The following is a 56,620-nucleotide window of genomic DNA, read 5'->3' as shown; positions in this document are numbered from 1 at the left end:
GATGCGGATGATTGCGGGGTTGGAGGAGACCACGGCGGGCGAGATCCATATCGGGGATCGCAACGTGACGCGGATGGATCCGGCCGAGCGCGGGGTGGCGATGGTGTTCCAGACCTACGCGCTTTATCCGCATATGACGGTGGCAGAGAATATGGGCTTTGGCCTGAAGATGAACGGCTATCCCAAGGCCGAGATCGCGTCGAAAGTCGCCGAAGCCAGCCGTATCCTGAAGCTTGACCCGTTCCTGAAACGCAAGCCCGCGGCCCTGTCGGGCGGCCAGCGTCAGCGCGTGGCGATCGGGCGGGCCATCGTGCGCGGGCCAGAGGTGTTTCTGTTCGACGAACCGCTGTCCAATCTCGACGCCGAATTGCGGGTGGAGATGCGGGTGGAGATCGCGCGCCTGCACAACGATATCGGCGCCACGATGATCTATGTGACCCACGATCAGGTCGAGGCGATGACCATGGCCGACAAGATCGTGGTGCTGCGGCTTGGCCGGATCGAACAGATGGGCGCGCCGCTCGATCTTTACCGCGATCCCGACAACAAGTTCGTTGCAGGCTTCATCGGCTCGCCCGCGATGAACTTCCTGGAAGCAACAGTGAACGCGCAAGGGGCGGTCGATGTGCCCGCGCTCAAGACCTCTGTCGCTGTCCCGGTCAACCTGCCGCCAGCGGGCACGAAGGTGACGCTTGGCATCCGGCCTGAACATATCGAGGTAAGCGCAGGCGACACGATGTCGATCGAGCTGACCGAAGCCCTGGGGGGTGTGTCCTATGACTACATCCATGCAGATACCGGCGAGCGGCTGATCGTCGAGGAACGCGGCGATCACCGGTCCGCCCCCGGCGCGCGCGTGTCGCTGAGCTTCGATCCCGCGCGGGCCTATCTGTTCGACGCCGAGACCGAGATGCGCCTGCGCTGAGGCACCCGTTGGGTTTACGGCCCCACCGCCAGACGGTGCAGGGCAGCACAAAGGATCAAAGATTTGACAGCCAGAATTCTTGTCTGCGGAGGGGCCGGATATATCGGCTCGCATATGGTGCGCCAGTTGGTCGAGCGCGGGTATGACGTTGTCGTGTTCGACAACCTGTCCTATGGCAATGCCGCCGCGATCCCGCAATCGGTTCCGCTGATCCAGGGGGATCTGCTGGACACCGACGCGCTGAAGGCGCTCTTTGCGCAGAACGCCTTTGACGCGGTCTATCACTTCGCCGCGCTGATTTCTGTGGGGGAATCTGTTTCCGCTCCGGATATCTATTACCGCAACAACGTGGTGGGCACGCTGAACCTGCTGGATGCGATGCGCACCACCGGGGTGGAGCGGTTCGTCTTTTCCTCGACCGCAGCCACGTTTGGCAATCCTGAAACACCGCTGATTGCCGAGGATCACCCGAAGAACCCGCTGAACCCCTATGGCCGCACCAAGCTGATGATCGAGCAGGTGCTGGCGGATTATGGTCATGCCTATGGCATCCGCTCTGTCTGCTTTCGCTATTTCAACGCCGCGGGGGCCGACCCGTCGGGCGAAATCGGCGAGGCGCATGATCCGGAGACGCATCTTGTGCCCAACGTGTTGCTGGCGGCCCTGGGCGCGCGTGACGGGCTGGATATCTTTGGCGAGGATTACGACACACGCGATGGCACCTGCATTCGCGACTACGTGCATGTCAATGATATCGCCTCGGCCCATCTGGCAGCACTGGAGTACATGGATGCCAATCCCGGCGCGCATGTCTTCAACCTTGGCAATGGCGACGGGTTCTCGATCATGGAGGTGATCGCCGCGGCAGAGAAGGTCACCGGCAGGAAGATCCCCTATCGTGTCGGCCCCCGCCGGGAAGGCGATGCCGCGATCCTTGTCGCCGACAGCAGCCGTGCAAAGGCGCTTCTGGGCTGGAGCCCGGCCACGCCGGATGTCGAGACGATCATCGAAACCGCCTGGAACTGGCATCGCGCGCCGAAATACGGCCCCTTCGCGAAATAGACGGGCAAGGAACGCGTCATGGACAAACCGGACTTCACCGAAGACCCGCATCGCCGCTTCAACCCGTTGAAGGGGGAATGGGTGCTGGTGTCCCCGCACCGCAACAAGCGCCCCTGGCAGGGCCAGACAGAGGCCACCGCCCAGGACCAGAAACCGGCGCATGATCCGACCTGTTTCCTGTGCTCGGGCAACACGCGGGTCAATGGCGAGGTCAACCCCGTCTACGAGGGGCCCTTTGTCTTTGGCAACGACTTCCCGGCGCTTCTGACGGACACGCCGAAGGGCAGCACTGGCGATGATCCGCTGTTCCGGGCCGAAACCGTTCGTGGCACGGCGCGGGTCATCTGTTTTTCCGAACGTCACGATCTGACATTGCCGGAATTGCCCCTCGCCGGGATACGCGGCGTGATCGACCTGTGGGCCCGGCAACTGGAAGAGCTTGGCAAGGAATATGACTGGGTCGCGATCTTCGAGAACAAGGGCGCGGTCATGGGCTGTTCCAACCCGCATCCGCACGGGCAGGTCTGGGCCAGCGACTTCATCCCCAACGAGGTGGCGCGCGAAGATCAGACACAGGCTGACTACCTGTCGGCGCAGGGGCAGAACCTGCTTGTCAGCTATGCCGCGCGGGAATCCGGGGATGGGGCCCGTACCGTGGCAGAGAACGACCACTGGATCGCGGTGGTGCCCTATTGGGCCACCTGGCCGTTCGAGACGATGGTGCTGCCAAAGCGGCATGTCCTGCGGTTAAGCGATCTTTCCGATGCCGAAAGGGACGCCCTGGCCGAAATTCTGAAACGTCTGTGCACCCGCTATGACAACCTGTTCCGGACAGAGTTCCCCTACACGATGGGCTGGCACGGCGCGCCGATGACGCCGGGCAATCACGATCACTGGCAGTTGCACGCGCATTTTTACCCGCCGCTTCTGCGCTCGGCGACGGTGCGCAAGTTCATGGTCGGATACGAGATGCTGTCAGAGGCTCAGCGCGATCTTACGGCAGAAAGCGCCGCGGCCCGGCTGAGGGATCAGCCGGACGTGCATTACAAGACCGCGGCAGGGGGCTGAGCATGGACGAGACAAACGAAGACGTTCTGCGCGCCCGGGTCGCTGCGGCCTATGAGGCTCATTTTGGCATGCCGCCCGAGGCCGTCGCCTATGCGCCGGGCCGCGTCAACCTGCTGGGCGAGCACACGGATTACAATGGCGGCGTGGTGCTGCCGATGCCATTGCGGCTGGGTACGGCGATCGCGGCCGGCCGGGGCGGTCCGGCACACACCCTGCGCGTGGCCAGCGACAGTTTCAACACCGAGGATACCCGCAGCCTGAGTGACCCCGCCAGCGGCGCATGGTCGGATTATGTGCTGGGCAGTTTTGCCAATGCGCCGGGCGCGGACTTCACCGACAGCGGTGTGACGGCGATGATTGCAAGCAATCTTCCGGTCGGGGCGGGGCTGTCCAGCTCGGCCGCGATCGAGGTTGCAACGCTGCGCCTGGCCGACGTGCTGTTCGGAACGCAGACAGATGCGGTTGCGGTGGCACGGCTTGCCCGCGAGGTGGAGAACCAGTTTGTCGGCATGCCCTGCGGGATCATGGACCAGTTCGCCGTATCCGTGGGGACCATCGGCCACGCGCTCTATCTCGACACCCGGCGGCTGGAACACCGGCCCGCGCCCTTGCCGAAGGGCCACACGTTCCTCGTGGTGCATTCCGGGGTCGCGCACAAGCTGACCGATGACGGCTATGCAACCCGGGTGGCCGAATGCACTGCCGCCAGCGGCGCGCTTGGCGTCGGGATGCTCAGCGATCTGGGGCTCGAAGACATGGGCCGGATCGAGGCGCTGGAGCCGCCGCTCGACCGCCGTGCCCGCCATATCGTGACCGAGAATGACCGCGTCCGCCGCGGCGTCGAGGCCCTGTCACAGGGCGACGTCGCCACCTTCGCCAGGCTGATGATCGCCAGCCACCGCTCCCAGTCAGAAGACTACGCCGTCTCCCTCCCGCAGATCGACGCGCTGGTAGAAGGCGCGCTCAACGCCGGCGCCATCGGCGCACGCCTCACAGGAGGAGGCTTCGGCGGCTCCATCGTGGCACTGGTAGCCCGCGACCAACTGGAGACGCTTCAGGACAGTCTGACCACCAACTTCCCAACAGCCCGCATCCTCGCAGCGATCTGACACGCCTACTGACAATTCTGGAGATTTTGCCATGAAGCGGACCCTTGGCACGTGTTACTACCCCGAACATTGGCCGCGCGAGATCTGGGAAGATGATGCGCGCCGCATGGCCGAGGCGGGTCTGACTTGGGTGCGGATCGGGGAATTCGCGTGGTCCCGGCTGGAACCTGTGGCAGGTCAGTATGAGTTCGACTGGCTGGATGATGCGATTGCGGTGCTGGGGGCCGCAGGGCTGAAAGTGGTGCTGGGCACCCCGACCGCCACGCCGCCGCGCTGGATGATCGACAGGCATCCGGACATGCTGGCCGTGGATGCAGAGGGGCGCCCGCGGAAATTCGGCTCGCGCAGGCATTACTGTTTCAGCCACGAAGGCTACAAGGCGGATTGCGCCCGGATCGTCACCAAGCTGGCAGAGCGCTACGGGCGCAATCCCCACATAGCCGCGTGGCAAACGGATAATGAATACGGCTGTCACGACACCACGATTTCCTACAGCGATGCGGCCCGGAAGGCATTTCAGGGCTGGCTGCGCAACCACTATCCGGGGCAAGGCAATGACGCCGATATCGACGCGCTGAATGCCGCCTGGGGCAATATTTTCTGGTCGATGGAATATGTCAGCTTCGATCAGATCGACCTTCCGAACCTGACCGTGACAGAACCAAACCCCAGCCATGTGCTGGATTTCCGTCGGTTCGCATCGGATCAGGTCGTGGCGTTCAATCGGCTGCAGACAGAGATCATCCGGGCACATTCTGACGCGCCAATCGCGCATAACTACATGGGACGGATCACGGATTTCGATCACTACGATGTTGGCGCGGATCTGGATATTGCCAGTTGGGACAGCTACCCGCTGGGTTTTCTGGAAGATCGCGTTCCGGCAACGGTCCAACAGCAGCGCAGCTATGCGCGGCAGGGTGATCCGGATTTTCAGGCCTTCCACCACGATCTTTACCGTGCCGTCGGGCGGGGCCGCTGGTGGGTGATGGAACAGCAGCCCGGCCCGGTGAACTGGGCGCCTTACAACCCCGCGCCTTTGCCCGGAATGGTGCGGCTGTGGAGCTGGGAGGCCTTTGCCCACGGCGCAGAGGCGGTGTGCTATTTTCGCTGGCGTCAGGCCCCGATGGCGCAGGAACAGATGCATGCCGGGCTTCTGCGTCCCGACAGCGCAGAGGCGCAGGGGCTGATTGAAGCGCGAGAAGTGGCGGCGGAGATATCTGACGCTCCCGATGTCAGCCCGGCCAAAGCGCAGGTTGCCCTGATCTTTGATTACGAGGCGGAATGGGCGTGGCAGATCCAGCCGCACGGGCAGGGGCTGAGTTATTTTGAACTGGTGTTCGACACCTACCGCGCCTTGCGCCGCCTTGGCCTTTCCATCGACATCGTGCCTGCGGACGGCATGGCGCTTGAGGGCTACGCGCTGATCTTTGCGCCCGGTCTGATGCATCTGCCTGACGCGTTCAAAACGGCCCTGGCCAACAGCGCCGCGACCATCATGTTGGGGCCAAGGACCGGGGCGCGGGACGGCACGATGCGGACACCGGTGCCGCTGCCGCCGGCCATGCCGGGGCTGGACGTCACTGTCAGCCATGTCGAAAGTCTGCGGCCCGACTGTCCGATCCATCTGAAAGGTGGCGGATGCATTCGCAGCTACCGCGACGTGTTGGAAACCACTGCGCAGGTTCTGGACGAAACAGAGCGTGGCGAGGCGGCGCTCGTGGCCCAGGGCAATATCCTTTACTCTGCGGGCTGGTTTGATCCCGAGGCGATGTTGCGGGTCATGCGCATGGCGTGCGATCGCGCGGCAATACCCACACGCAACCTGCCCGGAGGGGTGCGGTGCCGGGAAACAGGGGCGGAACGGTTCTGGTTCAACCATGATACGGTCCCGCACGAGGTTGACGGCATGACGCTGCCGCCAATCTCGGTCCGGCGCGAGGGGATTTGACCAAAGCGCAGACACGGGCGGTCAACCCGCCCCCTTGCCGAAGGGTCGGCAGCATATCGTCGAGGGTTTAAGTCAACTTGACTTGCAGGGCGTGCGATTTCCGGTCTACTTGGACGTGCAGCGCGCAGAACCGGATATCGAACATGGCGGAAAACAGAGACATCGTAATGCAGGACCACGGCGCATTCACGGCCGGGTCGCATGATTTTCAGTCTGACATCGAAACCATCCTGAGTAGCGATACTATCGGGGTCATCCTTGAGACTGTCATGCTGGCAACCGGGGTGCGCTTTGCCGCAATCGCTCGGGTGACGCAGGACAGGTGGGTCGCGTGCCGCACGGTGGACGAGATTGAATTCGGCCTGAGGGCAGGGGACGAGATCGACATCAGCTCTACCTTTTGCCAGACGGTTCGCGACACGTCCCAAAGCGTGATATTCGAGGATGTCGAAACGGATGAAATCTATTGCGACCACCCGATTGCGCGGCAATTCGGCATCGCAAGCTATGCGTCGATCCCGATCTTCCGTAGTGACGAGAGCTTTTTCGGCACGCTCTGCGCCATCGATACCGAAGCGCGCAGCCTGAAACAGCCGCGGATTCTGGCAATGCTCAGGATGTTTGCCGACGTGGTTGGCCGCAGCGTGGAAACCGAAGAAAGGCTGGAGGCGCAAGAGCAACTGGTCAGCCATGAGCGGGAGATGGGCAAGTTGCAGGAGGAGTTCCTTGCTGTTCTTGGCCATGACCTGCGCAACCCCGTTGCGGCGCTGAAGGCAGGGCTGCGGCAACTGGCCCGAGAGCCAGAGCCCGAGAAGCTTTCGATGTTGTTGCCCTTGATGAACCAATCCGTCTACCGCATGCAGGAGCTGACGGAAAACATGATGCTGCACGCAAAATCGCGTCTTGGCGGAGGCATCCGGGCAGAGATCGTTCCCAATGCCCCGCTCGTCAGTGCGATCCGACATGTGGTCGAGGAGGTCCGCGCGGCCTCTCCCAACCACCGGATCGAACTGTCGCTGAATTTCGACGAAAATGTCAGCTCTGATCCGGCCCGCGTGGCGCAGGCGGTTTCGAACATGCTGGCAAACGCGGTGCAGCACGGGACATCGGATCACCCGATCCACGTGCTGGGCGAAGATGTCGAGGACGGCCTGCAGATCTCGGTCGCCAACCGGGGAGATCCTATCCCGGACGAGCTTCGGTCAGCCCTGTTCAAGCCCTTCAACCGGGGCATTCATGCCAATGGTGCGGGGCTTGGTCTTGGGCTTTATATCTCGGCGTCGATTGCAAAGGCCCATAACGGGCAGCTGGATGTCAGCTGTGTGGATGGTGTCACCAAATTCTCGATGACGATCCCGAGGTTGACCTAGACGGGCGGGGCGCCTGTCGGGGCCAGTGCTAATTATCGGGCCCCGCAATCGCGTTCAGCGTGGCGCGCGCGAACCCCAACGCCTCGCCCGGCGTCTCGAAATACTGCTGCACAACCACATCCCCGCCATTCGTTCCGACGGCCAGTTTGACCCCATGATCGGAGCCTTGCACATCCAGCGCGTTGAGCGTTGAGGTGAAGCTTTGATAATCGGCCAGCGCCTTGCCGCTGTCCGTGTCCCAGATGATCAGATGCTCATCATTCGACACGGTCGCCACGAATTGGCCGGAGGGCAGGGCGCGGGCGTCGTTCAGGCTGGATCGGTGCTCTTTCAGCACAACCCGATTCCCGCTCTTGGGCCACCAGATGCTGCCCTGCCAATCGGCCGATCCAGTGACCAGAAAGCTGCCGTCATAGGCGAAATCGAGCGCGGTGATATTGCCGACATGATCTTCCGAGACATGGTCCGGGGTGCCGGCAGTTGCCTTTTCGGCCATGTCGTAAATCCGGATATTGCAGTCGCTTCCACCGACAGCAAGCCGGTCACCGGATGGCGACAGGGCCAATGCGGTGGGAAAGGCCGGCCTGCGGCATCCATGGCCAGCGGGGCGGTTTGTGGCGATCTCGGCTTGGAAGCGGACCTTGGCGATATGTTCCGCCTGTGCCGTCCCGCAGGTTTCGGCGGCGGTCGCGCAGATCAGGATCCAGCTTCCATCGGGACCGGAGCCGTGGACGGCAAACCGTTCGCCATCATCGGACAGAGCGATCCTCCGGCCCCTCATTTGAAAGGCAATGGCCTCGCCTGTCAGGGGAATTTCCCGCTCGGCCCACATGTCCGGCCCGGATTTGCGAAACACGATCACCGCCGGGTCATGCAGGGATGCGATCATGATGTCGGATGCCAGCGAGGTGGCCAGATTCTGCGGGTCAGAGCGCGTGCCGCCATTCGTGTACACGCGGCTCGGATCGCGATCCCGCCCTTTGATCCAGACAGAGGTCCGATCCGTGTAGCCCAGCCAGTCACCTGACGGACCAAGCGCGACGGAATCCACCTTGGCCGCATCGTTCAGCAGCTTCACGCTCAGCGCGTAATCCGACAGGCGCGATGCGAACGGGGTCCAGAGCCTTGCGGTCTTGTCGAGAGCGCTTGTCAGGATTTCGTTGCTGTCAGAGGCGAATGCGACCGTTCTGGGGGATTGCTGGTGCCCGCGCAGCACCTTTATCGGCCGCCAGCGATCGGTCTTGTAAAGATACGTGGACCCGTCCCAGGATGTCACTGCAAGCAGATCACCATCCCGGTTGAAAGCCACATCCCACACGTCGGATTCCTGCCAGAGGGCGAGGGGAGACAGCGTAAGATATGGCAGCACCGTTTCATCATCGGGTGAAGAACGGTCTACAATTATTTGTTCTAAATGCCATATCCTTACGGAATCGTCATTCCCGCCAGAGGCCAGTTTGGTCCCGTCGGGCGAAAAGGCGAGCCCCTTGACCGGATCGGTATGCCCGTCTTCAGAGCATGTGATCTGGGTCGCATCCGGCGTCATCAGGCATATGGTGCCGTCCTGACGGGCAAAGGCGGCAAAAGAACTGTCGGGCGAAAACGCGACCGACCAGATCCTGGTGGACGGCGGGCTGTATTCCTGACCGTTTGCAAGATCGACAGCCCCGTTTCCCGAATGATCCGAGAGGCTCCGCGAGCTGTAAATCCTGTGGTTGCCCCACGCGCCAGAGGGCTGTTTGCGCCAGAAATGGATATGCCCCGTCAGCGATCCGGCCATCAGATAGCGGCCGTCGGGCGAGAAAGCCAGTTTCGACATCGTGGCCAATTTCCATTCCGTGGGGCCGGCATAAAGCTCGGTCGCCATGATCGCGGCATCGGCACTGTCCGGCGCGGCGATCAACAGGACCCCGCCGCGCTGCGTGCCAACAGCGATGCTGCCATCCGGGGACACCGCCATGGACCGCCCCTTCGCGCCGTCGGTGCGGCTGAGAAAGCCCTCAAGCGGAATGACCCGCGCCGGGGCCGCGTTATCGGACCGGTTCCAGATTGTCAGGTCCAGCCCCTGTGACAGCGTGACGATCTGCTCTCCATCGTTGTAAAACGATGCCGCATAGACCGCGCTGTCAGGGCTGCTGCCATGTTCAAAGCGGCGCAATTCGTGGATATAGTCCAGCGATTGGCGCAGCTTTTCGAGGCCGTTTTCCAGCGAAGACTGATCAAGATCGACCTCTATCGCTGAAACCAAAGCCTCTTCAGATCGCGCCGCAATCTCGAACGGGTTTTGGGCATAGGTGGTGGGCTGTATCGCAGACAAGGCTTGTCGCGCCGCGACCTGCCGTGTCTCCCATGCCTTGTCCTGTTCCTCCTTGGCCAGCTTCTCAGCCTCTTGCGCCCGCAAGAGCGCCAGTTCCTCGCGCTGCTCCGCGGCAAGGCTGGTTGCCTCGGCGGCGGCAAGCTGCGCCTGCGTAAGCGTTACCGCCACGTAGATGCCGGTAACAACCACCAGCCCCGCCACGCTGGCATAGACCGAGTTTTCGGCCCTCGCATGGCGTTTGGAGTCGTCGACATAGGCCGCAACCCTGTCAAAAATCTCGCGCGGGTTCAGTTGCCGGTCGCCATCCTTCCAAGTCAGGTTCCCAAGATGGCGCGACGCCCAGGCCGCGTTTGGCTTTTGCGCGGCCCACCACTCTGAATGCCGCTTGCGCGCGCTTTTCCGGAGCAGCCCCGTGCCAAGCACCCGTTCCCAGAACCCGTTTTTCGCTGTCTGCTCCCTGTCATGGGCAAGCCGTGCCAAAAACCGGATGGTGGAGGCAGAATTGCTTTCCTCGGGAAGCCAGGTATCCCGCAGCGGTTGCCACAGTCGAAGCACGCATTCATGGGTCACATCTACAGTGTCATCCGGGTCCAAGCCGTCATGTTCGCCCACGATGCGCAGATAGCTTTCCGCGCCGTCCTTGAAAACGGAGATTACCGAAACCAGCTGCTTGAAATCACAGTTCAGCGTCTCTGTCGCCGCGCCGAGTTTGATCGGGCGGCGAATGTCGCGGCCACGGCTGTTCAGTGTGGTCAGGGCGCAGAAAAGGCCCCGGGCGATCTCTTGGTCGCGGGGGTTCAGCTTGTTGTAAAGCTTGTCCAACCGGTGGCTCAACGAGGTGCGGAGCGCGTCATGCCCCGCGCCCCGCGCCTGATTGATGTCTTCGGTTATGTCGAAGGCCCGGAAGAAATCCGGCAGCCCAATGCTGATTGGCCCCTCGGGTTGCCTCAGCCGCGCATCGATATAAAGCAGCCGCAGCGCGTGCTGCATGAGTGGCAGCTTGTCCAGTTGTTCTTCCAACCCGTTCAAAAGCCAGATCGAAAGCTCCGGCTCGATCGTTCCCCCAAAGAGGGAAATAGGGCCCTCGATTGCCTCCTGCATCTGAAACCGGTCGAGCGTTGGCGTCAGAAACTGGCTGTGATTGATCGCGCTCGTCAGGCCGGAATAGCGCGAGCATTTTTCGAGCTCATCCGTGCGGATTGTTATCACGACATAGACGTCGCGCCGCGCGGCGGTGGTTTTCAAGAGCACATCGACAAAGCGCGAGGCCTCGTGCGGATCGTCCTGGGCGTAGCGAAAGATCTCCTCAAACTGGTCGACAAGGATGACGATGGGCCGACCTTCCAGAAGGGTGATCCCGTCCAAAGCCTCGTTCAGATTGCTGGAGCGTCGCCTGACCTGATTGAGAAACAGGTTTCTGAGCTCTTCAATGACCGGGGATTGTTCTGCGTCAGGCTCGGGCGCCCCGCGGCCGCTTTCGCCCGTGACAACGGCTTGAGCAAGGGAAGAGGCGAGCCGGTCCAGCGGGTCAGTCTCGGGGTAGAGATCGCAGTAAATCCAGTCAGAGCCGCGCCCCTCAAGAAATCCTGCCTCCAACGCGTTGAACAGACCCGTCCGCGCCAGAGAGGATTTTCCGCAGCCGGACGGGCCGGTGACGCAGAGAAACTGGTTCTCGGCCAGCTTGTCGAGCATGTCCGACACATGGTCATCGCGCCCGTAGAAGATGTCGAATTCGGATCGCAGAAACGAACGGAGGCCGGGATAGGGGGTATGGCTGACGGTCGGCTGGTCCATTGTTTCGCTCATTGTGTGGCTTGCACACCTAAAGATGACAGGAAGGCGCCCATCGAAACCTCGTCAATATCCGCGTCGATCGGGATCACATGGATGCCCGGGCCGCTGGGGCAGGGGGTGGCGTCCTTGGGCGCGGCATCGCCAAAGGCAATCTCGAAGCGCTGATGCTCCTCGTTCCAGACGGCCTTGCGCCAACGTCGGAAGAACCGGAAATGCGCGCGCGCCCGTTTCTGCCCCTCTGCGGTCTGGCCGTAGACAAGGACAATCGCATCATTGTCACGCACCGACTCTGACAAGGCTTCCATGCTTGCATTGTAATCGACATAGTCGACCAGCACATGTTTGTGCAGCGCCGCAGTGATCTTGTCTCGCAGATCGGCATCCCCTTGCGCGGAATCGATGGAGACAAGCGGCGGGAACTCCCCGGGCACGGCTTCGTAGATCTTCTCGCGGCGCAGCTCTGACTGGATGGTCTCTTCCTTCTTGCGCGCGAGCTTCACGCTGTAGGTTTCGAAATCCTCGAAGCTGGACCTGTGGCTGACGACGGTGCGCAGAAACTCTGCATAGCTTTCGCCGCATTCGGCCAGATCAAAGCCGCGCGGCATCCAGACCGCGGTTTCGATCCCCGCGTCCTTGGCAATGCGATGTTGGGCGATGCTGCTGGGTAGCCCCTCGCAATCCTCGATCCGCCGACCGGGGATTGCACCGATGACCTGCACGAACAAATGCGCTGCCGCCAGATGTTCGCGGATGATCTCGGCGCTTAGCGTATCGGCCACGCGGTCAAGCCGGGTCACGCCAAAGCCGGCATCAAGGTAAACACGCTCCAGCCTGTCGGTTTCGTCTTTGGTGTCGCTGGTAGAGGCCGCCAGAACAATCTGCACAAGGCTGCTATCCTTTGCCGTCTCGGCCGGTCTTGCGCGGGTGGGGGCCTTCTGCGGCAGCGTCTTGGACATGGATTTAATGTCGTCGACAAGGCGTTGTAATTGCTGGCGATATCCCTCTTGGGAATGCCCCGTTGCGGTCTGCGGCAACGGGTAGCCGTAGCGCAGGATCTTGCCTGCCTCTTCGGTCCAGAAACGGATCGACAAAAGCCCCCTCAGCTTGTCCCGCAACGGGGCCATCGCATGGGTATCAGAGGTGGTCCAGCTGTCATCCAGCTCCACCAGGATCAAGTTCTTGCCCAGTTCGATAAACTTGCGCAGTTCCTTTTCGCAGTTTGTCGAGCGGCAGTAATTCTCTGACAGGAACACGAGGCCGATATCGGATCTTTCGATCTCCTGATCGATCTTTTCGTCGATCCAGTCGCCGGTGCGCAATGCCCCTTCGGTGTCCTTGATCAGTTGAAACGGGCTGTCTGAGCCATCGGCGCCAAGCTCGTATCTAAGGTCGGCGAGCAACTCTCCCATCCGGCTGGAATTGAAGCGCGGGCGATGCCTGGCATCCCGGTGAGAGTAGCTGACAAAGATCGAGGTTGAGGAAACAACACTTTCCACCATAACGATATCCGATTTTCTTCTAAGCAGACGCAAAACAATTAATAAATCTAAGTAATAATACCCCAGCCCCGCGCAAAAAACAACGCAGGCTTGTAGGTTTGGCAGGGCGGATCATGTGACAGCGAAGTCTGCGGCCTGCCTTGGGCGGACGGCTCGCCGCAGAACCGGCTTTGCCGTGCGGTCAGCACGGCAAGGCTTGGTGGATCGTCAGGGGTGGCTGGTTTGTCTGTCAAGGACGCCGCGCGCCCACCTGCGTGATGCCTCGCCAAAGCAGTCGTGAAGGGAATCCGCTGCCACGACGCTGCCCAAAGCGAGCCGCCCAAGAAGGCACAGACCGTGGGCGGGCTGGCCTTGCGTGTCGATTATGCGCCCGTCTGCGGCGGTATCGGCCGACAGCCCCTCTGCAAGGGGCGTCAGCGGTCCTTCTTCCAAGAGCTGCGAGACAAGCGGCGTGCGGACGGCCCCCAGATCCGGAGAAGGCAGCACCGCGTCCACCATGACCCCAACCGTGGCAGACGCGTACCCTTTGCTCAGCGCCCACCCGTCCGAAACAGTTTCGATCTCGGGATCGGTCGCCAAAGCAAGGTCAACAAGGCCGGCCTCGATCAGCGCCCGCAGTTCACGAGAGGCTGACAGGGGCGGCCCGTAAGAGTAGCGTTTCAGCCCCTCGTCAAACCCCAAAAGCGCCTTGGCGGTGTCCGGTGGCGTCTTCGCGGGGTTATAACCCGCCCGGATCTGATCCTGCCATTTGCGCCAGAGCTGGCCTACCGTGTATCCGATCGTGGGTGGGGCCTTTGCCTCGGCCAACGCCATTCCAGACAGCAGGGTGTCGAGGGGACCATCCTCTTCCTGCGCGCCGGGCTGGTCCCATTCCGTTTCCAGCCAGTCAAGAACCCGGTCAGCGCTGGCCTCCGCGCCGTGTTCGCTGAGAACCCGCAGCGCGACCGGTGTGATGGCCGTGTTGATCAGCAGCTTGGCAGTCGTGACGTCGGCTTCTGCCGCCTTGGGCATAGCGTCAGTGAAGGCGTTGGTTTCCGCCTCTGTGGGGGTGAACCTTTCATCAATTTCTTGCGTCGCGGGCTTGGGGAAAGGCGGCTTGCCATCCAGCGAGAAGGGGTAAATCCGTTCCGGCTCTCGCCCGGACGGGATGTAACGGCCATTCTCGAACCGCCCCCCCTGGGCGCATGTCAGGACGCGCAGAACATCGAAAGCTGACAAACCCATCCCACGGATCGCGATGGATTTCCCGGACCACTCCGCTGCGGCCTCTGCCAGCCGCGCGGCCGGATATGCCTGAGCAAGCACGCCACGGGACCCGTCGGCATGCTGCTGCCATTCGGCCAGTTGATCGTCCGGGCAAACCTTCGGCTGGCCAAGCGTCAGCAAGACCTCGTCATAGGGGCCATGCCATTGGTCGGACACTTGCAGCAGCCAACCGTCGCCGTCACGCTTCAGGGCATCGACGCGGCAGGCGTGGCGGGTCAGGCGATAGGTCTCTTGCCCGCGCAGATCTTCATAGCGATCCTCCAGATACCGCCCCAGATCGGCGCGCGCCGGGAAGGCGTCAGGATCAGGGTCGTGCGGCAACCAATTGGCAAAGCTACCAATTCGTGAATATTCTGGCGGGCGGATGGAAATATCGCGATGGGGGATATTCAGCAGGCAAAGCTGGCTTTCATCGGGGTCAAAATTGGGGCCGGCACCCGAGGCCGGGAACGGGTCAAAGACATCCACGCGGATCGGTGCATCGCCTTCACACCGCAGGGCCCTCAGCGCTTCGAGCGCGCCGAGCCCACGCGGCCCCATCCCCACAATCGCAATCCTCAGAGATCCTTCGGCCTTTTTCATTCCGGCTCCTTCGGTCCTTGACTGACCAGATTGGGGGAGGGTGTTGCGCGCTGAATGCGACGCCCAAGACGGGACTTCGCAGGCGCGTGTCTGCGTCCCGGTGTTCGGATGGTAACTGCGCGGCGGCGGGAAAGGTTCCCGAGTTGCAGCGCCCTCTACGCACAGCCAGATCTTGCCTGCCCGCGAAGACACAACCGTTGATTGAGTAACGTGGCCGTGATAGCGTCGATAAACTGGCACATCATAGCGTTGCCGACAGTGCTCTTTCAGTGGTTTCCCGAATTTCATTCGATCAATTTGACCTCTGGAGGATCTTTCCCATGACCATTCCCGCCAAGCTGGCGCTGCCGTTTCTCGGTCTGTATGCCACAGCAATCCCGGCATTCAGCCAAGGTACATATTCGGAATGCGCGGGCGAGGGGTGGATAGAGAAATCTGACGAGGCATTTGCTGCCGATTGCGTCGACATGGCGTTCAATGGCTCTTTGGAAGAGCGTCAGAAACTCGCCTGGATGTTCTTCGCACGGGTCAATCAGTTGATTGATGACCCGGATGGCAAAGGCATGTCCGACACCGGAAAGGTGCCGAACTGGATGGCGTGGCCGACCGATCCCGATACGTTTGGAACCACCAAAGCGTTCGACTTTTCGACCGATCCACGCAACGTATTGCGACCCAGTGCCGAGAAAAAGGATCTGGAGGCGGGAAGGATCGCGACCGCCGACCCGGACGGCGCCAATGAGGAGGTTACCCGGAACAGGATCAGCTATGATTACCTCCGTCAGAATGGTCTGACGACAAAGATGGACGTGGCCGCATTCTTTACCAGGAACGACTACGTCGACATGCCCGTCGGTTCGATCGAGCTGAAGGCGTCATGGTTGCAAGTTACCGACGGCAGCCCCGTGCCGGAGGGCGCCCTGACCTTCGCGTTCGAGAGCGCAGAATACTGGTGGCGCGGGTTGCATATCATGGTGAAGATGAAGCCGCTGGAGAACCCCGGAGACGTGTTTTATTCAGAAGATCCAAGCTGGTTCTGGACGACGTTCGAGTTCAACGACAACACCGGTGTAGCCCATGTGCGCGAGACGCTGATCACACAGCGCGCGCCCTTGCCAAGCGATGAGATCGCGCGCCTTCTTGACGAGGCCGCGCTAGGTGGGTTCGGACTGGAGGCCTACGCCCCCAATGGAACGCAGATCCGTTTTACGCAGGACGGGCAGGGCGCGATCCCCGTGATTCTGGGCCATACCGACATGGAAGATTTCGCAGGCGTCCCCAACACGGCGCAGCCGCGCTACTGGACGCGGTTCGATGCGAGCTGCCACGGCTGCCACGCCACGGCGTCCTACAACCCGGAAACGCAGGCGTTTTTTCCCTTTTCCGTTCCGACGGGCGCGCTGCATCCGGGCTATAACAAGGCCGATAGCAGCGGCACCGTCCATTACCTCGGGCAAGGCTTCAAATCGCTGGACTTCATGTGGCCAATCGCGTTTCAGGCACATTAACTCGTCTGCCTAAAGCACTATATTCGCAAAGCTTTCCACCTCAACAACAGGGCGTGGATTGCCGCCTGTGGATTCGCTTTCGCTGATGCATCGCGCAAGCGGATCCGCATCGCGCAGGGGGCCGAAATCAAGGCGGCTCAGGGCTTCAAGGTCGCGGATACGCACCTGGAACGTCTTGTATTCGCCGAACTCGAAACCGCCCACCGCTTCGATACGGTTCTGATCGCTCAGCAATTGCTGAATGACTTCGACCTGGCTGAGCACATAGGCCGTGGAATGCAGGCGCAGGATTCCGTCACTGCCGTCTTCCTCGGCCAGCATGGTCACCACTTTGAAGAACTTGAGCGGCACGACGGCCCCCGTGTCCTTCAACTGCGGCTCGTCCCCGGTGAGGATGGGGCCGGTCAGGACGCAGGCCCGAAAACCGTGGGTGCGCACATTGGTCATGATGTAATTCTCAAGCCCCAGCCATTGCGCGGTGCTGCGGTTGAAGGCCCGGTGCTGCGGCGCCGCGACGGTGTAATGGAAACTGTCATCGTTGGAGCGCTTGGCCTGCGCATCATCCGCGCCCCAATTGGTTGCGGCGCGCCGGATCAGGTGCCCCCGGTCGATCTCGTCATGGTCGTAATCCTCTTTCTTCAGCTGTTCTTCGGCGCGCAGACGCAGGTCTGCAAACCACTTGTCACTGCCGCGTTTCTGCGGGTGGGTCTGTGCGCCATCTATGTTCAGCGCCGCGATGATCGGCGTCTTGAACCTGCCTGAATAGAGCACGCCGAAGTTCTGGTAGCGCAATTCGAACGGGCGGTCCTGTGTCGCATCCGAAGGCGCAGACAGACCGAATGCTTCCGGCACCTTCGGCAACGGCACCTCTGCGACCTGCAGGAATTGCGGGTCATAGCCTTCGCGCCCATCGAAATGCGACGCATCATGGCTGCCATCGCGCCGTTCCGGCTGGGAAATCTCGAACCCGGTGACGGAAGTGGGCGTGGCCCCATCAAGAAGGGCGTTCAACGTGCTGATCCGAACAGCAGAATTGCCGACGCCGAACGTGCCTGCATAGTGCAGCCCGATCGCCTTGCCACTGTCGAGAGAGATGACGGGAGAGCCGGAATTGCCACCCAGCGTGGTGCAGTCGTGGCGCAGGATGGTCATGCCCCCATCCTCGATCAGGAACCCCGGCGAGAAACGTTTCACGTCGTAGAGATTGAGAAAATAGTTGGCCATCTGCGTCGGATCGTTGCGCAAGGAGTCCTTCGCCGGATAGCCGATAACCGCGACCGTTTCGCCATGTTCGGCATCAGTGGCGGCGCGCTCGATCGGGGCGGGTGTGAACGCGGCCCCATCAGCAGGAAGGGCAATGCGGGCAAGGGCAATATCTGCAGCCGCATCCTCGGCGATATAGGTGAATTTTTCGATATCGAACAGCCGGGCGGGATCAGGGTCAGCGTCGACCTCTTCCAAAAAGTCGATCCGTGCGCCGTATCGTGCGGCACCGGGGGCAAACAGGAACACGCCATCGCCCAGGAAGCTGCGCCGGGCGACCAGTTTGGCAACGTGACGATTGGTGACGATCAAAAGGTGGTCGTCGCGTTTGTCGACAACCCAGCCCGTGCCCCCCCAGCTATAGTCGTGGTTTATGAATTCGATCCGCCCGACAGAGGCGACCTTGGCTTCGACCCTTCTGATTTTCACGTCGATATCGGCCGGAAAATCTGTGCTGAGGTTGTTCGTGCCCTCAACCTTGCCGCCGCGCACGATCAGGGGTGGGCGCCCCACCGCGCGCACGATCGCCTCCAGCTGAGAGGGCGTGCCGCCGACGCTTTCCAGCGCGTCGATCCGGGCGCCCAACAATTCCGTGGCACGCGCCGGCGTCAGGCCAAGCTCTTGCAGGATCGCGGGATTGGCGCCGATCAGGGCGCGCGACGCGTCGATCATCCCGGCATTGCCCATGGATTCAAGGCGGTGAAGGCTCTTGCGTGTCGTATCGGTCATGGAGGTCATCCTTGTGCTGAAATGTGGGCGGGCAAAGGCGTCCCTATTGGAAATAGCTTGGCAGGGTGTCCTTCTCGGGCAGAACGGCGAGGGCAGGGCGGAAGACAGCCGGGATACGACTGTCAGAGAGGAAGCGCAGCCGACCGGGAAGGCCCGAAATGGCCGCGACCTTGGCAAAGCGTTTGCGCAGGCGCCGCGACAGGATGCTAGGCGCTTTGGTCGATTGGGCACGGGCAGGTTCCGCCCATAGCGTCAGCAGCCTGTCAGCGCTGTCGCGTGCGTTCAGTGTTTGGGCGCGCAGGTCCGTCAGTCTGCTCCAGCCTTCCTGCCCGCTCCACCCTTCGGGCGGGGCGCTGTCATAGGCCCAGAAGCCTGCGGATGTCTGCTGCCAGCGGCTGAGCGCGCGGGCGAGGGTCGGCAATTCGGGGATCGGATGGAAAAAGCTGTAGCCCTCGGCCCAATCTGCCGCCAGCCCCACCGACCGGATCAGCGCCAGCATATCCAGCGGGCGGTCCCCGACTTTCTGAATGGCCGCGCCCACGCCCGTCACGCCGGGTACGAGGAGATTTGCGGCCTCAAGCAATTCATTGCCAAATTCAGGCAGGTCCGCCAAGAGCCGCCCCCTGCCGGTGGCCTGCATTTCCGACACCAGCGCGAACAAGCGGTCATAGTAGGGGTTCACCGGTGCCAGGGCCACGGCATGGCCTCCACCCTCTGCCGTCGAGTCCGCGTCCAGCGTCAGTTCGAAATCGGCGCGGATGGCATTGGCCTGGCGAAGCCGCTCCTGCGCCAGATCTACTTTACGACCGGGGAGGTAGGGCGCCAAAGTGCCCAGAGCCTCATGCTGCCCCTCGACCGTTACATTCGCAGCAATCAGCGCGAAATCCAGAGCCGCGCCGCGCAGACCGATCCGGGTAGAGCTTTGCATGACCTTGATGGCGCAATCGCGAAACGCGGTATCGTGCAGCCATTCCACCAGCTTGCCGAACTCGAATTCCGCGAAGATCTCCAACGTGATCCGTCCCTCTAGCTGGGGATTGCCCTTGGCAAGATCAGGCAGGGCGCTGTCGGGCAGCAGGGCGAACAAGTCGCGCGCCTTCGACCAATGCCCGGTCAGCCATTGATGGCACAGGATCAATACGCCGACCTCGCTGGCCGGGGCGTATTCGCCGGGCAGACCTTCGCGCAGAATATGGGTGGCCTCGCGCCGCTCTCCCTGCTCCAGCATCGCGCGCAGATCGGCCACCGCGCGCGGGTCGGGCCTGCCCGCAAAGCCGCGCCCGTCGACGATGCGCGCCCGCCCGGTGGCAGAGCTTTGATCCAGACGCACCAGCTTTACCTGCACACGCTCCTCTGGCGAGGCCAGCCCGGCCTCATGGTAGCCGCGCGTCTCGGACGCGTCCCCTATGTGATCTGTCGTAGCAGATCTTTGACCGCGCGCATGGCGGATAAGGTCTTGCGCCTCCACCGGCAACTCGTTGAGCAGCCGGTCGGGAAAGCGGTCGGCAAGCCCCGGCGCGACGTCGGGCGCAGCCTCTCCGACGCGCATCAGCTGGGCCGCGTGGTACAGGTGAAGGACCGGATCACGCTCTGCGAAATAGCCCCGCGCCGCACGGTTTACCGCCGCCGTGTCATCGGGGTTTTCACGGTAAGTATGGCTCATAACTTCCTGACGAATATCAGGAATTGGGGTAAGTCGCCCAGAGCCTTCATCTGACACCAGCCAGCGTTGCAGCGACAGCTCGTCAATCAGTGCAGTTGCCTCACCGCCAAGATCACCAAGGCCAAGGGCCGGTGCGAGCACATCAACAAGCAACTCTGCGGTCAATTCGTTCAGGATCAGGCCCTCGTTGGCAATCCGGCGTAAATGGTTCGGCAGCCGGGAGCGGATCACCCGGTGAACGAAGCCGCGATCCAGATGGTTGTCGCGCGCTGCTTCCACGGCCTCGGCCGCATTTCCTTCGCCCGCAGCCTTCACGGCGGATATGAGCAGGCGCAGGCGCAGCGGATTGCCGTTTGCTTCTTCCACGATCGCGGGCCAGACGTCTTCGGGAATATTCTCCTGTCTGAGCATCTCCTGTATCAGCGCGGCCTCGACCTTGGTCAGTGGCAGCACCCCGCCGTCGCGCTGGTCTTTCTTGGTGAAGATCGGGGCGCGTCCGGCCGAGATCACGCTCACCCCGATCTTGCCGGGCGCCACGAAGCGGTCCAGCTCTGTCATCAGCGTCTGCACGTAGGTTGCCCCCTGACCTTGCAACACCTCGAGCGTGTCGAGCAGGAAGACCAGCCGTTTTCCGGCAGAAGCGACAGCGTCGATCATGGCGCGCAGCAATTCTCGCGGTGTCAGGTCCGCAGTTTCGTGGAGCATGCGTGTGACCCGCTCGCTATGGGTCATCCGCAAATCCCGAAGAAGCGATGCGCTGTCGGGCAGGGCATCGCCGATCTGGCGTGACACCTCGTCATAGACGGTGCCACCCTCACCGACCTGAAGCGAAGAGCGGTCGAAATCCAGCCGGACGAGGATCAGATCCGTCTGACCCCGGGCGATCTGGACGATACGCTCCAGCAGGAAGGATTTGCCGATCCCGGGAATGCCGACAATATGCAGGCTGCGCAGGGGCGGCTTGGTTTGGGGTGCCGCGATCCAACTCTCGATCTCGCGCAGCTCGTCACTTCGCCCGATGAACTTATCCCCCAGCATCGCGTCCGTCTGGCGGGCCTGTCGCAAGGTGTTCAAGCGGCTGCGCAGCGCCATCAGGTATTCGTGGCCGGGCGCTTTGCTGCCGGCACGTTCCAGCGTGACCGTGATTTCGGACAGGGCGCTTTCGTCTTCGGACGTCGTGATCATCTCTTTGATGGCGTCAGGATCAAATTTCCCATGGCCATCCAGAGCGGATGTGATCTCTGTAGGGACATCTGGTTCGGTGCCTTCATATTCGGCCAGCGCCCGCTCTCTTGTCGATGCGCGCAGCAGCCATTGCACGTTACCGTCGGCAGAGCTGCGCTCTTCGGTGCAATGCTCGTGCAGCAGTGACAATAACCGGGCCCGCCGGACCTTGTCGGCATATTCCTCCTTGCTCAGCACTTCTTTGAGCAGGGCGCGCGGATCAAACGGGCCGCGCAAAGCCGCTGCCTGCAACACTTTGAGCTTCAGTTCATCAAGCGCCTGCGTCATGCGTCCACTCCGAGGAAGGCCTTGACCTGCCTGCGCAGTTGCGCCGCTACGGTGCCAAGGTCTTTGCCGCTGAATTCGCCTGTTGCATCCGCGACGAGCCCTTGCAGCGACATTTCGGTCATCTCTTGCAGGCGGGCGGGGCGCAGTTCGGCTTCGGGAGACAGCGAGGTGATCATAGCATTGATCGTAGCCTCCACATCGCTTCGCGTGAATGGTCCCAATTCCTCTACCAGCAAGCCTGCGCGCCGCGCAGTGTCCGCTTCGGCCACATTGCCAAAGCGCAGCGGGGCGAGGCGGTAGGTTTCATATCCGGCGAGGATCAGCCGGAGGTTCGCCCGGGTCGGAAGATGGCGCGCGATATGTTCAAGCTGTACCTGAACATCAGGAGACAAGCCATTGGGAGGATTGTCGAAAAACACCCACCATGTCTGGCCTTTCGCTTCGGCGCGTCGTTGCATGGCCTGCATCAATGCATCCGCGCGGCTTTCCTGATGAGCAACATCCGTCGTCTGACCATCGCCGGTGCCGGGGAGGGCCTCGGGGGCAAGGTCGTCTTCCAGCGCAAGCTGGGCGAGGTCTGCCAGAAGGTCCGTCGTGCGCAGGCTCGGGCTGATGCGGATGCAGCGATGCGGAAGAACCGCGTCTGGCCGTTCGTGGAGCAACAGGTAGGCCTCCAGCATATCGTAGCTGAATCCAAGCCCACGGATCGAGTTGGTATCCTCGCGCCGGATCCAGATGCCCCGCAACCGGGATGTGGGCTTTTCCAGCATCGCGGCGAGACCGGTGTTGAATTGTCTGCGGCCAATGATGAGCGGCCCCTCGATATTGCGATCCAGCGACCAGAGAAAGCGCAGCTTGCTGTTCTCTTCGATAAGGGCGCGAAAGCGCGGCTCATCCCGGAACCGTTCATAGGGCACAAGGCGGCGGACGTTCTGCCACCGCCCCTGATGAATGCCAAGGAACCTGAGATCCCTGTCAAAGCCCGGCCCGCCCGATGATCCGCCGGCCGTGTCAATGTCATGAGGCAGGCGGCTTGCCCCCGGACCGTCGCGCCGGACCCTGCCAGAGACAAAACCCGTCTCACGCCCTTCCGGGTAGTGGACCAGCGTGAACATGCTTGGCCCCACGAAATCGGGCGGATCAGCGGACACGTCGATACACCCGTAAGCCTGGCCCAGCGGCATGAATACGCGCAGCAACGCGATATCGACATGGGTTTGCGCCATGCCGTCGGGCGGCAGGGCACCGTTGACCTCGCCGTCATGATAGGGCCAGCGCTGCACGCAGGTCGCAGGGTACCGCTCGCCGTCGGACGCGATGATCCCGAGCCGGGGGGCAGGGCTGTCATCCGCGCGCGGCGCGAAAAGGCGGTCGAGCACATGAGAGGCCGTCAGCACCAGGTTTGGTGCAACAAAAGCGCCCGACCCTTCGGCGGCGTCGTCCAGCGTAATGCGACACCGGAACGCTTCGGCCCGCGCGGCGAAGTCACCCAGCGCGCCAAGGTCAAAGCTGGGATGCAGAGGCTCGCCAATCTCGATCCCGGTGAACCGTGCGATATTGCGCGCAAAAATGCGGTCCCGGGGAAGCGGTACCGGATCAGCACCACGTGCGCGAAGGTAGCTGATGAAATGGGGCACCTTGCCGAACTGGTTCAGGGTGGCCAACAGCATATCTGCCAGATCTTCGCCGTCTTCCTCCTCGACGCCCATAGCGATGGCGTCAAGACTGAGCGGTTCGTCGGGGCTGGGAAACAGCGCCGTCAGCGCACGGCGGATGACCTGCTCGTGAGCGACCAGCGCCTTGCGCATTTTCCCGACCGTCAGCATGTCGTGTCAACCGGACCCGACAAGAGCGGCCAGCGCCGGTTTGTCCGTCAGCTCCGTCTTCAGGCCCGGCGTGGCCTCGTCCTGGCCCGGCACCGCTTCGGCGCCGCCTTCGGTTTCGGCAATGCGTGCGCGGGCGCCGCGACGATAGCTCAGCCAGAGGATCTCTGGCGCGTATTCCGACAGGGCAGGTGTCACTTCATTGGCGGCCTCGGTGCTTTGCCCGGCAAGGTGGGACACCAGCACATTCAGCGTGGATGTGGCCACGGGATCGGGCGGCGCGGGGTTTTCGGTTCCGGTCGGCAAGGGCGTTTCCAGCACCCGCCTGGCGTCAATAATCCCGGCGCCCAGATTGGTTGCGCCGCCCCATTCGGACGGTTGAGAAAGCCCGTGCGTCGCGCAATGCACCCACATCGCCTGCACCGTCGTGCCAGCAGCGCGTGCCTTGGACAGAAGGGTAGCCCGCCCGCCATGCCGCGCAACCCAAAGTGCGGCGACCCCGCCGGTCATGGATGTTGCCAGCGTCGTGCCCTGGCTTGCGCGGATGCCCGCATCGGGGTCAGAGGGCTTGTTCTTTGCCGCGCCCCAGACATGTTCGCCATAGGCAGACAGCGTCACCTCGCGCCCCCGACCGGATTTTCGCCACGGTCGTTTGTCCGGCTGCAAGGCGGCGACAGCGGTGCAGATGCCCATCGGCGCGTAGGCCGCGGGAAAAACCACCGCAGGGTAGCAGTTGCCCGCCGCGCAAACGACAACCGTGCCCTCGGCCACGGCGTTGCGCAGGGCCTGCTCTGTCGAGGCGACGCGCGTGGGCCCACCCAGCGCCATAACGATCACATCGGCCTTCTGGGCTACCGCATGCATGATCGCGGGTGCAATCCGGCGCTGGTTGAAATCGATGACAGACCGGATCGCGCGAATTGGAAGCACTTTTGCTTCAGGGGCCGTCCCCGTCACGCCACCCGGCGCGGTGGTGTTGCCCTGCATATCCGCCCCGCCCCGAGAGGCAACCACAGAGGTCACAAGCGTGCCGTGACCGGGGTTTTTCAGAAAGCCACCGGTGAACCTGTCGCGCGCATCGCCATCGTTTTCGACAAAATTCCACTGGCCCTGCATTTCGATCACGCCGTGAAGCTCGTTATGACCGGTATAGCCGGTGTCGATCACGGCCACCGTGCTGCCGCTTCCTTTGGTATGTGCCCAGGCCAGCGGGGTTTTTATTTGAGGATGATGCCAGCCAAACGGGCGAGAGCTGTCACGCGGGGTTTCGCAGAAGCTGAACAGACCCTCGGTGCCAACATGTACCGCACCGTAAAGGCTGTCGGGCAGCACGGGATTGGCCTCTTCCGCCTCCATCTCGCGGCGCAGCTCTCGGGCGAAGGCGAAGACTTCGCGCTCTTGCCCGTGCGGGTCGATTTTCGCGAAGGTGACAAAGTGGAAACGGTCGCCGTTTTCGTCAAAGACCGCCTCTGCCCGCGCCTCCACATCCGGCAGAACCGTGGCTAGACGGGCCTGCACCTCGGCCTGCGAAAGGGGGGCTGCGAATACCAGCTCGATACTGAGCGGATCACGGTCGTCTCTGCCGGGGGTCTCGATCAGGGTGTCATACGCGTCTCTTGCCATCTTTCAAAAATCCTTCTTTCGTAACTCTTTACGGTGTCGTTCCTGACCTGGGACGTGATCAGAGCCGCGCAATTCACCCTCTGCCATGTTCCGGGGAGGGTGGGGGCGCTGTCAATCGGCACGTGCGCTTGCATGGCACAATAGGGTGAAGCGTGGCGCTGGAGTTGTGCCGGGCGCGGTGGGGTGCAGTGTGCAGACGATCCCGGTGGGGAGCTGACCGTTGCCATCAGGTTTATCAATTCCAAAAAAATTCGATTCGGTCCGACCGGTGAAAATACCCGGCAGCGTGCAGTATAGCACACTATGTGATTGACGTGAATTGCCTGCCCTCGCCCTCAGGCTGCGGGGCAGGCCCCGCAAGACATGACGTTGCGCCGGGTTTCGAATGAATATCCGCGAAAAACGGTCTGGCAAACAGCTTGTAAAGATAATGTTAACCAAGCTTTGGCAGAAAATGACGCCCGGAAATCCGTATACCCCGTAACCTTCGTTTCAAGAGTGACCCTGACATGAATGCCAGTTCCAAAAGCCCTGCGGCCACCGATTTCTTCACCATCGACGCGCTGTGCCAACCCGAACAGGAAACCCCCGGTGCGTTTGACGCGCTGACGCGGCTGGCCATGCGGTTGTTCAAGGTTCCGGTGGCGCTGATCTCCATCGTGCAGGAGGAGCGCGACAGGCAGTATTTTCTCAGCCATCAGGGGCTCGGGGAACCTTGGCGCGGCCAGCGGCAGACCCCCTTGTCGCATTCCTTTTGTCAGCATGTGAAGCGCGAAGGCAAACCGCTCATGGTGTCCGACGCGCGTGTGCATCCGTTGGTGGCGGACAACCGGGCGGTGGACGAGCTGAATGTCATTGCCTATCTGGGTGTGCCGATCATCGCACCGGAAGGCAGCCCCGCAGGCGCGCTGTGCGTGATAGAAAATCAGGTGCGGGAATGGACGGAAACAGAGCTTGAGACGCTGAAAGACCTTGCACATTGCGTGAATGACGAAATCCTGTTGCGGGCGATGCTGGCGCTGAACGAAACGCAGTTGAAGAGGTCGCTGCGCTACAATGCCATGCGGGAATCCATCGCCATGGCCTTCATGTCCCCCGATCTTCCCGTCCACACCCGGTTCGAAGAGCTGCTGCGGGCCAGTTGCAAGGCCTTGGGGATGAAAGCGGGTCGCATCTGCAAGACGGGTTGCGGACAGGTGGAACCGATTTTCGATCATGACGAGCAAGGCCACATCGCGGCCTTGGAGCGTCGCACCGATTTCAAGGCATTGACGAGCGAGGTCATCAGGGAGTGCAGGCATGTCGCCTTTGACGATCTGGGGAAATCCCACACTCCGGACGGTCTTTGTGGCAGCTATGCGGGAACGCCGCTGATCCTCAACGGGGTTCTGCATGGCGTTGTCGAATTCTTCAGCGATGAGCCGCGCAGCCAGACGTGGAGCGAAGAGGAATTCTCGATCCTCAGCATCGTGTCCATGTTCGCGACCGCTCATCTAAGCGTCTTTGGCCAGATCAAGAACCTCAAGCAATCCGAAGAGGCATTGCTGCATTATATCGCCCAGCAAAGACAGCCCGTGGCGGCCAGTTGATCGTCGGGGACCCGGGCTGAACCCTGACCGGGGTCACCTTTGGCAGGCGCTAGGGCTAAGCTGCCCGCGCCCCGAGGCGCCGCGGAATATTCAGCCCGACAAGCGCTGTCCCGAGGATGAACTGCAAGCTGCTCATGCCACCTGCCAGCATCAGCCCCGCCGCGCCGGGATCCGCGAGGTCAAGAACCGCAGCGAGCTCGGGTATCCAGAGCGCGGCGGCAAGCAGGCCGATGCATAAGGCGATGGCGCCCCAGACAGTGCGGTTCCCGGTGACTTCGTTGACAAGGATGGGACTGCCCGGCGCGCGCATGTTGAATACATTCCAAAGCTGCGCCAGTGCCAAGGTCAGGAACGAGACGGTCACCGCGCCCTCAGTGCCAAGCTTCAGCCAGTAAAGCGCAAGGATGAAGGCCAGCAGGGTCAACCCGGTGATCAGCACCCCAAGCATCCCGATTTCGAGCCAATGGCCCCGCGTTACGATGGTTTCGGCCGGATCGCGCGGAGGGCGTTCCATGATCCTGTCATCCCCCTGGCCAAGGCCCAGGGCGAAGGCCGGGAAGACGTCAGTGATCAGGTTCAAAAACAGGATCTGAAGCGGCAGCAAGGGCGCTGGCAGCCCCGCCGCGATTGCCAGCCCGACGACGAGGATCTCGCTGACATTGCAGGACATGAGATAGACGACGAAGGTCCGTATATTATCAAGGATGACACGGCCCTGACGCATCGCGGTGACGATCGTCGCGAAATTGTCGTCCTTGAGCACCATGTCCGCGGCCTCACGCGCGACCTCTGTTCCTCGCAGCCCCATGGCGATCCCGATATCGGCTTTCTTCAGGGCCGGCGCGTCGTTGACACCATCCCCGGTCATGGCAACAATTTCGCCGCTGTCCTGATAAAGACGCACGAGGTGCAGCTTGGTGATCGGCTCCACCCGCGCAAAAATATCCACGTCTAGCAGCTTGCGCCGATCTTCCTCGCCTAGGGTTGTAAGATCGGTCCGGGCAAGCTCGTCCCTTTCGATCACATTCAGAGGAGCCTCCCCAAGGCCGGCCGCAGTGGCGATGGCCGCAGCCGTGCGGGCGTGGTCGCCGGTGACCATGACCACACGCACACCGGCCTTGCGGGTCTGCCGAAGCGCGTCGGGGACATTCGGGCGGATCGGATCGCGAAGACAGACGATCCCTGCCAATGTGAGCTGCCCGAAGGGGGTCTCGGGACAGTCAGCCGCTTCATGAAAAGCCAGTGCCAGAAGGCGCAAACCCTCCTGTGCCGCCGCTTCGGCCCGACCCGTCCAGCGCTGCAGCTCCGCCTGATCGAGGACGTAGGTTTCGCCATCTTCATCAAGAACTGAAACGCAATGTTGCAGAACGGCTTCCGGGGCACCTTTCACGGCGACCAGAATGCCTTGTTCCGTGTCATGCACCGTCGCCATCATTTTCAGATCGGCATCAAACGGGTGTTGGTCGACTTCCGGGTAGCGATGCCGGGTTTGGGCCAGATCGATCCCTGCGTCGCGGGCGGCCAGCAGCAAGGCGCGTTCCATCGGATCTCCGGGTGCCGGGGTTCCATCGGTCCCGCTTTCCAGCGAGGCGGCGTTGCACAGAAGGCCGATCTGCATCGCCTTCAAGAGCGCACCGCCCGGAGCGCCCCCGATGTCCTCGCCAAGCTCCGGTTCGGTCTGGGCCAGAATGTAGCGCACAGCCGCCATCCGGTTCTGCGTCAGCGTGCCGGTCTTGTCGGTAAGGATGACGGTCGTCGCGCCCAGGGTTTCGACCGATGGCATGTTAGAGATCAGGGCGTTGTGCGCAGCCATCCGCCACATCCCACGGGCAAGTGTCAGGGTCGCGACGACTGGCAGGCCCTCGGGGACCGCGGCGACGGCCAGCGCCACGCCCGTCTGGATCATGTCGGTCAGGGCGTGCCCCCGTAACAGCCCCGCCAACACGGTGATCAGGGCGAGCGCCAGCGTCAGCCAGATCAGTTTGTGGCCCAACCGGTCCAACCTGCGTTCAAGCGGGGCGACCTTCGCCTCGGCCTTCTGGACCAGATCACTGATCCTGCCCAGTTCCGTGGCCATACCGGTCGCAACGACGACCCCTTCAGCGCGTCCGCGTGTGACCGACGTGCCCTTGAACGCCATGTTCACCCGGTCGGCCAGCGGAAGATCGGGGGCAAGGGCATCAACGCTCTTGGCGACAGGATGAGACTCTCCGGTCAGAACGCTTTCGTCGCAATGCAACCCGCTCGACTGGATCAGACGCAGGTCGGCGGTCACCACATCGCCTTCTTCCAGCAGCACGAGGTCGCCGGGAACCAGTTCCTCGGCGTCGATGGTGATTTCCTGCCCATGCCGCCTGACACGGCTCTTGACCCGCGCGAATTTGCGCAGCGCTTCCATCGAACGGTTGGCGCGCAGTTCAGTGACGAAGCCGATCACGAAATTGATCATCAAAACGACAATGATCGCGACGGCCTCGGCAAGATCACCAAGATAGAGCGCGAAGCCACTTGCCGTGGCGAGCAACCAAACGATGACGCTCTTGAACTGATGCAGGACAATCTCGACCCAACTGGTGCGATCCGACGCCTCCAGCTGGTTTGCCCCGAACCTTTGTCGCCTTCGGGAGATATCATCCCGCGCAAGGCCGCGCGCGGCATCAACCTCAAGGGCGGTCAGAACCTCGGGGGCGGGCAGGGCGAAGAATTGCGCGTCTCGCTTGTTTTCCATCATGCTTTCCCGGCGCGGTCATGCTGGCCCCTTTTGCCAAGGTCAGCTCTTCTTCCAGCGCTATCAAATGGGCCCGGACATTGACGTTGATCGAGGTCAAGCAGCGTGCAAGATCCATTTACCGCGTCCGTCTGCGATATGCGCGTTGAAAGGGATTGTATTTTTCGGAATTTGGCCCGACCTTCGGAACAGCTGGCGGATCTGGTCTGAAGGCCGTTCGCTGACGTTACGGCATCGCGTGTCAAGCCGATGTCATCAAGCTACAAACAAAAACTCCAGGGAGGAGATAATATGAAAAAACTACTGGCAACCGCGGCCATTGCGGCCGCTTTGACCGCAACCGCTCAGACGGCGGCCGCCGCTTGTGACGATGGTGAGGTCGTTATCAAGTTCAGCCACGTCACAAATACCGACCGCCACCCCAAGGGTATCGCGGCATCTTTGCTGATGGAGCGGGTCAACGAAGAGATGAACGGCAAGGCCTGCATGGAGGTCTTCCCGAACTCCACGCTTTACAACGATGATCAGGTTCTCGAAGCGATGCTTCAGGGTGATGTTCAGATGGCGGCGCCATCGCTGTCGAAATTCGAACAGTTCACCAAGGTGTTCCGCATTTTCGACCTGCCGTTCATGTTCAAGAACATCAATGCCGTGAACGAGTTCCAGAACTCTGAAACGGGTCAGGCGATGAAGGAATCGATGGCCCGCCGTGGGCTGTTGGGACTGGGTTTCTGGCATAACGGGATGAAGCAGATGTCGGCGAGCAAGCCGCTGATCTCTCCCGAAGATGCGGCCGGTCTGAAATTCCGCGTGCAGCCTTCGGATGTGCTCAAGGCGCAGTTCGAGGCGCTTGATGCCAGCCCGCAGCCGATGGCCTTCTCCGAAGTTTACGGCGCGCTGCAAACCGGTGTGGTCGACGGGCAGGAGAACACATGGTCAAACATCTACGGCCAGAAGTTCTTTGAGGTTCAGGATGGCACGACCGAAACCAACCACGGTGTTCTCGACTACATGCTCGTGACCTCCACCGATTGGTGGGACGGGCTGTCGGATGATGTTCGCGACCAGCTGACAACCATCATTAACGAAGTTACCGACGAGCGGAACGCCGCGGTGGGTGAGGTCGACATGCAGGCCCGTCAGGCCGTGCTGGACGCCGGCGCCGAAATCCGGGAGCTGGATGCCGACCAACGTCAAGCCTGGGTCGACGCGATGAAGCCCGTCTGGGAACAGTTCACCGATGATGTCGGTCAGGAAAACATTGACGCTGCACAGGCGATCAATGCGAAACACTGATCAGTGACGCAAACCCTGCCTCCGCGCATAATGTGGGGGCAGGGATCAAGGCCCATTTGGGTTGGGACGGCAGCTTGTCCCGGTCAACGGTCCTGCGCAGTCGGTGACACCGGCGACGCGACCAGACATTTTCGGAGGGGAAACATGTCCGCCCATTACCAACCGCAATCGGCGCTTGGCCGGTTCGTGAACGAGATCGAGGAGACCGCGATCGCGCTGATCCTCGGGATCATGACCTTGATCACGTTCACAAATGTCGTGCTGCGCTACGGGTTCAACACCGGTCTGGTATGGGGGCTGGAAGCGGTAACCTTCCTGTTCGCCTGGCTTGTGCTTTTCGGGGTGAGCTATGCCGTGAAGGTCACGGCCCACCTTGGTGTGGATGCCGTGACAAACCTTCTGGCGCCCGGCCCGCGACGCCTTCTGGCGCTGTTTTGCGGGGTAATCTGCATCATCTATTCGGCGCTGCTGATGAAGGGGGCGTGGGATTACTGGGCCAATTTCGCGAACCTGCCGCAGACAACAGGGCGCTGGTTCCCCACCGGCCTCGAAGAGATGAAGCGCACGTCATATCGCGGCTGGTACGAGGTCGTCGATATCCGCTTTCCGGAATGGCTGCGCTGGATACAGCCGATCATGAACGAGGGCGAAGATTACGAGAAACTGCCGCGTTTCATCCCCTATGTCATGCTGCCCTTCGGCATGGCGCTGCTGCTGTTTCGCTACATCCAGGCCACGATCCGGCTTGCGACGGGGCAGTCCAACAGCCTGATCGTCAGCCATGAAGCCGAAGACGCCGTCGACGACGTTGCGCACATGAACCGCGGGGACTGATCATCATGGAAATCGTCTTTCTTTTTGTGATGGTCATCGCGCTGATGCTGATCGGGGTGCCGATTGCCGTCAGCCTTGGATTGTCTTCAGTCGTGTTCCTGCTGGTGCTGAGCGACACCTCGCTTGCCTCCATCGCGCAGACATTCTTTCAGGCCATGGCGGGGCATTACACGCTGCTGGCCATCCCGTTCTTCATCCTCGCCTCCAGTTTCATGTCGACCGGCGGTGTCGCGAAACGGATCATTCGTTTCTCGATCGCCATTGTCGGGCATCTGCCGGGCGGCCTTGCCATTGCGGGCGTCTTTGCCTGCATGCTCTTTGCCGCGCTGTCAGGGTCGTCGCCCGCAACCGTGGTGGCGATTGGATCCATCGTGATCGCAGGTATGCGGCAGGTGGGGTATTCAAAGGAATTCGCGGCGGGTGTAATCGCGAATGCCGGCACGCTGGGCATTCTCATCCCGCCATCCATCGTGATGGTCGTCTATGCCTCGGCCACGGATGTGTCCGTCGGGCGGATGTTCCTTGCGGGCGTCATCCCCGGCCTCATGGCGGGGATGATGCTGATGTTCACCATCTTCATGATCGCGGTGGTCAAGAAATTGCCCAAGGGCGAATGGAAGGGCTGGGGAGAGGTCTTTGCCGCCGGGCGAGAGGCAGGCTGGGGCCTGTTCCTGATCGTCATCATCCTGGGCGGCATCTATGGCGGCATCTTTACGCCGACAGAGGCGGCTGCTGTCGCTGCCGTCTATGCCTTTCTGATTGCCAGCTTCATCTACCGGGACATGGGTCCACTGTCGCGCCCCGACGGGCAACGCAACCTGACGCTGCTGGACAAGCCGATCGCGCTGGTGACGGTGTTCTTTCACCGCGATACGCGCGACACGCTGTTCGAGGCGGGCAAGCTGACCGTCACGCTGATGTTCATCATCGCCAATGCGTTGATCCTCAAACACGTGCTGACCGACGAACAGATCCCACAGCAGATCGCGGGGGCCATGCTTTCAGCGGGTTTCGGCGCTGTGATGTTCCTTGTGATCGTGAACGTGATCCTGCTGATCGGTGGTCAGTTCATGGAGCCTTCGGGTCTGATCGTGATCGTTGCCCCGCTGGTATTCCCGATTGCGATACAGCTGGGGATCGACCCGATCCATCTGGGCATCATCATGGTCGTGAACATGGAAATCGGGATGATCACGCCGCCCGTCGGGCTGAACCTTTTCGTGACATCCGGTGTTGCGGGCATGCCGATGATGCGGGTCGTGCGCGCCGCGCTGCCATTCCTTGCCGTGATGTTCGTCTTCCTGATCATGGTGACCTACATTCCGGTGCTCTCGACATGGCTGCCAACGACCTTCATGGGGCCAGAGATCATCACCAACTGAACGACGTGACGCCGCCGGATCCTGAACGGGTCCGGCGGCGCCTCAGGCAATTCGCATGCCACGCTGGTTGGCGTGCATGACGATCCGGTCGAGTGCGACGTCCAGCGCGTCGTCAGGGATGGTGAGCGCCACGCGCACCCAGCCGGTCAACCCGTGCCCGAAGGCAGAGCCCGGCATAATCGCAACACCGTGGTCCAGCAGGCTCCAGGCATAGGCATCCCCGTTCATGCCGGTACTGGCGACATTGATCATTGCGAACATGCCTGCCTGCGGCCGGTGAACGACAAGTCCGGTTTCGCTGTGCAGCCGCGCGGCGACCCGTTCAGCACGCGCGGCGAAGCGTGCGACCATGCCCGATGCGGCTTCTGAGCCTTCGCGCACGGCTTTCTCCGTCATGTCAGCGATAAAGGGCTGGTTTCCGAAAAGCATGCTTTCCGAATAGGGCAGCAGGGCCTCGCAAAAGGCCGCCGAGGCCACGCACCAGCCGCTGCGAAACCCCGGCGCGGCATGCGATTTCGAGATCGAGGAGACAGCAATCACCCGGTCTGCAATGTCAGGATGGGAAAGCGGAGAGCAGAAGCTCGCCCCGTCAAAGACCAGTTCTTCATATACCTCGTCCGAGATGATCCAGAGGTCATGGGCCTTCGCCAGATCGGCAATAGACGCGATATCCTCGGCCGTGAGGATCGCACCGGTCGGGTTATGCGGCGTGTTGAGCAGGATGGCGCGGGTCTTCGGGGTGATCCTTGCGGCTATATCCTCGGCCTGCATCCGAAACCCATGTTCGGGCCGCAGCGGGACGGGAACCATCTCGGCACCGGTTGCGCGCACGACGGCCTCGTAGGTTGCGTACATCGGGTCCCCGACAAGCACCTCGTCCCCGTCCTGTGCCACACCGGCCAGAACCGCAAAAAGCGCCGTTTGCGTGCCCGGAAAACACAGGAAGTTTTCGGGCCCGAAGAGTCGCCCACGTGTGTTTGTATAGCGTTCGGCCAGCGCGGTCAGCAGCCCGACCTCTCCGCGACCGTTGGAATAGGCAGTACGACCCGCGCGCAAGGCGGTGACGGTGGCGTCAATCAGGCTGTCTGCCACAGGCACGTCCGGTTCGCCGATTGTCATCTCGATGATATCCGCGCCCGCGTCTTTCAAATCCCGGGCCTTCAGGTGGACTTCCCACTTTGCGCCACCCAGATTGGCCAGACGTTCCGTCACCGCTGTCATTCTCGTCATGTTGTTGCTTTCACTGAGAGGGAAATTCCGATCATTGCGCCAATTGCGTCGCGGCCGATCTGCGGCAGCTCCTCCGCCTCGAAGGCTTCGGGCAGGGCGCTGCCTTCCAGCCACAGCCCGTCGATCAGGGCGTTGGCTGCAATGGCCAACCGATGCAGCCTGTCAGGGCTGGAGGGTCGATCATTCTCTTCCAGAGCGACCGAGATCAGCCGTTCCAGATTGTCGCGGAAATAGGTGTAGGTCCGGGCGTGGATCGCTTTCATCTCCGGGTCATTCTGGACCTTGCTGAAGAAGCCTGCCCACAACGCAACGGCGCGGGGGTTTGCGGCAGGGGGGCGCAGCGCGGCGTCAATGAACCGGGAAAGCTGATCGGTGGCAGGCCCGGTGCCGACAGCGGCGGTGACCTGGTCCGTCATCTCGGTCATGTGATATTCGTAGGCGGCCGAGATCAGCTCTTCCTTCGTAGAGAAGTAATGCCGGATGAGACCTTGTGTGACCTTTGCCTTCAGGGCAATCGCGCGAACAGTTGCAGCGGACACGCCATCGCGAGCCACAAGGTCGAGCGTGGCCTGGATCAGCGCCAGCTTGCGGGCTTCGGCGGGCTCACGGCGAAATTTCGGAGAGCTTTGGTTCAAGGGAGCGCCCATGTCGGATTGCAATTATACGAATGCATAATTACATTTGTGCAGAGATCTCACAAGCCCGATACGCGTTCTTCACCTGACCTTAAGTGAGGTCAGGAGGGCCGTGTCTGCCAAACTGCGAATGCAAAGCACAGATCAGGATTGGACCGGCACTTGAAGCTCAGTACCCTGAGGGCACTGATACTTGCCGTTCTGCTGGGTATGATTAACTTTACATAACATAGATTATAGGAAGCGCGGATGCACCCGCAGAGCTTGACCGCCCTGACAGATAGCAGATGCGTCCCATCTCTCATTACAGCAGAAGACATCGGAAAGCGGCTGGGGATTGAAGCGGCTTCAGTCCGAATGCTTTGGCGCTTGGCGTGAAGGCGCCGTGTAAGGACGCGTGACGTCGCGCAGACGGACGTCCAGCGCTTCGACCTCTACCCGGATGGCACCGTCACCCGCGAGGGTCAAAGTGATGTTGCCCGATGGCGCCTCTGTCCCCTCGAATGTCAGGGCAAGCAAGGACAGGACTGTTTCGCGATCCTGCTGGTCTATTCCCTGCGTGGCGACCCGTTGCACATTCTCGATCACCAGAAGGGATTGCACCCGCTCTGGCGGGCGGCCGGTGCGGCGAGCGCTTTGGACATCTTCCCATCGGAAACGGTTGACCAGAAGAGCGAGGCGCCCTGCCCCGCGGTTCCAGCGAATCTCGGTGATCGGAAAGACGGCATCCTGCGCCAGTGAGGACAGGACCGTCAGATCAGACTCGTCCAGCGCCCCAAGGTTCAGCGGACGCTCGGCGCCATCTTCGAAACGTGCGTCATCTGTCACGTCAGGTGCACCCGCTCTACCTTGGCACCCACGCCCGAGAGCTTGCGTACCACGTGTTCATACCCGCGATCGAGGTGATAGACCCTGCTCACAACGGTTTCGCCCTCTGCGGCCAACCCTGCCAGAATAAGCGAGACGCTTGCGCGAAGGTCCGTCGCCATGACCGGCGCGCCTTTCAGGCGTTCGACGCCATGTACGGTGGCGTGACCACCGTGGACCTCGATATCAGCGCCCATACGCACCAGTTCCGGCGCATGCATGAAACGGTTTTCAAAGATCTTTTCCTCCAGCACCGACGTACCCTCTGCCGTGCAGAGCAAGGCCATCATCTGCGCCTGCAGATCGGTCGGGAAACCGGGGAAAACCTCTGTCACGACATCGACGGCCCGGACGCGGCCGTTCTTGCGCGTTACTTTCAGCCCGGCCTCGGTCTCTTCGACCTGGATGCCACATTGGTCGAGCTTCTCGCAAAAGGATTCGACCAGATTGATCCGTCCGCCCAGACATTCGACGCTGCCCCCTGCAATGGCGGGCGCCAACATGTAGGTGCCCAGTTCGATCCGGTCAGTGACCACCTGATGTGTTGCCCCGCCCAGACGATCGACGCCCTGAATAGTGATGGTCGAGCTGCCCTCGCCTTCGATCTGCGCGCCCATTTTGCGCAAGCACTGCACGAGATCGACAATCTCGGGTTCGCGTGCGGCGTTTTTCAACACGGTCGTTCCCTTGGCCAGGGTCGCCGCCATAACGACGTTTTCCGTGGCACCCACGGACGCAAACCGCAGCTCGTGCGTGGCGCCTTTCAGCCCGCCCGGTGCCTTTGCGTGCAGATAGCCGTCCTTCAGCTCGATCTCGGCACCAAGCGCTTCGAGCGCATGGATATGCAGATCCATCGGCCGCGCGCCAATGGCGCAGCCGCCCGGCAAGGATACGATGGCGTGACCCAGTCGCGCCAACATCGGCCCCAGAACAAGGTTCGACGCCCGCATCTTGCGTACGATGTCGTAATGCGCGGTGTGATTGTTCAGGTCATGGCTCGACATCGCCAGAACCTTGCCGCCCTGAAGGCTGGACACTTCTGCGCCCAGCGATGACAGCAGTTCCGTCATCGTTTTGATGTCGGACAAGCGCGGTGCGTTGGTCAGGGTCAGCGGCTCTTCCGAAAGAAGCGTCGCAGGCATGAGCGTGAGGCAGGCATTCTTGGCCCCTGCAATCGGGATCTGCCCATTGAGCTCCCCGCCCCCCTTTACGATGATCGAATCCATGTGCCTCAGTCTTTCTTTTTTCCGGCCCGCTCGTCGGCCTGTGTCTCGTTAGCCGAACCGGCCCGCGCCCGCGCCTGTGCCTTGCGCCGCGCCAGATTGGCTTTCAGCGCGGCCTTCAGACGATCTTCGCGGTTTGCGGCTTTGGCGCTGTCCGATTTCTGCTTCATGGGCCCTCCATAACGTAGTGAGTAAAAAGCGTCCAGATTGCGCTTGCACGCCGTCTGATTTGCGTCTAGAGAGCCGCCCACACCATAGGTGTACGGCGCTGCTGTAGCTCAGAGGTAGAGCACTCCCTTGGTAAGGGAGAGGTCGAGAGTTCAATTCTCTCCAGCAGCACCATTTCCCCGCAGATGCAGCCGTTAGAATCCGTGCTGGCCAGATCAAGGCAGCCTTCGGTCGTACTTGCCCTGACGCGTGGATTGTTTCACCTTGCCCTTCAGCGAAGGGATCCCGCGATGCAAGACGGCCTGTCAGTCAAGAACCTCAGCTTTTCGTATGGCGCGAAGCAGGCGTTGAAGCAGGTTTCGTTCGACCTGCCAAAGGGACGATTCTGTGCCCTTCTGGGCCCGAACGGCGCTGGGAAGTCCACGCTGGTGTCGCTGCTGACCCGGCTGCTTGTCGCGCCCAAAGGGGAAATCCGTATTGCTGGCCATGACTTGCGAGGCGAAGCCAACGCAGCCCTCGGGGCGCTCGGAGTCGTTTTCCAGCAACCCACGCTCGACCTCGATCTGACAGTGCGACAGAATCTTGCCTATTTCGCAGCGCTGCACGCCTTGCCACGCAAGGGCATCCCGGCGCGGATCGACAAGGCGCTGGACCGGCTTGGAATGCGCGAGCGCGCGGAAGAGAAAGTGCGCACGTTGAATGGCGGCCACAGGCGGCGGACAGAGCTTGCCCGCGCGCTGCTGCACGATCCCAAGGTCTTGTTGCTGGATGAACCCACGGTGGGGCTGGATGCAGCCTCTCGCATGGCGATCACCGCGCATGTGCATGACCTGGCGGATCAGGGGCTCTGCATTCTGTGGACCACGCACCTGACCGACGAGGTGCGCGATGATGACCGGCTGCTGGTCTTGCATCAGGGGCAGATAATGGCCGATGGCTGCACCGGCGATATCCGCGGCGAACGGTCCCTGTCCGACTGGTTTCTGGAACAGACAGAGATGGCGTCATGAACGGTTGGTTCGGTGCCCTTCGCGCAATCGTAGGGCGCGAATTCCTGCGCTTCGTGCATCAGCGCGAACGCTTTCTTGCGGCGCTGGTGCGCCCGCTAGTCTGGCTGCTGGTCTTCGCAGCCGGATTCAGGGCCGCGCTTGGCGTGTCGATCATCCCGCCCTACCAGACCTATATCACCTACGAGGTCTACATCGTTCCGGGACTCTGCGCGATGATCCTGCTGTTCAACGGGATGCAGAGCTCTCTGTCGCTGGTCTATGACCGCGAGATGGGCTCGATGCGGCTCTTGCTGACCAGCCCGTTGCCGCGCTGGTGGTTGCTGTTCTGCCGCCTGCTCGGATCGACGGCGATCTCTGTCCTGCAGGTCTATGCCTTTTTGGCGATCGCAGCCATTTTCGGCATCACCGTTCCGCCACTGGGGTACCTTACCGTTCTGCCCGGCCTTGTGATTGCCGGTCTCATGCTGGGGGCGCTCGGTCTGGTGCTGTCGAGCTTTATCAAGCAGTTAGAGAACTTCGCCGGCGTCATGAACTTCGTCATCTTCCCGATGTTCTTTTTGTCCTCCGCCTTGTATCCGCTGTGGAAGATGGCAGAAAGCTCTGCCCTTCTGTACGACATCTGTGCGCTGAACCCGTTCACCTATGCCGTCGAAACCATCCGGTTTCTGCTTTACGTCGATTTTGACGCCAAGTCGCTGGCTTGGGTCTTGGGATCGACCGTCATTTTTCTGGCCATGGCTGTCTGGGGGTATGATCCCGCACGCGGCCTGATGAAACGCAAAGGGTGATGTCAGCGGCGTCCTGCACAGTCTGCCTCAGGTGTCCCGCTCTGCAAAAGAGACACTTCGGCACTTCCAGCTTTGGATCGTCTGGTTGGGGTGGCTGTTCACCCAGCGCGCAAGCTCTGGCTGGGCGCCCATCAGGCACATGGCGGGCGAGATGTCGGTGAAAACCATCGACCGCTCCCGGCATTCAGGGACAGAGCCTGCCATGCAGGCAACAAAAAGAAGTTCAACCATGGGTCTCTCCAGCAATACATACAAAGGTCGTAGATTTGTGCTGACCTATTTTCGAATATGAATGCTGAACAACAGGGATCTGACGCGAACCAACGCTCGCGACCGGGGCTGATCGCCTAAAAACTAGGCTGTGCTGATAAAAGTGGCGGAAAAATTCTCGATGATGAAACCTGCCCGCTCGCTGAAGGTGCGCCTTGCACTTGGCGCCGCCGTGCTTGGTGGCGCGACGATTCTGTCCGCACTCGCGCTCTATCTTGGCATGAGCGAGGTCGGAAAAAGACTGGAAACCGCAGTGGCCGCGGAACGCCGGATGGCGCGCTATGCCACGCTGTCCACCCAGGTTTCAACCTTTCTCGTCATCTCTACCGAAGCCGTTCAGACCGGCCTGTCTGCGCAGACCCGCCGGAGTCGGGTCGAGCCGGTGGCAAACAATATATTTGACGCGTTCGAAAGACTTGGTGCAGAAATTGCAGCCGCCGTCAGCGAGGCCGAGTCTCTGGGGCTGGACGAGCAGTCGCGTTACGGCACGCAATCGCTGGGGCTCGCGCGCATGCGGGCGCTGTTGGAAGGGGCATTATCCGGACTGAGCCAGGAGATCGATGACCGCGAAAGGTTGCGCGCCCATCTGGACACGTTTGCCTCTGGCTTTGATCCGTTGCTGAACCAGGCCGTGAACACCGAGGTTTTGTTCCGCAACAACATATTGGCCAGCATCGAAGAGCTGCGGCACAGGTTAAGCTGGCTCTCCATCGTGCTTGCCGTCAGCGCGGTCGGGTTGGTTCTGGCCTTCCACTTCGGGCTGATCCGGCCGCAATTCGGGCGGCTTGACCGGCTGCGCGAGGCTGCGCGCCGTATCGGTGAGGCAGAATTCGAGCTGGCCCTGCCCGCCACATCCAATGACGAGATCGGGCAGATCTATTCCGAAACGAACCGCATGGCCGCCGCGCTGGCCCAACGAGAGACCGAGGTGCGCAGCGAGTGGAAACGCCTGAATGACACGATTGCGGAACGGACAGAGGCGCTGCGGGCGGCGAATGCCGAGCTTGAGAAGGTCGATGAAAACCGCAGGCGCTTTTTCACGGATGTCAGCCACGAGCTGCGCACGCCCCTGACCGTGATCCTGATGGAGGCACAGATCGGTCGGCAAAGCGGGTCCGAGCATGCAGAGGCTTTTGCCACGATTGAGGCGCGCGCCGACAGGCTGAACCGCCGGATTGACGATCTGTTGCGGGTTGCGCGCTCGGATACCGGGCAGCTCGCGCTTGACCCGGCACCCACGCCACTGGCCAGCCTTGTGGAGGCGAGCCTTCAGGAAGTCAGCGCCGAAGTGAGCAGCGCAGGCATGAGGCTGACCCATGACGACATCCCCGAACAGACCCTTATGTGCGACCCGAACTGGGCGCGCCAGATCGTTGTCGGCCTGATCCGCAACGCCATCCGCCATGCGCGGGACGGCAGGCGCATCCATCTGGCATTTGGTCAGGGGATCGAAATCGTCGATAACGGCCCGGGCATCCCCGCGGACGCGCAGCCGGACATCTTTGACCGGTTCTCGCAGGCGGGTGGTGTGACATCGGCTGGGTTCGGTATCGGCCTGGCGCTTGCAAAATGGGTCACCGAAGCGCAGGGCGGCACGATCACCGTGGTAAGCCCCCTGCCCCGCGATCGCGCGATCGGGTCTGCACCCGGGACCAAGATCTGCATTCGCCTGCCTTTGGGAACGGGATAGACTACTCTCATGATCACCCGCCTTCTTATTGTCGACGACGACCCGGAAATCACATCCGCGCTGTCGAGGGGGCTGGCGCTGCACGGCTATGAGACAGAGACCGAAAACCGCGCTGACCTGGCGCTTGACCGGCTTCGGACGGGCGGATTTTCCGGCGCGATAATCGATGTGATGCTTGGTGCGGATAGCGGGCTGGATCTTGTCCGGTCCGCGCGCTTGGCCGGCATCACGGTGCCGATCCTGATGCTGTCCGCCCTGTCGGATGTAGAGCAGCGGACCGCTGGGCTGGAGGCCGGAGCGAACGATTACGTGGTCAAGCCGTTCACCTTTGACGAGCTTGTCGCACGGCTGAAAGTACAGGAAATTCGTGTGCGCGCCGCGCAGCCTCAGCCAGCACGAATGGACGGCAGGACCCGGATGCTAAGCAGCCCTGCCGGAGAGGTCACGCTGACAGAACGCGAATACGCGCTCCTGGCCCTTTTGGTCGAAAATCCCGGCACGCCTTTGTCACGCGGCGCGATCTTCGATGCGCTATGGGCCGAGGATTCCGGGAACGAGAATGTCGTGGACGTCTATATCGGCTACCTTCGTCGCAAACTGGCAGAGGTTGATTTCGGGTTTGAGATCAAGACGATACGAAGCAAAGGTTTCTGTCTTGAAGGCATCGCGCCAGGTTTTTCGCACGGGAACCAAGACCATGGTCTACATCTGTCTTAGGAAATAAGAGTCGTCTTGAGGCCTCTGAATGGGCAACCTGTTGAAACACCATTTGTAGGAGGAGCAACCCGATGGCATGGACGAAACCGAAGATCCGCGAAATCGAATGCGGCATGGAAATCAACATGTATGGACCCGACGCCGAAGACGACGGCGATCTGTTCTGAACAGCGCGGCGCGCGGGTAGGATAGAATGACGATCCGCGCGCAAGTGCTTGGTGCTGCCGCCGGAGGCGGGTTGCCGCAATGGAATTGCGGCTGCACCAATTGCAACCTCGCCCGGCAGGGCGCGATCCCGGCTCAGACGCAGTCAAGCCTCGCGATTTCTGCCGATGGACAAAGCTGGACGGTCCTGAACGCGTCGCCCGACATAAGGCAGCAGCTTGCGCAGACAGCGCCCCTGCATCCCACAGCGCTTCGCAGCCTTCCGCTCCGCTCGGTCGTGCTGACGAATGGCGACATTGACCACGTGGCGGGCCTGCTGACCCTGCGCGAAGTTCAGCCTTTCGATCTATTCGCGACTGCGGGCATTCACGATGTTCTTGCGCAAAACCCGATCTTCGACGCGCTGCGCGGCGAGGTGGTGCCGCGGCTGACCATCGCGCTTGATACTGAATTCTCTCCCGTCCCCGGCCTGACCGCGACCCTGTTCGCCGTTCCAGGGAAGGTGCCGCTCTACATGGAAGGCGACACCGTCCAGACAGAGCTGATGGGCGAACAGACGGTCGGCGTTGAAATGATCGCAGGGTCGACCCGCATCTACTACATTCCCGGCTGCGCACGCCTGACCGATAGCCTGCGGTCGCGGCTGAACGGGGCGGATGCGGTCTTTTTCGATGGCACGCTCTGGCAAGATGACGAGATGATCGTGGCAGGCGTTGGACAAAAGACCGGCAAGCGCATGGGCCACATGTCCATCAGCGGGCCGGAGGGTTCGCTTGCCGCATTCGAGGGGCTGGACGTGGGGCGCAAGGTTTTTGTCCACATGAACAACACCAACCCAGTTCTGCGGCCGGGATCTGTAGAAAAGGCCAAAGCCGAGGCGGCTGGCTGGACGATCGCTCAGGACGGAATGGAGCTGATGCTATGACGCAATCCCGGTCGGATTTCGAAGCACGCCTGCGCCAGATCGGCGCCGAACGTTACCATGATCTGCACCCGTTCCACGATCTGTTGCACGGTGGCGGATGCACGCCGGATCAGGTCCGCGCCTGGGTTCTCAACCGATATTATTATCAGCACACCATCCCGATGAAGGATGCGGCCTTCATGTCGCGCGTCGAAAGCCCGGAACTGCGCAGAGCATGGCGGTCCCGGATCGAGGATCACGATGGCACCTCCGAGAATGAAGGGGGCATCCGTCGCTGGCTGCGTCTTGCAGAAGCCGTGGGCCTTGATCCCGATTATGTCGCGTCGCGTCGCGGCGTTCTGCCGGCCACGAAATTCGCCTGCGACGCCTATGTGCGCTTCGTGCGCGACAAGACGCTTCTGGAAGCTGTCGCCTCCTCTTTGACAGAGCTTTTCGCGCCCAAGATCCACGCCAACAGGATCGAAGGCCTTTTGCGCAATTACGACTTCGCAGACGACTCCTCGCTGTCTTATTTCCGCAATCGTCTGAAGGAGGCCCCGAAAGACGTGGCCTTCGGTCTTGCTTGGGTGCTTGATCATGCTGACACACAGGAAAAACAGGATGCGGCGGCCGACGCGCTGATCTTCAAGACGGATGTCCTGTGGTCGCAGCTTGACGCGCTCTGGGGCGCATATGTAGAGCCAGGTCGCATTCCGCCCGGTGGCTGGGTGCCGGGCACCGGGCTTCTGTTGCAGAGGGCATCGTGATGGACCCGTCGAGCATCCCCGCCCTGCCCCGCGGCGTGCGGCTGCATTTCGACAAGATTCGCGACACTTGGGTTCTGCTGGCGCCCGAACGTGCGGTCACTCTGGACGCGATTGGCCACGCGGTCCTGTCCGAGGTGGATGGCAGGCGCAGTTTCGCGGAGATCACGGCGAGCCTGGCAGAGAAATACAGCGCTCCGCAGGCGCAGATTGCCGACGATAGCGAAGGCTTCCTGACTGCGCTTCGCAACCGGCGCTTTCTGGACGTCTCGCCATGACCGTGCCCCCCATCGCGATGCTGGCCGAGCTGACCTACCGCTGTCCGCTATCCTGCCCCTATTGTTCGAACCCGATCGAAATGGCGCAACAGGATCAAGAGCTTGAAACCGCGACATGGGCGGATGTTTTCCGGCAGGCGGCAGATCTGGGCGTGCTGCAACTGCATCTTTCAGGTGGCGAACCTGCATCGCGGCGCGATCTGACAGAGCTCGTCCATGCCGCACGCACTGCCGGGCTATACACGAACCTGATAACCTCGGGGATTGGTCTTTCGCAAAAACGGCTGGCAGAGCTGGACGAGGCCGGACTGGACCATATCCAGCTTTCGCTACAGGGCACCGATGCCGGGATGGCCGACATGATCGGCGGGTATCGCGGCGGGTTTGATCGCAAGATGAAAGTCGCCGGGTGGATCGCCGAGATTGGCTTTCCCCTGACCTTGAATGCCGTGCTGCACCGCAAGAACCTGCACCAACTGCCCCGCGCCATAGAGATGGCCGTTGAAATGGGCGCCCGGCGCATAGAGGTTGCTACCGTGCAGTTCCACGGTTGGGCCCTTCAGAACCGGGATGCGCTGATGCCCACCAAAGAACAGGCCAAAGAAGCCACGCGCATCGTTGCGGAGGCGCGTGTCGCCCTGAAGGGCAAGCTGGTCATCGACTACGTTCCGGCCGATTATCATTCCGACTATCCGAAACGCTGCATGGGGGGCTGGGGAACCACGGGGCTGAACGTCGCTCCGGACGGGCTGGTGCTGCCCTGCCATGCCGCGCAATCGATCCCGCATCTGGAGTTTGAGTCTGTCCGGTACCGCCGCTTGCGCGACATCTGGTACGACAGCGCCGCCTTCAACGCCTATCGCGGCACAGATTGGATGGCCGATCCATGCAAAAGCTGCGAGCGAAAGACCGTCGATTTCGGCGGCTGCCGGTGCCAGGCAATGGCGCTTTTGGGGGATGCCAACGCGACCGACCCGGTTTGCGTGAAATCCCCCCATCACGGCCGATTGCAGGATCAGGCCGCCGCCCATGCGTCGGCCGAGGCAGAGCTGGTCTACCGCAGCGCGCCCGCCAAAGCACCTTAGGTCGGCACTGGCCAGACTTCTGGTTCACGCTATGCTAAGGTGCAGACTGCTTAACCAGTGCTGTTTCAAAGGGCCCATGTCACCGCTCCAGTTGAAAAACGTGTTCTCATGTCTTGCGCAACTCGGCTGCGCCTTGGTTCTGCTGGTCTGGACGGTCGCGCCCGGGAACGCCGGGAAGGCGGAATATGTCAATCTGGCAAAGCGCGGATGGGGATACCAGCTTCGCACTAATATGCTGGGGCGGGATCTGTCCATTCCCGTACGCATCCACGCGCGCAGCTTTGCCGGCGCGGCCCTTTGCATCGTCGGGGATCGCCCACAGGCGCAGACCCTTGAGGTGATCAACGCGTTCAGGGCCCTTTGGGCGGATGCGTTTCTGAAACCGATGCCAATGCGCTATGCCGGGCGCGCGGGCCGTGATTGCGGCAGCGGGCGTGTCGTGACTCTGCGGCTTTATTCGGGGGCGCCGCCGAACCGGGATCTGTCAGACGATCTTGCCTGGATGAACGAGATCTACGGGCTTGGCCTGCCGACTGGCCGGTTTTATGCTGCGACCTCTCCGGCCATGGGACAGACCTTTTTCGGCAGGCGTGGACAGGGGACGCATATCATGGTGTCCCAGCCAGATCGCCCGGTGTCGGGGATCGAAGCGCAGTTTTTTCGGTCGATCCTGATCGAGGAACTGTTTCAGGCATTCACTTTTGGCATGGATGTGCTCTTGTTCACGCGTGACGGGTCCTTCCTGTCCAAACTTCAGGAATACCCGGTCAATCCACGCCGGCTGATCTGGACGTCCGAACCGTTCATGCGGGCAATCCTGCGCAGCAATCCACCGGGGCTTTGTGAATTCGATGTCTTCATGCTGCATGCAGTGGCGCAAGCTCAGGTCGAGCAGACGAATGACCCGGATTTCATTTCCTATGTCGAGCGGGATTACGACCGGTTGCTTGGCCAGACGCGCCGGGCGCTTGCGGATGACAGGTTCGCGCCGATCCTTGACCCGGATTGCGCGCCGCTCCGGGATTGAAGGCGCCTGTCTGTCCCCCCACAACCCCTTTGCCACGATGACGTCAGGCACTGGTATGCTCTGACAGCGTAGCCGGGCTGCCAGACAGGGACAGGATACGGGTTGCGAGCGCTTCGGCCTCGGCAATGTCATGGGTGACAAGCAGCGTGGCAGGCTGGGTTTCCGCGATCAGCGATCTGGTCAGGTCGAACATTGTCTTGGCCAGCGCGGGATCGAGCGAGACAAAGGCCTCATCCATGATGAGCCCCTCGGGTCGGCCCATGAAAGCCCGGGCAAGCGCGAGGCGGCGCTGTTGTCCCAGTGAAAGCTGCCCCGGATAATCGGCGCCCTTGGAGGCCAGACCCACACGTTCAAGTGCGGCCATCGCGCGGTCCCGACCAAGGTCGGGATGCACCACCATCAGGTTGTCCAGCACAGAGCGCCAGCGCAACAAGGTGGGTTCCTGAAAAACGATTGCCATGTTTTCCGGACGGTCGACGCGCCCGTCGAAATCGGTATCGATCCCCGCGACGATGCGCAGAAGCGTGGATTTCCCAACGCCGGACGGTCCCAGCACGGCGACGGTTTCGCCTCCAGCGACCGTGAAGCTGATGTCCCCCAGCACCTGCGTGGCGCCAAAGAACTTGCTGCGTATACCAACCGTGATCATGCGCTGCGCCACCTTCGCACGCGGCGTTCCCACGGTTGCAGAAGCAGCCATTCGACAGCGAGCATCACACAGATGAACGACAGGGCGTAGACCAGCACCATCGCCACATCGAAAAGCTGGAAATACAGGTGGATCTGAAACCCGACGCCAGAGGAACGGCCCAGGAATTCGACGACCAGCACGATCTTCCAGATGACAGCGACGCCAGACCGCGCGGCCGCTGTGATGAAGGGCGCCATTTGCGGCAGCACGATGTGGCGCAAACGCGCCAGCCGGCCCATCCGGTATACATGCGCCATTGCATCAAGCTGAGGATCCAACGCGCGGGCCCCTTCGCGGATCACGGTCGTGACATTGGGTATCTTGTTCAGCGTGACCGCAAGGATCGCCGCGGTCTCTGTCAAGCCGATCCAAAGGTAGCAAAGCACGATCAGGACCAGCGCGGGCAGGTTGAGGAAGATGACCAACCACGGGTCGAGCCATGCATTCAGGCGCGGCAACCGGCCCATGGCAAGACCCAGTGCCAGCCCCAATCCCATGGCAAGCCCGAAGGCCCAGACCACCCGCAGCAAGGTGGCGCCAAGATGGCGGATCAGCTCGCCCGAGCGCAATTCCTGCACCAAAGGCGCGGCAAGTCCCCAGGGCTGTGGCAGCACCTGGGGATCACCCGTCAAGGCGGCGGCGACGATCCACAGCCCGAAAAGACCTGCGATCGACAGAATTGGCGTCAGTCTTGGGTCAGTCACTTCACATCCGCAAACAACCCGTCAGGAACAGAGGTCGCCTCGCCCACCAGCTCGGCGCCACCCAGATCGTTCATCAGCGCAAGCATCTTGTCGGCCCCTGCCAGATCAACCGGGCCGCGCGCGGGGATGCCCGCGATCCAGTCGGCTTTCAGCTGGTCGAACTGGGCGTCGGAACTCGCATTCATCTGCGGGCGGATTGCTTCCCACGCCTCGTCCGAGGTGCCAAGCAGGTCCTTGGCGTCGCGGCTGGCGTCGTAGAATGCCTGCGCAAGTCCGGGGTTTTCGGCCAGAAAGCTTTCCTTGAAGTAATATCCCAGCAAAGGCGTATCCGTGTTCAGCCCCAACGCCTGACCTGCAGTCTCGACCGAGATCAGCTCCCGCATACCGGCGGCCTTCATCTTGGCCAGGAAGTGCCAGAAGTTGATCGCCCCGGCGAAATCACCGCCCAGCCCGGATTTGAAGATCAGCGGCGGAGCCCCGAACACCTGCTCTGTCTCGGCTTTCAGATCGAAACCGGATTGTTGCTGCGCATAAGCCCGGAGGATAAGCCAGCTTTTGTCCAGCGGACCACCCGCGATGCCGATCTTGCCACCTGCAAGGTCTTCAAGGCTTTGCGCGTCGGACCCTTCCGGCACGACGAGGCTGCCCACGGCTTTGGAATAAGGGATGAAAACGTAATCCTTGCCCGCCGCCCGCTGACGCGCGACCCAGATCCAATCTGCGACAGCCATATCAGCCTCGCCGCCTTCGACCGCAATCCGCGTCGCGCCATTATCGGCATAAGGCTGGACATCCAGCGAAAACCCGTGGGCCTCGTCAAAACCGTTCCGGGTGATCGTCGCCAGTTCCCAGTTTACCGTTCCGATCTTCAGAACGGCGGCACGGACAGTTAACGTATCGGCCACGACCGGACCGCAAATCATGGCCGAGACGGCCAGCGCGAGAAGTTTCAGTTTCATGTTCCCCCCCAAAGGAATTGCGACGGGTTATTCCGCGCGCCGCCCGACTTCGTTCAATTCGGCGTCAAGCTCGATGTCGAATTGTAATCCACCTTTGCAGATCACGTCGTCAAGCTCATATCCGTCATCCTCGACTTCAATGTCGTCAGGATCCATCTGGCATTCCATATCGGCCAGCATCGCTTCGATCTTGGCAATCGTGTCGGCGTCAAGATGGCCCTCGGCCAGTGCCGGGGATGCGATGAGTGCGACAAGTGCAATGATACGTTTCATTTAAGGTCACCTTTCATTGGATGCTGATCGTGATGCGCTGTGTCTCGCCGGTTGTTCCTGGAATTTGCAGCACGTGTCTGCCGGGTTTGATCGCGATAAAGGACAGCTCTACCGTGCCCGCCTTGTCAAATTCGATCGAGTCGATAGCCATGGGCCGGATTTCGATCTTGTTGATGACAATCTCGTTCATCCAGATCGCGCGAAAGAAATCCTTGCCTTCGATGGCAAGCTCTGCCGACCCGTCCGCCGTGATCTCAAGTTTGTAATAGGCCCCCGATTGCAGCGTGACATCTTCGCCCAGCGGCTGGCCAGAGGCAAGCGTCAGCTGTATCGTTTCACCGCGGTTGCATTTGGCCAAAAGCCCGGCAAAACCCATATCATCACAAAGCGGTGCTGCTGCGCCGGGTCCGCATAGCAGGCAGGCTGAAAGCGCTGCAGCCAGTGTTTTCATCATCAGTTTTCCTCCGTTATTCAGGTGTCACGACCACGCCCCAGGGCTGCTGGCCGACCTGAACCGATTTGATCGCCTTTTCCCGAGCGACATCGATCACCGTGATGTCGTTCGAATTGCCATTTGTCGTCAGCAGGTATTCCTCGCCCGGCGTGAAAGCCAGCTGCCAGACGCGTTGCCCGGTGATGATATAGTCGATGACTTCCAGGCTTTCTCCATCGATCACGGCCACACGGTTTGCCGGCCCCAGCGCGACAAAAACCCGGCTGCCATCCTCCGTCACCTTTACCCCTACGGGCTGCAACCATTCAGGCAGCACGCCCGGCACTTCGAAGCTGATCTTCTTGATCACCTCCGGTGTCCCATCGGCGGCGATATCCATAACGGTCACCGTCCCGCCGATTTCCGATGACACGAAAAGCCGGGTCCCGTCAGCCGAATACTGCGCGTAGCGCGGGCGCTGATCAACCAGCACGTTATGCTTGATCTGGTAATCCTCGGTAGAGATGAAATGCGCCATATTCGTGGTTTCAGACGTGTTCACCACCCATTTGGCGTCCGGGCTCATCCCCATGCCTTCGGGCTCGACCCCGACCGGCACCTCGGCAAGGACGGTGCGTGTTTCGGTGTCGGTCACGGTGACGAGGTTGTCATCCTCATTCGCGATATACAGCCGCTTTCCAGACGGTTCGATGATGAACAGTTCCGGGTCCGGGCCGGAGGGCAGTGATGGCAGCTCTTCATAGGTTTCCGTGTCGAAAACCCGCACGAGGTTATCGTCCGATGCGCAGACATATAGCTTTGTGCCATCCGGGCTTAGCGTGATGCCGCGCGGACGATTGCCGCCGTTGAACTGGTGGATGACTTCCCAGCTATCGGTATCGATGACGCTGATGGTGTTGTCGCGCTCATTTGAAACGAACGCCTTGTTGGCCCAGACGGGCGCTGCGAAAGAACAAAGGAGAGTTATACCGAGCAACAGGTTTTTCATGCGGAAATCCTCACTCAAAGGCTGTGCATTTCGATTCCGGGCGATCAAGCCCCAATGTGTCAAGCGGCGAGACCTGATGCAGATATCCGTCCTGCGGGCTGACGCTGACAGTGATCGACCCGTCGAACAGCAGGATCGGCTGGCGGAGCTGCCCGTTCCAGTCGCGGAATGTCACCTTCTGCCCCTTGAAGGCCGCCAGTTCGAATTCGTCTGACAATGCGTAATCGCGCACCCCTTGCGGATCGGCCGTTTGCGCCCGTGTGACCGCCTCTCCGACGATCCTCAGGGACAGCCAGACATTGTAATCGACAGGGGTGACATAGCGACCGGCCAGCGCCTCGAACCTTGTGTGGTATTGCGTGGCGCCCCAGGCCTCATGCGCGCCGTGCATCGTGACGGGCCGAAGCCCCGCCGATCCCATCACGGGGCGCGGTGTCCACAGGTGATATGGCAGGTAGCGCGCGAAATAGTCGGTGCCATCCGCCGTCATGACCACGTCATGGTCGTCTGTGCGCTGCATGAAGACCGGCAGTTGCCGCTGCACCAGAACATGGCCAGAGTCGGTGCGCCGCGTGCCCCCAGTATCCTCGAACGTTCTTTCGGCTACCAGCTTTGCGCCGAACTTGTTGGCGGTCCGGCGAAAGGCTTCGGCGATGGCTTCATCCGCAGGATTGGACCCTGAGACCAGCAGCCACTTGTCCCATTTCTTCCACAGGGCGAACTGGCCAATCGCATCGGTGTTCATCGCGGTGGACGGCGCAATATGCAGAAGATTGCCGCGGCAATTGGCGTCGCGCAGCTCCAGATCCGGCGCGGCGGCGTTGAAGACCAAGGCGTCGGATTGGGCTGCAATATCCGTTAGGCGCAGCAGGTCCTCGGCGCGGGCGATGACAACGATCAGCCGGATACCGTCCGCCAGCAAGTCTTCAAGCGCGGCCTCTGCCTCCTCGGGCGGGGCAGCGATCGTCACCGTTTCATAGCTGTGGCCAAGAAAGCTGCCCGTCGTGCCATTATCCTCGTCAGCCAACTGCGCCCCGGCAAAGCCTATGTCCTCAGGTTTGAGATCAAAGCGCGAAATCGGCAAAACCTCTGTATAGTCGACACGCAAAACGCCGGCGCGGACGTCGAGCGCCAGCGCGGCCGTGGCAAGACAGATGAAGTGAAATGCGATTGCCAATGGCATCACCAGTTTGCGCATTCGCTTCTCCCCCCTTGCATGCAAATCCCCGAACGCGACCCTAAAGCTAGCATCTTGTTTTGTAACCGATACTTTTGCCGGCGTTGTTACAGGTAGCGTAGCAGCTTCAGTATGGCTCTCGATTCTTATTTCATAAGAACGGACCGACAATGCGGTGGGTGATCCTTGTGTTGACCAGTCTTTGCACCACACGGACGGCGCTGAACGCGAAGGTCGCGCTCTGCGAGATAAAGCTGCTGGTCACATTCGCGAAAATGTCAGGACCTGACCGCGATCCGGCCCAGCCGAACCGCCTTGGAAGGCCGGGTACGCAGTCGCGCGGGCGCGCCTCCGCCACGGTCGAGATGCCTTTCTATTTGGCGTCAGCGCATCAAACACTCGACAGAATTTTTGAACCACGGACAAGGTGCAGCCAGTGCCAAACATGACGTGGAGCCTGCACCGTCAAGATCTCGGGACCACGATGTCGGCCCGTGGCGGTTTCGATGAAGGCTGGCGGCGCGGCATGCGGTCCAGACCCGACAACACGTTTTTCAAATGGGAGGAAAAATGAAACGACGCAACCTGTTGATGGCAGCGATGGTCGCTGTCGCGATCCCGTCGCTGGTTCTGGCGCATGGGCCCACCCGGCAAAAGGTGACCGTGACGGCAGAGCTTGGAGCAGAGCCCGCGGATGTCTGGGCCGTGATCGGCAATTTCCAGGATTTCAGCTGGCATCCGGCGGCCTATGCAACGACCGGAGAGAACGGTAACGAGATTGACGCGACCCGCGTTCTGACACTTGGCGAGGAAGACGGGCCAACAATCTCCGAGGTGCTCTACAAGTACAGCGCCGAGAAGATGAGCTATTCCTACCGGATCACAGAGGTCGCGGTCGAGGTTCTGCCGGTGACGAACTATTCCTCGCATCTGACCGTCTTGCCCCGTGATGGCGGCGGATCGATCGTGGAATGGCGCGGTGCCTTCTATCGCGGTTACCCGAACAACGACCCGCCCGAAGAGCTTAATGACGAGGCCGCAATCGCGGCGGTCACAGCGGTTTATCAGGTCGGGCTTGACGCGCTGGTCGAGAAGTTCGGTGCGCCGGGCTCTTGAGGCGCTGATCCTGCTGGTGGCCTCCGCCTTGCCGGGGGCCGCCGATATTGCCTTTGTCACCTGCCAGAACGGCGACATGGTCACCGTGCTTGACCTCAAGACCGGCGCCAGCAGGACATGGGACGTTCCGGGCAAGCCCGCTGGTGTCGCCGTGGCGCCGGATGGCGCGGTTTTCACCGTGTCCCCGGACAGCGCAGAGGTCAGGCGGTTTGCGCCCGACGGGTCGATAGAGGCCACAGCCACGCTGGAGGGTGGCCCGGTCGGGATCGCGCTGGACGCAGCGCGCGGGCAAGTCTTTATCTCGGACTGGTACAATGCCCGGGTATGGGTTCTGGACGCGCGCGACCTGACCCTGAAGGCCGAGCTGCAGACCGGCGCGGCGCCTGCGGGTCTTGCCCTGTCGCCGGGCGGGCACATTCTCGCGTCAGCGGACCGCGATGCCAATCAGGTCTCCCTTTTCGATGCGCAGACCATGGCATTGATCGCGCGGCACAAGGTCGGGGAGCGGCCCTTTGGCCTGCGCTTTGCGCCTGACGGGCGGCTCTTTGTTGCGAATGTCGGCTCCAACGACGTGACCGTGCTGCACCCCGAAACGGGCGACGCCACAACCGTGCCCGTCGGCGAGCGGCCTTACGGGGTGGCATTCGCTGCCGGGCGCGCCTTCGTGTCGAACCAATATGCCGATACGGTCAGTGTGATCGACCTTGTGTCGCTTGAGCATCTGGCCACGATTGAGGTCGGCGAATACCCCGAAGGCATCGACTCCAGCGCTGACGGTCGCCATGTCGCCGTGGTCAACTGGTTCGACAATACGCTCAACCTTATCGACGCAAATACCCTGACTGTGGTATCCGAATATGCAACAGGTGACGGTCCGCGCGCCTTTGGCACGTTCATTCTGGGAGGAGACTGGGAATGAAAGCCTTACTTGCCGCCGTTCTGATTTGCGGTTCTGGATTACCGGCGCTGGCCGGGGAAAGCTGGGACTACCTGAGCGCGGAGCTGTACGGCGATCGCGTTCTACAGGATGGCGCGAATGTCATCGCCATTGACGCGCCCTACCGGACGCGAGACGACGCGCGCACGCAAATCGCGGCGCAGATTGCCGCGCCGCACGGGTTGCTGATCGGAGAGGTAACGCTTGTTCTTGATGAAAACCCGATGCCCGTTTCAGCGGTGTTTGAACTGGAGCATCCGCAATCGCAGTTCTTCTTCGACGTGACGATGCGGGTCAATGGCCCGACGCCACTGCATGTCGTGGCCGAGACCACTGATGGCCAGCTTTTCGTCGTCGAGACTTTTGTGAAAACCTCCGGTCAGGGTGCCTGTTCCGCCCCGCCGGGGACAGATCCGAAAGACGCGTTGGCGACACTTGGCCAGATGGAGATAGAGGTGGCATCCGGGCTGCCGAAGCTGACCGATCTGGGGCTGACCGCCGGAATGCTGCGCCAGCGCAAGCTGGATCTGGATATCCAGCACCCGTCGCATTCCGGAATGCAGATGGACCAGATCACGTTGCTCTTCATCCCGATGCGTTATGTCGAGACTGTCGATGTCGATCTGGATGGCGGGGGCTATGTCAGCGTCACGGGGTCGATTTCCCTGTCCGAAAATCCGCGGCTCGGCCTGTCCGTCCCGGGCAAGACGCAGTCGGTGGACGTGACGATGACGGATACCGATGGAACGGTCAGCCACGCCCATAAAAGCCTCGCAGGCTACTAGGCCGCGCGCGGGCGCGCCCTACCCTTCCGCTGCTTTGGGAAGCTCCGTCTCAAAGGCATTGCCCTCTGTGTCGGTCGCCTTGACCCGCAGGCTTGTCGTGCCGTTATCCGCATAGGAAAAGCGAAAAACAGGGTTCTCCGAGACCGAGATGCCGCCATCCATGGTGAAGAGCAGCTCGTCGCCCTGCCAGACCTCCATATGGTCGATGAAATGCGCCGGAATGAAAAGCTGGGTCACCTGATCACGCTGCAAACCGGAATAGTTGGGATGGCGTACCATGATCTGCGCTTCGCGTCGCGGCGTCGACATCTGCGGGGCGTCCGTGAACATGCGCAGCTTCATCTGGCCCATGGAGGCAAGGGCGATTTCCGGGTCGCGTGACGCAGGCGCCGAACAGCCGCCCGACGCTTTCACGAAGCGTCCGGTCATGAAGGCCCCGCTGTCTGTTTCTGCGATGACGCGCACATTGGAATACTGGTTCACCCGCACCCGCATTTCGAAATCAATCGGATGCATGGCAGCGCTGAATCCAAGCTCTGCGGCGACGGGGGCCGGGTTTTCGTCGATCACCACGGTGGCGCGATGGATGGTGGCGTCGGGATCCAGCTGCCTGAGAATGATGGGCACGGTGGCGGCGTCATGGGCCCGGTAGGGCGCATCCAGCTCCAGTAATGCGGCGCCATCGGCCAGTTCACGCTCTCCCATCACGTCAAAGCGCAGATCCTCCCAGGTTGCGCTTTCAGTCAACGGGTTATCGACGGTTTCGGCGGCCAGTACAGGCGTCGTGGCCATCGCGGCCAAAACCGCTGCGACGAAGAATTTCGGGGGCATACGTCCTCCTCCCGGCATGTATGATTGCGCGAAGCTATCACGAAACGCGCAAATTTCACATATGACAGAAGGTATGCGTTGCTCACGATTGCGTATGTTGGACAATGTCGGGCATGTTTGAAGCTGTTCTAACCGTTTGCATCGGTCTTGCCGAAGCGCCTTGCCGCCATGTTCTGCTGCCCGGATTTGAGGCCGCGGACAAAGCAGGTTGCGAGGCTGCTCTGGGCGCGCGAGATGACGCCAAATGTGTCCCGCTTGGGCAGGTACTGGAGGTCGAAGAAGTCGCACCGGGTGTCTTTGCGCATCTTGGCCGGATCGAGGAGCCAGACGGCCAGAACCTCGGCAATGTTGCGAATACCGGGTTTATCATCGGGGAACGCTCTGTCGCGGTGATCGATTGTGGGAGTGCGGCGTGGATTGGCGAGGCGATGTGGCGGGCGATCCGGCAAAGGACAGACCTGCCCGTGTCGCATGTGATCCTGACCCATATGCACCCCGATCATGTGTTCGGCTGCGCACCCTTTGCAGAGCTTGGCGCGACCTTCATCGGGCATGCCGCCCTGCCGCGCGCGCTGACCGACCGGCAGGAGAATTACAGCGACAGCCTGTCCCGCCTGATCGGGCCGCAAGCCTTCATCGGCAGCAAGGTATTTCCCGTGACCCGGACCGTGGAGGACCGGGACAAACTGGACCTTGGCAACAGGGTCTTGCACCTTCGGGCCTGGCCAAACGCACATACGGGCAATGACCTGACGGTGAGGGACGACGCCAGCGGTGTCATGTTCACCGGCGATCTTGTCTTTGACCGTCACACGCCCGCGCTCGACGGGAAATTGCGCGGCTGGCAATCGGTGCTGTCGGAAATGCAGCAGATCCCCCTTACCGGCATCGTGCCTGGTCACGGTGGCCCGTTTCTGGACTGGCCGGACAGCGCTGCCCCGCTCGTCCGCTATCTTGACGTACTGGCCGCCGATACGGAACAGGCAATCGCCGAGGGCCAAAGACTTGGCGACGCCGTCCAGACGATTGCCGAAAGCGAAGCCCCGCATTGGGACCTGTTCGAGGCTTACAATCCGCGCAATGCCACCGTGGCTTTCACCGAACTTGAATGGGAATAGCCGCGTTAATCTGACAGGTTCATCTGTAGCATGCGAGCCACCTCGAACAGCCGCTTTTCAAGCAGTACCGGCGTCTCGCAGAGATAGGTGATGGATTTCTGGCGGTCCGAATAGATCACCTGATCCCAATCAAGCTGTTCTTCCAACTGATCGACACGGTCGAAATCGGGTTCCGCCTTGGCCATGATGGCATCCATCTCAACGCGGGCCATGTCGATTTTTTCCGAAAGCGCAATCTGGCCGAGCGAGAAATCCTCTATCCCTTCAATGATGCGCGTCCGGCGGTTTGAAAGCGCGTTGAACACCTCGGCAAAGACCAGCCCCAGAAGCTGGGCGTCGCCATCGACGCTTTGTGCGAAGGCGGCCACGTCCGGCTCCAGCTCGGTCAGGTCAATCCGGCGCAGCGAGAGCGATTCGGCCAGCGCGTCAATCTCGGGACGCAATTCGGCGCTTGGTTCGAATTCTGGGTCGATCGGGACGGGCCACATCAACCCGACTGACAGACGCGCAACCTTACGCTGAATGCAGGGCCAGGTCGGGTCTGCGAAATCGGCAGCGGCAACAGGGGTTGCCAGGCTGAGAAAAACAAGGGCCTGAAGGCCGGTTTTCAGTCGTTTCATTTGACACCTCCCTGTTGGTGAGTGGACCATGGGGACGGTATTTGTACAAGCGCCCTCGGCGGAACACCCACCATTGTCTTAATTGTTCGGTATACCAACGAACACGATACTCTTGCGCAAGGATACGCCACTACACCCCGCGTATCAGGGAGGACATGACCTATGCGCACAAGAGCTGCCGTCGCAGTCGAAGCGGGCAAACCGCTTGAAATCATGGAAGTCGAACTGGACGGCCCCAAGGCCGGAGAGGTCT

Annotated in this window: 49 protein-coding genes and 1 tRNA gene (2 of these 50 only partly in view); 27 read left to right on the top strand and 23 right to left on the bottom strand. The window is 61.4% G+C overall.

The window, feature by feature from the left end; all coding sequences use genetic code 11:
• From EDD52_RS09745 to EDD52_RS09720, 6 genes are all read left to right on the top strand, one after another.
• Positions 1–925, top strand: the 3' portion of a protein-coding gene (locus tag EDD52_RS09745; protein ID WP_132244335.1) for an ABC transporter ATP-binding protein. The gene continues 134 nt to the left of window position 1, outside the view; 925 of the gene's 1,059 nt are visible here — the last part of the coding sequence; its start codon lies off the left edge, out of view; the stop codon is at positions 923–925.
• Positions 926–988: 63 nt separating this feature from the next.
• The gene (gene galE / locus EDD52_RS09740; protein ID WP_279389263.1) at positions 989–1,987 is read left to right on the top strand and encodes a UDP-glucose 4-epimerase GalE; all 999 of its coding nucleotides are present in this window, start codon (positions 989–991) and stop codon (positions 1,985–1,987) included.
• Positions 1,988–2,005: 18 nt separating this feature from the next.
• Positions 2,006–3,055 (top strand): UDP-glucose--hexose-1-phosphate uridylyltransferase, encoded by a 1,050-nt coding sequence (locus tag EDD52_RS09735; RefSeq protein ID WP_132244333.1) that lies wholly within the window; start codon positions 2,006–2,008, stop codon positions 3,053–3,055.
• A 2-nt stretch (positions 3,056–3,057) separates the two neighbouring features.
• A complete protein-coding gene (galK, locus tag EDD52_RS09730; RefSeq protein ID WP_132244331.1) occupies positions 3,058–4,164 on the top strand; it encodes a galactokinase in 1,107 nt (368 codons plus the stop codon).
• Between the two features lie 31 nt (positions 4,165–4,195).
• Positions 4,196–6,115, top strand: a complete 1,920-nt coding sequence (locus EDD52_RS09725; RefSeq protein WP_132244329.1) for a beta-galactosidase — start codon at positions 4,196–4,198, stop codon at positions 6,113–6,115.
• 143 nt (positions 6,116–6,258) lie between these two features.
• Positions 6,259–7,485 (top strand): GAF domain-containing sensor histidine kinase, encoded by a 1,227-nt coding sequence (locus EDD52_RS09720; protein ID WP_132244327.1) that lies wholly within the window; start codon positions 6,259–6,261, stop codon positions 7,483–7,485.
• Between the two features lie 28 nt (positions 7,486–7,513).
• On the opposite strand, the gene EDD52_RS09715 is transcribed toward EDD52_RS09720, so the two are convergent.
• The 3 genes from EDD52_RS09715 to EDD52_RS09705 form a co-directional block, all read right to left on the bottom strand.
• Positions 7,514–11,596 carry an NACHT and WD repeat domain-containing protein gene (locus tag EDD52_RS09715; protein ID WP_165907499.1) on the bottom strand — a complete coding sequence of 1,361 codons (4,083 nt, stop codon included), beginning with the start codon at positions 11,594–11,596 and terminating at the stop codon, positions 7,514–7,516.
• Between the two features lie 8 nt (positions 11,597–11,604).
• Positions 11,605–13,095: a toll/interleukin-1 receptor domain-containing protein gene (locus tag EDD52_RS09710; RefSeq protein ID WP_132244323.1), complete on the bottom strand. Its 1,491-nt coding sequence runs from the start codon at positions 13,093–13,095 to the stop codon at positions 11,605–11,607.
• A gap of 207 nt (positions 13,096–13,302) precedes the next feature.
• The gene (locus EDD52_RS09705) at positions 13,303–14,943 is read right to left on the bottom strand and encodes an FAD/NAD(P)-binding protein (RefSeq protein ID WP_165907498.1); all 1,641 of its coding nucleotides are present in this window, start codon (positions 14,941–14,943) and stop codon (positions 13,303–13,305) included.
• Positions 14,944–15,263: 320 nt separating this feature from the next.
• Between EDD52_RS09705 and EDD52_RS09700 the strand changes: the two genes are divergently transcribed.
• Complete coding sequence (locus tag EDD52_RS09700) at positions 15,264–16,451, top strand: hypothetical protein (RefSeq protein ID WP_132244319.1); 1,188 nt, start codon at positions 15,264–15,266, stop codon at positions 16,449–16,451.
• Between the two features lie 9 nt (positions 16,452–16,460).
• Here EDD52_RS09700 and EDD52_RS09695 read toward each other — a convergent pair whose 3' ends face one another.
• Genes EDD52_RS09695 through EDD52_RS09680 form a run of 4 tightly spaced genes read right to left on the bottom strand, consistent with a single transcriptional unit; the run spans position 16,461 to position 25,064 of the window.
• Positions 16,461–18,443, bottom strand: coding sequence for a DNA/RNA non-specific endonuclease (locus EDD52_RS09695; protein WP_165907497.1), 1,983 nt, complete (start codon positions 18,441–18,443; stop codon positions 16,461–16,463).
• 43 nt (positions 18,444–18,486) lie between these two features.
• Positions 18,487–21,618 carry an ATP-binding protein gene (locus tag EDD52_RS09690; RefSeq protein WP_132244316.1) on the bottom strand — a complete coding sequence of 1,044 codons (3,132 nt, stop codon included), beginning with the start codon at positions 21,616–21,618 and terminating at the stop codon, positions 18,487–18,489.
• On the bottom strand, positions 21,615–23,444 hold the full coding sequence (locus EDD52_RS09685) for a S1 family peptidase (RefSeq protein WP_132244314.1): 1,830 nt from the start codon (positions 23,442–23,444) through the stop codon (positions 21,615–21,617). The genes EDD52_RS09690 and EDD52_RS09685 overlap by 4 nt, the downstream gene beginning before the upstream one ends.
• Positions 23,445–23,450: 6 nt before the next feature.
• Positions 23,451–25,064 carry a S8 family serine peptidase gene (locus EDD52_RS09680; RefSeq protein WP_132244312.1) on the bottom strand — a complete coding sequence of 538 codons (1,614 nt, stop codon included), beginning with the start codon at positions 25,062–25,064 and terminating at the stop codon, positions 23,451–23,453.
• A gap of 509 nt (positions 25,065–25,573) precedes the next feature.
• On the opposite strand from EDD52_RS09680, the gene EDD52_RS09675 reads away from it, so the two are divergent.
• Complete coding sequence (locus EDD52_RS09675) at positions 25,574–26,653, top strand: GAF domain-containing protein (RefSeq protein WP_132244310.1); 1,080 nt, start codon at positions 25,574–25,576, stop codon at positions 26,651–26,653.
• Between the two features lie 55 nt (positions 26,654–26,708).
• Here EDD52_RS09675 and EDD52_RS09670 read toward each other — a convergent pair whose 3' ends face one another.
• Positions 26,709–29,381 carry a cation-translocating P-type ATPase gene (locus EDD52_RS09670; protein WP_165907496.1) on the bottom strand — a complete coding sequence of 891 codons (2,673 nt, stop codon included), beginning with the start codon at positions 29,379–29,381 and terminating at the stop codon, positions 26,709–26,711.
• Positions 29,382–29,672: 291 nt separating this feature from the next.
• Here EDD52_RS09670 and EDD52_RS09665 point away from each other — a divergent pair, with 291 nt between their 5' ends.
• The 3 genes from EDD52_RS09665 (at position 29,673) to EDD52_RS09655 (ending at position 32,893) form a co-directional block, all read left to right on the top strand.
• On the top strand, positions 29,673–30,677 hold the full coding sequence (locus EDD52_RS09665; RefSeq protein ID WP_132244306.1) for a DctP family TRAP transporter solute-binding subunit: 1,005 nt from the start codon (positions 29,673–29,675) through the stop codon (positions 30,675–30,677).
• Between the two features lie 144 nt (positions 30,678–30,821).
• Positions 30,822–31,511 carry a TRAP transporter small permease gene (locus tag EDD52_RS09660; protein ID WP_132244304.1) on the top strand — a complete coding sequence of 230 codons (690 nt, stop codon included), beginning with the start codon at positions 30,822–30,824 and terminating at the stop codon, positions 31,509–31,511.
• Between the two features lie 5 nt (positions 31,512–31,516).
• Positions 31,517–32,893 carry a TRAP transporter large permease gene (locus EDD52_RS09655; protein WP_132244302.1) on the top strand — a complete coding sequence of 459 codons (1,377 nt, stop codon included), beginning with the start codon at positions 31,517–31,519 and terminating at the stop codon, positions 32,891–32,893.
• Positions 32,894–32,935: 42 nt separating this feature from the next.
• Here EDD52_RS09655 and EDD52_RS09650 read toward each other — a convergent pair whose 3' ends face one another.
• From EDD52_RS09650 to EDD52_RS23655, 5 genes are all read right to left on the bottom strand, one after another.
• Positions 32,936–34,123 carry a pyridoxal phosphate-dependent aminotransferase gene (locus tag EDD52_RS09650; protein WP_243651889.1) on the bottom strand — a complete coding sequence of 396 codons (1,188 nt, stop codon included), beginning with the start codon at positions 34,121–34,123 and terminating at the stop codon, positions 32,936–32,938.
• Positions 34,120–34,770: a TetR/AcrR family transcriptional regulator gene (locus tag EDD52_RS09645; RefSeq protein WP_132244300.1), complete on the bottom strand. Its 651-nt coding sequence runs from the start codon at positions 34,768–34,770 to the stop codon at positions 34,120–34,122. The genes EDD52_RS09650 and EDD52_RS09645 overlap by 4 nt, the downstream gene beginning before the upstream one ends.
• A gap of 336 nt (positions 34,771–35,106) precedes the next feature.
• Positions 35,107–35,586 (bottom strand): DUF2948 family protein, encoded by a 480-nt coding sequence (locus EDD52_RS09640; protein ID WP_132244298.1) that lies wholly within the window; start codon positions 35,584–35,586, stop codon positions 35,107–35,109.
• The gene (murA, locus tag EDD52_RS09635) at positions 35,583–36,851 is read right to left on the bottom strand and encodes a UDP-N-acetylglucosamine 1-carboxyvinyltransferase (RefSeq protein WP_132244296.1); all 1,269 of its coding nucleotides are present in this window, start codon (positions 36,849–36,851) and stop codon (positions 35,583–35,585) included. Before murA ends, EDD52_RS09640 begins: the two co-directional genes overlap by 4 nt.
• Positions 36,852–36,856: 5 nt before the next feature.
• Positions 36,857–37,018: a hypothetical protein gene (locus EDD52_RS23655; RefSeq protein WP_165907495.1), complete on the bottom strand. Its 162-nt coding sequence runs from the start codon at positions 37,016–37,018 to the stop codon at positions 36,857–36,859.
• A gap of 97 nt (positions 37,019–37,115) precedes the next feature.
• Between EDD52_RS23655 and EDD52_RS09630 the strand changes: the two genes are divergently transcribed.
• The 3 genes from EDD52_RS09630 to EDD52_RS09620 all read left to right on the top strand — a co-directional run bounded on the left by EDD52_RS09630 (position 37,116) and on the right by EDD52_RS09620 (position 38,814).
• A tRNA-Thr gene (locus EDD52_RS09630) sits at positions 37,116–37,190 on the top strand.
• Positions 37,191–37,306: 116 nt separating this feature from the next.
• On the top strand, positions 37,307–38,026 hold the full coding sequence (locus tag EDD52_RS09625) for an ABC transporter ATP-binding protein (protein ID WP_132244294.1): 720 nt from the start codon (positions 37,307–37,309) through the stop codon (positions 38,024–38,026).
• Positions 38,023–38,814: an ABC transporter permease gene (locus EDD52_RS09620; RefSeq protein ID WP_132244292.1), complete on the top strand. Its 792-nt coding sequence runs from the start codon at positions 38,023–38,025 to the stop codon at positions 38,812–38,814. The genes EDD52_RS09625 and EDD52_RS09620 overlap by 4 nt, the downstream gene beginning before the upstream one ends.
• A 27-nt stretch (positions 38,815–38,841) precedes the next feature.
• Here the strand turns inward: EDD52_RS09620 and EDD52_RS09615 are convergent, their stop codons facing one another.
• Positions 38,842–39,045: a hypothetical protein gene (locus tag EDD52_RS09615; RefSeq protein WP_132244290.1), complete on the bottom strand. Its 204-nt coding sequence runs from the start codon at positions 39,043–39,045 to the stop codon at positions 38,842–38,844.
• Between the two features lie 160 nt (positions 39,046–39,205).
• Here EDD52_RS09615 and EDD52_RS09610 point away from each other — a divergent pair, with 160 nt between their 5' ends.
• The 8 genes from EDD52_RS09610 to EDD52_RS09575 all read left to right on the top strand — a co-directional run bounded on the left by EDD52_RS09610 (position 39,206) and on the right by EDD52_RS09575 (position 45,714).
• Positions 39,206–40,774: a sensor histidine kinase gene (locus EDD52_RS09610; RefSeq protein WP_243651888.1), complete on the top strand. Its 1,569-nt coding sequence runs from the start codon at positions 39,206–39,208 to the stop codon at positions 40,772–40,774.
• Between the two features lie 9 nt (positions 40,775–40,783).
• Complete coding sequence (locus EDD52_RS09605; protein WP_132244288.1) at positions 40,784–41,491, top strand: response regulator transcription factor; 708 nt, start codon at positions 40,784–40,786, stop codon at positions 41,489–41,491.
• Positions 41,492–41,562: 71 nt separating this feature from the next.
• Entirely contained in the window at positions 41,563–41,658 is a 96-nt protein-coding gene (gene pqqA / locus EDD52_RS09600; protein ID WP_132244286.1) for a pyrroloquinoline quinone precursor peptide PqqA, read from the top strand.
• A gap of 26 nt (positions 41,659–41,684) precedes the next feature.
• Positions 41,685–42,581 carry a pyrroloquinoline quinone biosynthesis protein PqqB gene (gene pqqB / locus EDD52_RS09595; protein ID WP_132244284.1) on the top strand — a complete coding sequence of 299 codons (897 nt, stop codon included), beginning with the start codon at positions 41,685–41,687 and terminating at the stop codon, positions 42,579–42,581.
• Positions 42,578–43,327 (top strand): pyrroloquinoline-quinone synthase PqqC, encoded by a 750-nt coding sequence (gene pqqC / locus EDD52_RS09590; RefSeq protein ID WP_132244282.1) that lies wholly within the window; start codon positions 42,578–42,580, stop codon positions 43,325–43,327. The genes pqqB and pqqC overlap by 4 nt, the downstream gene beginning before the upstream one ends.
• On the top strand, positions 43,327–43,602 hold the full coding sequence (gene pqqD, locus EDD52_RS09585; protein ID WP_132244280.1) for a pyrroloquinoline quinone biosynthesis peptide chaperone PqqD: 276 nt from the start codon (positions 43,327–43,329) through the stop codon (positions 43,600–43,602). The genes pqqC and pqqD overlap by 1 nt, the downstream gene beginning before the upstream one ends.
• On the top strand, positions 43,599–44,687 hold the full coding sequence (gene pqqE / locus EDD52_RS09580) for a pyrroloquinoline quinone biosynthesis protein PqqE (protein WP_132244278.1): 1,089 nt from the start codon (positions 43,599–43,601) through the stop codon (positions 44,685–44,687). Before pqqD ends, pqqE begins: the two co-directional genes overlap by 4 nt.
• A 76-nt stretch (positions 44,688–44,763) precedes the next feature.
• A complete protein-coding gene (locus EDD52_RS09575; RefSeq protein WP_132244276.1) occupies positions 44,764–45,714 on the top strand; it encodes a hypothetical protein in 951 nt (316 codons plus the stop codon).
• Between the two features lie 43 nt (positions 45,715–45,757).
• Here EDD52_RS09575 and EDD52_RS09570 read toward each other — a convergent pair whose 3' ends face one another.
• Genes EDD52_RS09570 through EDD52_RS09540 form a run of 7 tightly spaced genes read right to left on the bottom strand, consistent with a single transcriptional unit; the run spans position 45,758 to position 50,981 of the window.
• Positions 45,758–46,363 carry an ABC transporter ATP-binding protein gene (locus tag EDD52_RS09570; protein WP_132244274.1) on the bottom strand — a complete coding sequence of 202 codons (606 nt, stop codon included), beginning with the start codon at positions 46,361–46,363 and terminating at the stop codon, positions 45,758–45,760.
• On the bottom strand, positions 46,360–47,109 hold the full coding sequence (locus tag EDD52_RS09565) for an ABC transporter permease (protein WP_132244272.1): 750 nt from the start codon (positions 47,107–47,109) through the stop codon (positions 46,360–46,362). The genes EDD52_RS09570 and EDD52_RS09565 overlap by 4 nt, the downstream gene beginning before the upstream one ends.
• Positions 47,106–48,068 (bottom strand): ABC transporter substrate-binding protein, encoded by a 963-nt coding sequence (locus EDD52_RS09560; protein ID WP_132244270.1) that lies wholly within the window; start codon positions 48,066–48,068, stop codon positions 47,106–47,108. Before EDD52_RS09560 ends, EDD52_RS09565 begins: the two co-directional genes overlap by 4 nt.
• A 27-nt stretch (positions 48,069–48,095) precedes the next feature.
• Positions 48,096–48,341: a PepSY domain-containing protein gene (locus tag EDD52_RS09555; RefSeq protein ID WP_132244268.1), complete on the bottom strand. Its 246-nt coding sequence runs from the start codon at positions 48,339–48,341 to the stop codon at positions 48,096–48,098.
• A 13-nt stretch (positions 48,342–48,354) separates the two neighbouring features.
• Positions 48,355–48,792, bottom strand: coding sequence for a cupredoxin domain-containing protein (locus EDD52_RS09550; RefSeq protein ID WP_132244266.1), 438 nt, complete (start codon positions 48,790–48,792; stop codon positions 48,355–48,357).
• A 16-nt stretch (positions 48,793–48,808) separates the two neighbouring features.
• Entirely contained in the window at positions 48,809–49,783 is a 975-nt protein-coding gene (locus tag EDD52_RS09545; protein ID WP_132244264.1) for a YVTN family beta-propeller repeat protein, read from the bottom strand.
• A 10-nt stretch (positions 49,784–49,793) separates the two neighbouring features.
• Positions 49,794–50,981: an ABC transporter substrate-binding protein gene (locus EDD52_RS09540; RefSeq protein ID WP_132244262.1), complete on the bottom strand. Its 1,188-nt coding sequence runs from the start codon at positions 50,979–50,981 to the stop codon at positions 49,794–49,796.
• A 549-nt stretch (positions 50,982–51,530) separates the two neighbouring features.
• On the opposite strand from EDD52_RS09540, the gene EDD52_RS09535 reads away from it, so the two are divergent.
• From EDD52_RS09535 to EDD52_RS09525, 3 genes are read left to right on the top strand one after another with little or no spacing between them, the layout of a single operon-like run.
• The gene (locus EDD52_RS09535; protein WP_132244260.1) at positions 51,531–52,076 is read left to right on the top strand and encodes an SRPBCC family protein; all 546 of its coding nucleotides are present in this window, start codon (positions 51,531–51,533) and stop codon (positions 52,074–52,076) included.
• Positions 52,060–52,995: a YncE family protein gene (locus tag EDD52_RS09530; RefSeq protein WP_243651887.1), complete on the top strand. Its 936-nt coding sequence runs from the start codon at positions 52,060–52,062 to the stop codon at positions 52,993–52,995. Before EDD52_RS09535 ends, EDD52_RS09530 begins: the two co-directional genes overlap by 17 nt.
• Complete coding sequence (locus tag EDD52_RS09525) at positions 52,992–53,798, top strand: quinoprotein dehydrogenase-associated SoxYZ-like carrier (RefSeq protein WP_132244256.1); 807 nt, start codon at positions 52,992–52,994, stop codon at positions 53,796–53,798. Before EDD52_RS09530 ends, EDD52_RS09525 begins: the two co-directional genes overlap by 4 nt.
• Positions 53,799–53,816: 18 nt before the next feature.
• Here the strand turns inward: EDD52_RS09525 and EDD52_RS09520 are convergent, their stop codons facing one another.
• Positions 53,817–54,629, bottom strand: a complete 813-nt coding sequence (locus tag EDD52_RS09520; protein ID WP_132244254.1) for a quinoprotein dehydrogenase-associated SoxYZ-like carrier — start codon at positions 54,627–54,629, stop codon at positions 53,817–53,819.
• A gap of 113 nt (positions 54,630–54,742) precedes the next feature.
• Between EDD52_RS09520 and EDD52_RS09515 the strand changes: the two genes are divergently transcribed.
• Positions 54,743–55,747 (top strand): quinoprotein relay system zinc metallohydrolase 2, encoded by a 1,005-nt coding sequence (locus EDD52_RS09515; protein ID WP_132244252.1) that lies wholly within the window; start codon positions 54,743–54,745, stop codon positions 55,745–55,747.
• Between the two features lie 5 nt (positions 55,748–55,752).
• Here EDD52_RS09515 and EDD52_RS09510 read toward each other — a convergent pair whose 3' ends face one another.
• Complete coding sequence (locus tag EDD52_RS09510) at positions 55,753–56,367, bottom strand: hypothetical protein (protein WP_132244250.1); 615 nt, start codon at positions 56,365–56,367, stop codon at positions 55,753–55,755.
• Positions 56,368–56,529: 162 nt separating this feature from the next.
• Between EDD52_RS09510 and EDD52_RS09505 the strand changes: the two genes are divergently transcribed.
• Positions 56,530–56,620: the 5' portion of an S-(hydroxymethyl)glutathione dehydrogenase/class III alcohol dehydrogenase gene (locus tag EDD52_RS09505; RefSeq protein WP_132244248.1), read on the top strand. It continues 1,022 nt past the right edge of the window; 91 of the gene's 1,113 nt are visible here — the first part of the coding sequence; it begins with the start codon at positions 56,530–56,532; its stop codon lies beyond the right edge, outside the window.

This window comes from Primorskyibacter sedentarius, from assembly GCF_004342065.1.
Taxonomy (GTDB): domain Bacteria; phylum Pseudomonadota; class Alphaproteobacteria; order Rhodobacterales; family Rhodobacteraceae; genus Primorskyibacter; species Primorskyibacter sedentarius.
Note: the sequence above shows the minus strand (reverse complement) of the source record. Positions and strands in the feature narration are given on the sequence as shown.

What these genes read in the sequence shown, in the direction of transcription:
- EDD52_RS09620 (WP_132244292.1), top strand. Translation starts at nt 38,023, where the DNA reads ATGAACGGTTGGTTCGGTGCCCTTCGCGCAATCGTAGGGCGCGAATTC.
- EDD52_RS09510 (WP_132244250.1), bottom strand. Translation starts at nt 56,367, where the DNA reads ATGAAACGACTGAAAACCGGCCTTCAGGCCCTTGTTTTTCTCAGCCTG.
- EDD52_RS09645 (WP_132244300.1), bottom strand. Translation starts at nt 34,770, where the DNA reads ATGGGCGCTCCCTTGAACCAAAGCTCTCCGAAATTTCGCCGTGAGCCC.
- EDD52_RS09575 (WP_132244276.1), top strand. Translation starts at nt 44,764, where the DNA reads ATGTCACCGCTCCAGTTGAAAAACGTGTTCTCATGTCTTGCGCAACTC.
- pqqE (WP_132244278.1), top strand. Translation starts at nt 43,599, where the DNA reads ATGACCGTGCCCCCCATCGCGATGCTGGCCGAGCTGACCTACCGCTGT.
- galK (WP_132244331.1), top strand. Translation starts at nt 3,058, where the DNA reads ATGGACGAGACAAACGAAGACGTTCTGCGCGCCCGGGTCGCTGCGGCC.
- EDD52_RS09525 (WP_132244256.1), top strand. Translation starts at nt 52,992, where the DNA reads ATGAAAGCCTTACTTGCCGCCGTTCTGATTTGCGGTTCTGGATTACCG.
- EDD52_RS09515 (WP_132244252.1), top strand. Translation starts at nt 54,743, where the DNA reads ATGTTTGAAGCTGTTCTAACCGTTTGCATCGGTCTTGCCGAAGCGCCT.
- EDD52_RS09660 (WP_132244304.1), top strand. Translation starts at nt 30,822, where the DNA reads ATGTCCGCCCATTACCAACCGCAATCGGCGCTTGGCCGGTTCGTGAAC.
- EDD52_RS09610 (WP_243651888.1), top strand. Translation starts at nt 39,206, where the DNA reads ATGATGAAACCTGCCCGCTCGCTGAAGGTGCGCCTTGCACTTGGCGCC.
- EDD52_RS09650 (WP_243651889.1), bottom strand. Translation starts at nt 34,123, where the DNA reads ATGACGAGAATGACAGCGGTGACGGAACGTCTGGCCAATCTGGGTGGC.
- EDD52_RS09560 (WP_132244270.1), bottom strand. Translation starts at nt 48,068, where the DNA reads ATGAAACTGAAACTTCTCGCGCTGGCCGTCTCGGCCATGATTTGCGGT.
- pqqC (WP_132244282.1), top strand. Translation starts at nt 42,578, where the DNA reads ATGACGCAATCCCGGTCGGATTTCGAAGCACGCCTGCGCCAGATCGGC.
- EDD52_RS09715 (WP_165907499.1), bottom strand. Translation starts at nt 11,596, where the DNA reads ATGGACCAGCCGACCGTCAGCCATACCCCCTATCCCGGCCTCCGTTCG.
- EDD52_RS09540 (WP_132244262.1), bottom strand. Translation starts at nt 50,981, where the DNA reads ATGCGCAAACTGGTGATGCCATTGGCAATCGCATTTCACTTCATCTGT.
- EDD52_RS09655 (WP_132244302.1), top strand. Translation starts at nt 31,517, where the DNA reads ATGGAAATCGTCTTTCTTTTTGTGATGGTCATCGCGCTGATGCTGATC.
- EDD52_RS09625 (WP_132244294.1), top strand. Translation starts at nt 37,307, where the DNA reads ATGCAAGACGGCCTGTCAGTCAAGAACCTCAGCTTTTCGTATGGCGCG.
- EDD52_RS09705 (WP_165907498.1), bottom strand. Translation starts at nt 14,943, where the DNA reads ATGAAAAAGGCCGAAGGATCTCTGAGGATTGCGATTGTGGGGATGGGG.
- EDD52_RS09735 (WP_132244333.1), top strand. Translation starts at nt 2,006, where the DNA reads ATGGACAAACCGGACTTCACCGAAGACCCGCATCGCCGCTTCAACCCG.
- EDD52_RS09680 (WP_132244312.1), bottom strand. Translation starts at nt 25,064, where the DNA reads ATGGCAAGAGACGCGTATGACACCCTGATCGAGACCCCCGGCAGAGAC.
- EDD52_RS09615 (WP_132244290.1), bottom strand. Translation starts at nt 39,045, where the DNA reads ATGGTTGAACTTCTTTTTGTTGCCTGCATGGCAGGCTCTGTCCCTGAA.
- EDD52_RS09685 (WP_132244314.1), bottom strand. Translation starts at nt 23,444, where the DNA reads ATGCTGACGGTCGGGAAAATGCGCAAGGCGCTGGTCGCTCACGAGCAG.
- EDD52_RS09545 (WP_132244264.1), bottom strand. Translation starts at nt 49,783, where the DNA reads ATGAAAAACCTGTTGCTCGGTATAACTCTCCTTTGTTCTTTCGCAGCG.
- EDD52_RS09555 (WP_132244268.1), bottom strand. Translation starts at nt 48,341, where the DNA reads ATGAAACGTATCATTGCACTTGTCGCACTCATCGCATCCCCGGCACTG.
- EDD52_RS09700 (WP_132244319.1), top strand. Translation starts at nt 15,264, where the DNA reads ATGACCATTCCCGCCAAGCTGGCGCTGCCGTTTCTCGGTCTGTATGCC.
- EDD52_RS09570 (WP_132244274.1), bottom strand. Translation starts at nt 46,363, where the DNA reads ATGATCACGGTTGGTATACGCAGCAAGTTCTTTGGCGCCACGCAGGTG.
- murA (WP_132244296.1), bottom strand. Translation starts at nt 36,851, where the DNA reads ATGGATTCGATCATCGTAAAGGGGGGCGGGGAGCTCAATGGGCAGATC.
- pqqD (WP_132244280.1), top strand. Translation starts at nt 43,327, where the DNA reads ATGGACCCGTCGAGCATCCCCGCCCTGCCCCGCGGCGTGCGGCTGCAT.
- EDD52_RS09535 (WP_132244260.1), top strand. Translation starts at nt 51,531, where the DNA reads ATGAAACGACGCAACCTGTTGATGGCAGCGATGGTCGCTGTCGCGATC.
- EDD52_RS09665 (WP_132244306.1), top strand. Translation starts at nt 29,673, where the DNA reads ATGAAAAAACTACTGGCAACCGCGGCCATTGCGGCCGCTTTGACCGCA.
- EDD52_RS09720 (WP_132244327.1), top strand. Translation starts at nt 6,259, where the DNA reads ATGGCGGAAAACAGAGACATCGTAATGCAGGACCACGGCGCATTCACG.
- EDD52_RS09690 (WP_132244316.1), bottom strand. Translation starts at nt 21,618, where the DNA reads ATGACGCAGGCGCTTGATGAACTGAAGCTCAAAGTGTTGCAGGCAGCG.
- EDD52_RS23655 (WP_165907495.1), bottom strand. Translation starts at nt 37,018, where the DNA reads ATGAAGCAGAAATCGGACAGCGCCAAAGCCGCAAACCGCGAAGATCGT.
- EDD52_RS09670 (WP_165907496.1), bottom strand. Translation starts at nt 29,381, where the DNA reads ATGGAAAACAAGCGAGACGCGCAATTCTTCGCCCTGCCCGCCCCCGAG.
- EDD52_RS09725 (WP_132244329.1), top strand. Translation starts at nt 4,196, where the DNA reads ATGAAGCGGACCCTTGGCACGTGTTACTACCCCGAACATTGGCCGCGC.
- EDD52_RS09695 (WP_165907497.1), bottom strand. Translation starts at nt 18,443, where the DNA reads ATGACCGATACGACACGCAAGAGCCTTCACCGCCTTGAATCCATGGGC.
- pqqB (WP_132244284.1), top strand. Translation starts at nt 41,685, where the DNA reads ATGACGATCCGCGCGCAAGTGCTTGGTGCTGCCGCCGGAGGCGGGTTG.
- EDD52_RS09520 (WP_132244254.1), bottom strand. Translation starts at nt 54,629, where the DNA reads ATGCCCCCGAAATTCTTCGTCGCAGCGGTTTTGGCCGCGATGGCCACG.
- pqqA (WP_132244286.1), top strand. Translation starts at nt 41,563, where the DNA reads ATGGCATGGACGAAACCGAAGATCCGCGAAATCGAATGCGGCATGGAA.
- EDD52_RS09675 (WP_132244310.1), top strand. Translation starts at nt 25,574, where the DNA reads ATGAATGCCAGTTCCAAAAGCCCTGCGGCCACCGATTTCTTCACCATC.
- EDD52_RS09710 (WP_132244323.1), bottom strand. Translation starts at nt 13,095, where the DNA reads ATGGTGGAAAGTGTTGTTTCCTCAACCTCGATCTTTGTCAGCTACTCT.
- EDD52_RS09550 (WP_132244266.1), bottom strand. Translation starts at nt 48,792, where the DNA reads ATGAAAACACTGGCTGCAGCGCTTTCAGCCTGCCTGCTATGCGGACCC.
- EDD52_RS09605 (WP_132244288.1), top strand. Translation starts at nt 40,784, where the DNA reads ATGATCACCCGCCTTCTTATTGTCGACGACGACCCGGAAATCACATCC.